General features: G+C 50.1%; 52 protein-coding genes, 11 tRNA genes and 1 pseudogene. 17 read left to right on the top strand and 47 right to left on the bottom strand.

Features of this window, described 5'->3' with window-relative positions; translation table 11 throughout:
• Positions 1-352: 352 nt before the first annotated feature.
• The 4 genes from L1N82_RS22285 to L1N82_RS22270 all read right to left on the bottom strand — a co-directional run bounded on the left by L1N82_RS22285 (position 353) and on the right by L1N82_RS22270 (position 4,010).
• Entirely contained in the window at positions 353-1,654 is a 1,302-nt protein-coding gene (locus L1N82_RS22285; RefSeq protein ID WP_235289638.1) for a VWA domain-containing protein, read from the bottom strand.
• 12 nt (positions 1,655-1,666) lie between these two features.
• Positions 1,667-2,812 (bottom strand): AAA family ATPase, encoded by a 1,146-nt coding sequence (locus L1N82_RS22280; protein WP_235289637.1) that lies wholly within the window; start codon positions 2,810-2,812, stop codon positions 1,667-1,669.
• Positions 2,813-3,039: 227 nt separating this feature from the next.
• Positions 3,040-3,666 carry a type 1 glutamine amidotransferase family protein gene (locus L1N82_RS22275; protein ID WP_235289636.1) on the bottom strand — a complete coding sequence of 209 codons (627 nt, stop codon included), beginning with the start codon at positions 3,664-3,666 and terminating at the stop codon, positions 3,040-3,042.
• Between the two features lie 206 nt (positions 3,667-3,872).
• The gene (locus L1N82_RS22270) at positions 3,873-4,010 is read right to left on the bottom strand and encodes a hypothetical protein (protein WP_235289644.1); all 138 of its coding nucleotides are present in this window, start codon (positions 4,008-4,010) and stop codon (positions 3,873-3,875) included.
• Positions 4,011-4,285: 275 nt separating this feature from the next.
• On the opposite strand from L1N82_RS22270, the gene L1N82_RS22265 reads away from it, so the two are divergent.
• The gene (locus L1N82_RS22265) at positions 4,286-4,969 is read left to right on the top strand and encodes an NPP1 family protein (RefSeq protein WP_235289643.1); all 684 of its coding nucleotides are present in this window, start codon (positions 4,286-4,288) and stop codon (positions 4,967-4,969) included.
• Positions 4,970-5,155: 186 nt separating this feature from the next.
• On the opposite strand, the pseudogene L1N82_RS22260 reads toward L1N82_RS22265, so the two are convergent.
• The 6 genes and pseudogenes from L1N82_RS22260 to L1N82_RS22235 form a co-directional block, all read right to left on the bottom strand.
• Positions 5,156-5,344 (bottom strand): annotated as a pseudogene (locus L1N82_RS22260) (RtcB family protein); the annotation flags it as partial.
• A 592-nt stretch (positions 5,345-5,936) separates the two neighbouring features.
• Positions 5,937-7,055: an HNH endonuclease gene (locus L1N82_RS22255; protein ID WP_235289635.1), complete on the bottom strand. Its 1,119-nt coding sequence runs from the start codon at positions 7,053-7,055 to the stop codon at positions 5,937-5,939.
• Positions 7,056-7,120: 65 nt separating this feature from the next.
• Entirely contained in the window at positions 7,121-8,563 is a 1,443-nt protein-coding gene (locus tag L1N82_RS22250; protein ID WP_235289634.1) for an ApeA N-terminal domain 1-containing protein, read from the bottom strand.
• A 26-nt stretch (positions 8,564-8,589) separates the two neighbouring features.
• Positions 8,590-9,981, bottom strand: coding sequence for a hypothetical protein (locus L1N82_RS22245; protein WP_235289633.1), 1,392 nt, complete (start codon positions 9,979-9,981; stop codon positions 8,590-8,592).
• A 1,091-nt stretch (positions 9,982-11,072) separates the two neighbouring features.
• A complete protein-coding gene (locus L1N82_RS22240) occupies positions 11,073-11,537 on the bottom strand; it encodes a hypothetical protein (protein ID WP_235289632.1) in 465 nt (154 codons plus the stop codon).
• Between the two features lie 50 nt (positions 11,538-11,587).
• The gene (locus tag L1N82_RS22235; protein ID WP_235289631.1) at positions 11,588-12,115 is read right to left on the bottom strand and encodes a hypothetical protein; all 528 of its coding nucleotides are present in this window, start codon (positions 12,113-12,115) and stop codon (positions 11,588-11,590) included.
• Between the two features lie 158 nt (positions 12,116-12,273).
• On the opposite strand from L1N82_RS22235, the gene L1N82_RS22230 reads away from it, so the two are divergent.
• Both L1N82_RS22230 and L1N82_RS22225 read left to right on the top strand, forming a co-directional pair.
• Positions 12,274-12,432 (top strand): hypothetical protein, encoded by a 159-nt coding sequence (locus L1N82_RS22230; protein ID WP_235289630.1) that lies wholly within the window; start codon positions 12,274-12,276, stop codon positions 12,430-12,432.
• Between the two features lies 1 nt (position 12,433).
• Complete coding sequence (locus tag L1N82_RS22225) at positions 12,434-13,423, top strand: recombinase family protein (RefSeq protein ID WP_235289629.1); 990 nt, start codon at positions 12,434-12,436, stop codon at positions 13,421-13,423.
• Positions 13,424-13,482: 59 nt separating this feature from the next.
• On the opposite strand, the gene L1N82_RS22220 is transcribed toward L1N82_RS22225, so the two are convergent.
• A protein-coding gene (locus tag L1N82_RS22220) for an IS3 family transposase (RefSeq protein WP_407946805.1) occupies positions 13,483-14,624 on the bottom strand; the annotation gives its coding sequence in 2 pieces (ribosomal slippage) (positions 13,483-14,375 and positions 14,375-14,624; 1,143 coding nt in all).
• Between the two features lie 47 nt (positions 14,625-14,671).
• On the opposite strand from L1N82_RS22220, the gene L1N82_RS22210 reads away from it, so the two are divergent.
• The 3 genes from L1N82_RS22210 to L1N82_RS22200 all read left to right on the top strand — a co-directional run bounded on the left by L1N82_RS22210 (position 14,672) and on the right by L1N82_RS22200 (position 17,864).
• On the top strand, positions 14,672-15,334 hold the full coding sequence (locus L1N82_RS22210; protein ID WP_328284515.1) for a site-specific integrase: 663 nt from the start codon (positions 14,672-14,674) through the stop codon (positions 15,332-15,334).
• Between the two features lie 638 nt (positions 15,335-15,972).
• Positions 15,973-16,755, top strand: coding sequence for an FRG domain-containing protein (locus tag L1N82_RS22205; RefSeq protein ID WP_235289626.1), 783 nt, complete (start codon positions 15,973-15,975; stop codon positions 16,753-16,755).
• Between the two features lie 5 nt (positions 16,756-16,760).
• Positions 16,761-17,864, top strand: coding sequence for a DUF262 domain-containing protein (locus L1N82_RS22200; protein WP_235289625.1), 1,104 nt, complete (start codon positions 16,761-16,763; stop codon positions 17,862-17,864).
• Between the two features lie 645 nt (positions 17,865-18,509).
• Here the strand turns inward: L1N82_RS22200 and L1N82_RS22195 are convergent.
• The 5 genes from L1N82_RS22195 to L1N82_RS22175 all read right to left on the bottom strand — a co-directional run bounded on the left by L1N82_RS22195 (position 18,510) and on the right by L1N82_RS22175 (position 23,325).
• Positions 18,510-18,830, bottom strand: a complete 321-nt coding sequence (locus L1N82_RS22195; protein ID WP_235289624.1) for a hypothetical protein — start codon at positions 18,828-18,830, stop codon at positions 18,510-18,512.
• Positions 18,831-19,206: 376 nt separating this feature from the next.
• Entirely contained in the window at positions 19,207-20,676 is a 1,470-nt protein-coding gene (rlmD, locus tag L1N82_RS22190) for a 23S rRNA (uracil(1939)-C(5))-methyltransferase RlmD (protein WP_235289623.1), read from the bottom strand.
• A gap of 300 nt (positions 20,677-20,976) precedes the next feature.
• Positions 20,977-21,885, bottom strand: a complete 909-nt coding sequence (locus tag L1N82_RS22185; RefSeq protein ID WP_235289641.1) for a diacylglycerol kinase — start codon at positions 21,883-21,885, stop codon at positions 20,977-20,979.
• A 181-nt stretch (positions 21,886-22,066) separates the two neighbouring features.
• A complete protein-coding gene (locus tag L1N82_RS22180) occupies positions 22,067-23,032 on the bottom strand; it encodes a sirohydrochlorin chelatase (RefSeq protein ID WP_328284514.1) in 966 nt (321 codons plus the stop codon).
• Between the two features lie 2 nt (positions 23,033-23,034).
• The gene (locus L1N82_RS22175) at positions 23,035-23,325 is read right to left on the bottom strand and encodes a YerC/YecD family TrpR-related protein (RefSeq protein ID WP_111149841.1); all 291 of its coding nucleotides are present in this window, start codon (positions 23,323-23,325) and stop codon (positions 23,035-23,037) included.
• 285 nt (positions 23,326-23,610) lie between these two features.
• Here L1N82_RS22175 and L1N82_RS22170 point away from each other — a divergent pair, with 285 nt between their 5' ends.
• A complete protein-coding gene (locus tag L1N82_RS22170) occupies positions 23,611-24,264 on the top strand; it encodes a tyrosine protein kinase (RefSeq protein ID WP_235289622.1) in 654 nt (217 codons plus the stop codon).
• Positions 24,265-24,435: 171 nt separating this feature from the next.
• Here L1N82_RS22170 and L1N82_RS22165 read toward each other — a convergent pair whose 3' ends face one another.
• Positions 24,436-25,035 (bottom strand): TraR/DksA C4-type zinc finger protein, encoded by a 600-nt coding sequence (locus tag L1N82_RS22165; protein ID WP_235289621.1) that lies wholly within the window; start codon positions 25,033-25,035, stop codon positions 24,436-24,438.
• Positions 25,036-25,243: 208 nt separating this feature from the next.
• Here L1N82_RS22165 and L1N82_RS22160 point away from each other — a divergent pair, with 208 nt between their 5' ends.
• Positions 25,244-26,155, top strand: a complete 912-nt coding sequence (locus L1N82_RS22160) for an aldo/keto reductase (RefSeq protein WP_235289620.1) — start codon at positions 25,244-25,246, stop codon at positions 26,153-26,155.
• A gap of 497 nt (positions 26,156-26,652) precedes the next feature.
• Complete coding sequence (locus L1N82_RS22155; protein WP_235289619.1) at positions 26,653-28,179, top strand: methyl-accepting chemotaxis protein; 1,527 nt, start codon at positions 26,653-26,655, stop codon at positions 28,177-28,179.
• 178 nt (positions 28,180-28,357) lie between these two features.
• On the opposite strand, the gene L1N82_RS22150 is transcribed toward L1N82_RS22155, so the two are convergent.
• Positions 28,358-28,741: a YidH family protein gene (locus L1N82_RS22150; protein WP_235289618.1), complete on the bottom strand. Its 384-nt coding sequence runs from the start codon at positions 28,739-28,741 to the stop codon at positions 28,358-28,360.
• Between the two features lie 222 nt (positions 28,742-28,963).
• Here L1N82_RS22150 and L1N82_RS22145 point away from each other — a divergent pair, with 222 nt between their 5' ends.
• From L1N82_RS22145 to L1N82_RS22135, 3 genes are all read left to right on the top strand, one after another.
• On the top strand, positions 28,964-29,968 hold the full coding sequence (locus L1N82_RS22145; RefSeq protein WP_235289640.1) for a methionine ABC transporter ATP-binding protein: 1,005 nt from the start codon (positions 28,964-28,966) through the stop codon (positions 29,966-29,968).
• Entirely contained in the window at positions 29,965-30,657 is a 693-nt protein-coding gene (locus L1N82_RS22140) for a methionine ABC transporter permease (protein WP_268822103.1), read from the top strand. The genes L1N82_RS22145 and L1N82_RS22140 overlap by 4 nt, the downstream gene beginning before the upstream one ends.
• A 99-nt stretch (positions 30,658-30,756) precedes the next feature.
• Positions 30,757-31,647, top strand: coding sequence for a MetQ/NlpA family ABC transporter substrate-binding protein (locus L1N82_RS22135; RefSeq protein ID WP_235289617.1), 891 nt, complete (start codon positions 30,757-30,759; stop codon positions 31,645-31,647).
• A gap of 124 nt (positions 31,648-31,771) precedes the next feature.
• Here L1N82_RS22135 and L1N82_RS22130 read toward each other — a convergent pair whose 3' ends face one another.
• Positions 31,772-32,854, bottom strand: coding sequence for a branched-chain amino acid aminotransferase (locus tag L1N82_RS22130; protein WP_235289616.1), 1,083 nt, complete (start codon positions 32,852-32,854; stop codon positions 31,772-31,774).
• Positions 32,855-32,986: 132 nt separating this feature from the next.
• On the opposite strand from L1N82_RS22130, the gene L1N82_RS22125 reads away from it, so the two are divergent.
• Positions 32,987-33,883 (top strand): LysR family transcriptional regulator, encoded by an 897-nt coding sequence (locus tag L1N82_RS22125; RefSeq protein WP_235289615.1) that lies wholly within the window; start codon positions 32,987-32,989, stop codon positions 33,881-33,883.
• A 127-nt stretch (positions 33,884-34,010) separates the two neighbouring features.
• On the opposite strand, the gene L1N82_RS22120 is transcribed toward L1N82_RS22125, so the two are convergent.
• From L1N82_RS22120 to L1N82_RS22080, 9 genes are all read right to left on the bottom strand, one after another.
• Positions 34,011-35,126, bottom strand: coding sequence for a DUF3048 domain-containing protein (locus tag L1N82_RS22120; protein ID WP_235289614.1), 1,116 nt, complete (start codon positions 35,124-35,126; stop codon positions 34,011-34,013).
• Positions 35,127-35,260: 134 nt separating this feature from the next.
• Positions 35,261-36,082 (bottom strand): alpha/beta hydrolase, encoded by an 822-nt coding sequence (locus L1N82_RS22115; RefSeq protein ID WP_235289613.1) that lies wholly within the window; start codon positions 36,080-36,082, stop codon positions 35,261-35,263.
• A gap of 258 nt (positions 36,083-36,340) precedes the next feature.
• Positions 36,341-36,742 (bottom strand): ASCH domain-containing protein, encoded by a 402-nt coding sequence (locus tag L1N82_RS22110; protein WP_235289612.1) that lies wholly within the window; start codon positions 36,740-36,742, stop codon positions 36,341-36,343.
• A 93-nt stretch (positions 36,743-36,835) separates the two neighbouring features.
• Entirely contained in the window at positions 36,836-37,174 is a 339-nt protein-coding gene (locus L1N82_RS22105) for a hypothetical protein (RefSeq protein WP_235289611.1), read from the bottom strand.
• A 111-nt stretch (positions 37,175-37,285) separates the two neighbouring features.
• On the bottom strand, positions 37,286-38,398 hold the full coding sequence (locus L1N82_RS22100; RefSeq protein WP_235289610.1) for a lactonase family protein: 1,113 nt from the start codon (positions 38,396-38,398) through the stop codon (positions 37,286-37,288).
• Between the two features lie 313 nt (positions 38,399-38,711).
• On the bottom strand, positions 38,712-40,298 hold the full coding sequence (locus tag L1N82_RS22095; protein WP_235289609.1) for a peptide chain release factor 3: 1,587 nt from the start codon (positions 40,296-40,298) through the stop codon (positions 38,712-38,714).
• Positions 40,299-40,315: 17 nt separating this feature from the next.
• On the bottom strand, positions 40,316-40,942 hold the full coding sequence (locus L1N82_RS22090; protein WP_235289608.1) for a cyclase family protein: 627 nt from the start codon (positions 40,940-40,942) through the stop codon (positions 40,316-40,318).
• A 16-nt stretch (positions 40,943-40,958) separates the two neighbouring features.
• Complete coding sequence (zwf, locus tag L1N82_RS22085; RefSeq protein ID WP_407946804.1) at positions 40,959-42,518, bottom strand: glucose-6-phosphate dehydrogenase; 1,560 nt, start codon at positions 42,516-42,518, stop codon at positions 40,959-40,961.
• 225 nt (positions 42,519-42,743) lie between these two features.
• Positions 42,744-43,595, bottom strand: a complete 852-nt coding sequence (locus L1N82_RS22080) for a hypothetical protein (protein ID WP_235289606.1) — start codon at positions 43,593-43,595, stop codon at positions 42,744-42,746.
• 130 nt (positions 43,596-43,725) lie between these two features.
• On the opposite strand from L1N82_RS22080, the gene L1N82_RS22075 reads away from it, so the two are divergent.
• Both L1N82_RS22075 and L1N82_RS22070 read left to right on the top strand, forming a co-directional pair.
• Positions 43,726-44,112: a hypothetical protein gene (locus tag L1N82_RS22075; RefSeq protein ID WP_235289605.1), complete on the top strand. Its 387-nt coding sequence runs from the start codon at positions 43,726-43,728 to the stop codon at positions 44,110-44,112.
• 194 nt (positions 44,113-44,306) lie between these two features.
• Positions 44,307-45,569, top strand: coding sequence for a hypothetical protein (locus L1N82_RS22070; RefSeq protein WP_235289604.1), 1,263 nt, complete (start codon positions 44,307-44,309; stop codon positions 45,567-45,569).
• 134 nt (positions 45,570-45,703) lie between these two features.
• Here the strand turns inward: L1N82_RS22070 and L1N82_RS22065 are convergent, their stop codons facing one another.
• Entirely contained in the window at positions 45,704-47,020 is a 1,317-nt protein-coding gene (locus L1N82_RS22065) for a molybdopterin molybdotransferase MoeA (RefSeq protein ID WP_235289603.1), read from the bottom strand.
• A 100-nt stretch (positions 47,021-47,120) separates the two neighbouring features.
• Between L1N82_RS22065 and L1N82_RS22060 the strand changes: the two genes are divergently transcribed.
• On the top strand, positions 47,121-47,306 hold the full coding sequence (locus L1N82_RS22060) for a hypothetical protein (RefSeq protein ID WP_235289602.1): 186 nt from the start codon (positions 47,121-47,123) through the stop codon (positions 47,304-47,306).
• A gap of 5 nt (positions 47,307-47,311) precedes the next feature.
• Here L1N82_RS22060 and L1N82_RS22055 read toward each other — a convergent pair whose 3' ends face one another.
• Positions 47,312-47,461: a hypothetical protein gene (locus L1N82_RS22055; protein ID WP_235289601.1), complete on the bottom strand. Its 150-nt coding sequence runs from the start codon at positions 47,459-47,461 to the stop codon at positions 47,312-47,314.
• Positions 47,462-47,524: 63 nt separating this feature from the next.
• On the opposite strand from L1N82_RS22055, the gene mobB reads away from it, so the two are divergent.
• Entirely contained in the window at positions 47,525-48,040 is a 516-nt protein-coding gene (gene mobB, locus L1N82_RS22050) for a molybdopterin-guanine dinucleotide biosynthesis protein B (RefSeq protein ID WP_235289600.1), read from the top strand.
• Between the two features lie 12 nt (positions 48,041-48,052).
• On the opposite strand, the gene L1N82_RS22045 is transcribed toward mobB, so the two are convergent.
• The 17 genes from L1N82_RS22045 to L1N82_RS21965 all read right to left on the bottom strand — a co-directional run bounded on the left by L1N82_RS22045 (position 48,053) and on the right by L1N82_RS21965 (position 53,458).
• Positions 48,053-48,703 (bottom strand): response regulator, encoded by a 651-nt coding sequence (locus L1N82_RS22045; RefSeq protein WP_235289599.1) that lies wholly within the window; start codon positions 48,701-48,703, stop codon positions 48,053-48,055.
• Between the two features lies 1 nt (position 48,704).
• The gene (locus L1N82_RS22040) at positions 48,705-49,766 is read right to left on the bottom strand and encodes a sensor histidine kinase (protein WP_235289598.1); all 1,062 of its coding nucleotides are present in this window, start codon (positions 49,764-49,766) and stop codon (positions 48,705-48,707) included.
• A 272-nt stretch (positions 49,767-50,038) separates the two neighbouring features.
• Positions 50,039-50,746: a PspA/IM30 family protein gene (locus L1N82_RS22035; RefSeq protein ID WP_235289597.1), complete on the bottom strand. Its 708-nt coding sequence runs from the start codon at positions 50,744-50,746 to the stop codon at positions 50,039-50,041.
• A 4-nt stretch (positions 50,747-50,750) separates the two neighbouring features.
• Positions 50,751-51,233 carry a PspC domain-containing protein gene (locus L1N82_RS22030; protein WP_235289596.1) on the bottom strand — a complete coding sequence of 161 codons (483 nt, stop codon included), beginning with the start codon at positions 51,231-51,233 and terminating at the stop codon, positions 50,751-50,753.
• On the bottom strand, positions 51,230-51,901 hold the full coding sequence (locus L1N82_RS22025; RefSeq protein WP_235289595.1) for a PspA/IM30 family protein: 672 nt from the start codon (positions 51,899-51,901) through the stop codon (positions 51,230-51,232). The genes L1N82_RS22030 and L1N82_RS22025 overlap by 4 nt, the downstream gene beginning before the upstream one ends.
• A gap of 34 nt (positions 51,902-51,935) precedes the next feature.
• Positions 51,936-52,229 (bottom strand): LiaF transmembrane domain-containing protein, encoded by a 294-nt coding sequence (locus L1N82_RS22020; protein WP_235289594.1) that lies wholly within the window; start codon positions 52,227-52,229, stop codon positions 51,936-51,938.
• Positions 52,230-52,483: 254 nt separating this feature from the next.
• A tRNA-Leu gene (locus L1N82_RS22015) sits at positions 52,484-52,565 on the bottom strand.
• 14 nt (positions 52,566-52,579) lie between these two features.
• Positions 52,580-52,656: transfer RNA gene (locus L1N82_RS22010), tRNA-Arg, on the bottom strand.
• 16 nt (positions 52,657-52,672) lie between these two features.
• A tRNA-Cys gene (locus tag L1N82_RS22005) sits at positions 52,673-52,746 on the bottom strand.
• Between the two features lie 11 nt (positions 52,747-52,757).
• Positions 52,758-52,832, bottom strand: a tRNA-Gly gene (locus tag L1N82_RS22000).
• A 5-nt stretch (positions 52,833-52,837) separates the two neighbouring features.
• Positions 52,838-52,912: transfer RNA gene (locus tag L1N82_RS21995), tRNA-Gln, on the bottom strand.
• A gap of 21 nt (positions 52,913-52,933) precedes the next feature.
• Positions 52,934-53,009, bottom strand: a tRNA-His gene (locus L1N82_RS21990).
• A gap of 13 nt (positions 53,010-53,022) precedes the next feature.
• A tRNA-Trp gene (locus L1N82_RS21985) sits at positions 53,023-53,096 on the bottom strand.
• A gap of 9 nt (positions 53,097-53,105) precedes the next feature.
• Positions 53,106-53,191 (bottom strand) — tRNA-Tyr (locus L1N82_RS21980).
• A 4-nt stretch (positions 53,192-53,195) separates the two neighbouring features.
• Positions 53,196-53,271 (bottom strand) — tRNA-Thr (locus tag L1N82_RS21975).
• Positions 53,272-53,295: 24 nt separating this feature from the next.
• Positions 53,296-53,371: transfer RNA gene (locus tag L1N82_RS21970), tRNA-Phe, on the bottom strand.
• Between the two features lie 10 nt (positions 53,372-53,381).
• Positions 53,382-53,458 (bottom strand) — tRNA-Asp (locus L1N82_RS21965).
• Between the last annotated feature and the right edge of the window lie 35 nt (positions 53,459-53,493).

The following is a 53,493-nucleotide window of genomic DNA, read 5'->3' as shown; positions in this document are numbered from 1 at the left end:
GAAATACTCATTCCCGATATTGGCGGCTTTGGAAACCAGTTGTTCGCTACTCCTGAAGATCCTCCTACTTGGTCATCCCGAGTAGAACTTCCGACCGCTGCATCCGTTACGCCAAACTCACGTGTGTTAGTACGCCCGTTAAATTCGTTGACCGGTGCTTCAGGTGCTCCTGTCTTAGAAGGTATAGTTCTAGGCGGGAATTTTCGTTAACATCAATAAGAGCATAAGGAGCTGTCCCTTGTCATATGTGACGGAGGGCAGCTCCTTGTTTTGTTGATGAGACGGCTCAGGCTGACGCGCATCGGTTCCGGCGTTCCTTGCTCGATCGTATCCCGTTTCGTGATTCGGGCATCTATAACTTGAACGCATCTGATACACACTCGTCCAGCAAGGAATTTGCTGCAATGACTTCATCAGAGAATAGCCCAATCGTGCTGCTGGGATGTGTATGCATAAGTATCGTGATCACACGGAAGCCCTTCCGCTTCTTGGCTGGCACAAAAGTGTCAGCATACCACTCTGTATAACTGTCCATCCCGTCTGTTATAAATATTATGTCCGCCCTTTGATATGGATTAAGCTCTATTAGCTTTAGCCCTTCTTTTAGAGCCGCCTCAAAGTTAGTTCCGCCATTCAAAAAGGACTCGGCAAGCTCAATAAGTTGGCTGGCCTGTATCTTACCTTTTGGGAAGAGGTAGGTCTCCTTAACATGACTCGCAAACGGAATGTAAGCAAAATCACGGAGCTGCTTCTTCGCAATCGACATCAGTGCAAGCATGAAGCCTTTAGATAGCTCATCCTGAGATTGCATGCTCCCCGATTGGTCTAGGATAAGCACGATTGGCCCTCGCTTAAGTGATTCTTTCCCGCTTCGGTCCATCTGCATCAGTTTTCCTTCGGACCATTCCTTAAGAAAAACTCTCCTGCGTTCCGGAGATAGAAACTTAACCCATTCACTTGGCAATACCCTGGCGAGCTCCCCTCCTAAGGTTATCTCACCATATTGCATGCTCTCTTTATGCTTTTGCCGTTGTTTTATTTGGGCCGTTTGGATGAATCTCCCCGCATGTTCCATGATCTTTTTTAGCTTGGGATGATGTCTCAGTTTCTCAGCAAGCAGAAGTTTATCCTGAAGCGGGATACGGCTTAATTCCTGCCTGCCCTGCTGGCTACGGAGACCGCCCATCATGCGATCCAACGCCTCAAGTGTTTCTTTCGTCTGTTTAGTCGCCTCATGTAAGTGTCTATCTAAATTAGCCTTACTCCCTCTTATACTAGAAGCTCCTGATGAGGAAGATAATTCAGTACCTCTATAATTGAACTGCTGAAGAAGCTTGTCTGCTAAAATAATCGTGGCAACCGCAGCAGCCAGGTCATTTAACTTGGTTAGATCCCTTAGTTCGGCTATTGACACTTGTATCAGTAAGAATGAAATCCACGGCTCATTGGTTACAGCAACGGGCGAGATATTTTGCCGCAAACGGGGATTTTCTTGAAAGAGCAGCATAAACATATCTGCTAGCAAGGACGGAAAGCTACTATATGTCGTTGAGCCCGCTCTCGCTTTTTCTTGAAGGGACCTTGAAACTTGAAACAAAAACGCCCAACGTTTCTCCTCCAGATAATCCGTTTCAAGTACGTAATGAAACTCCATCGTGACCTCCAGCTAGAGCTTTAGTACCTTTGCGGCGACTATTTTTCTGGTGTCATCTATCCATTCACTTAGGGCCTTTACAACTGAATCATGCTCGTGAATCCCTTCTCGCCTAAGCATTTGATCCAAGGCCTTGCAATCCTTGTTGAGCTTCTCCACCTTATTTAACACCTCTAAACCACTGACAGCATCTGATATTTCTATCCCATTTAACTGCTGGATTTGATGGCTCATCTCTTGAATTTGGGCACGGATATGATCAATTCGTTTATTAGCTGTATCGTTCTGGTACCGCCTGATTACATCACTTATCTTATCTCTTTCTTCTGGCTTATCCCACAGGCTATGTATGAGTACGGACAGATTATCGCATGTAACCTGTTTGAAGCCCTGCAAAAATGCATGCGCTTGAAGCAAACGAACCGATTGCATATATCTTCGATCTGAAATAACGATACCTTGCTGATAAAGCTCTTGGCGGATCGAAGTAATTGAAGAAAGCACGGTGTCGTGAATCGGTAACTTTGCAACCTCCTGTTGCATTTTGGAAAGCTCCTTAAGTGTCAGGGCAGGCTTTGGGGTCGGTGTGTGATCAAGCCCGCCTGTAAGCATCGTCATAAAACCGCGGTCACTTTTTATATAGCCGAGTTCGACTCTGAGTTGAAACCGGTCATAGAGGGCTTCCAGCCCTTCGCCTTCCATAGGATATTCATTCGATGCACCAATCATCGTCATTAAAGGGATACGAAGCGCCTTACCGTTGTTATAAAACAGCCGTTCATTTATCGCAGTTAGAAAGCTGTTTAGTAATGCTGAGTTCGCTTTGAAGATTTCATCGAGAAAAACAAGCTCTGCCGCAGGCATTTTCCCTTCAACTTGACGAATATATTGATCATTCTCTAGTCCCTTCAAACTAACTGGGCCAAATACTTCGTCGGGTGTTGTAAACATGCCTAGTTGCCATTGAAAATAGTTTAAGCCGGTAATGAGGGAGGCGAATTCAGATACGATAGCTGTCTTAGCAGTTCCTGGAGGTGAAATAAGGAGTAAATGCTTCTTCGATAGCAGCGCTATCAAGAGCAGGTCGACAATTTCTTCTCTCTCTACAAATTTACTTGATAAATAGGATTGAATAGAGCGCAGCTTTCTTAATGACATTCGTAAGAGATTCCCTTCTATGGATTGGAATCTTATTATAACGAAAGATAAGCGCGAATATCGAAATGGGTATTTCGTCAAAAAAGATGATTTTGGCAATCTAATCTGTGGATAACTCTAGTATTCTCCCTGCATGTCTCCTGTTTTTCTCCTTCATTCGCAAGTAATCGCCTATTTACATAGTTGACTGCTGCGACTGCTTTCACATGCCTTGTATCCTTATACTGTCATTGAATGGAGTTCATTAGCTCGTAGAAGTATTGAGGTTCATGAGTCTTGTTAAGACGATACCAAGCGTCTAATGTTTGGGGAGACCAAACATCCAGCGCTTCTAAAACATGAACAGAAAATTCTAATGGTGCTACACCGGATGCAGTAATCAATCTACCATCGGTGACAGCAGATTCCGCTTTGTAATATTCTTGGCCCGTGTAAGAAGGGCAAACCATTTTAAGGTAGTCCAAATTATTGCTTGTGTGCGAGCGTGAATCTAACAATCCGGCTTGAGCAAGTCCTAAGGTAGCACCGCATATTGCTCCAACGACTACCCCTTCCTTTAAACACATCTCGGCAACTTTTAATAGGGGTACGTGAACAGGTTCAGTCCATGTATTTCCACCAGGTAAAATCAGTGCCTCTATGCCTTTAATGCTGCACTCACCCACTTTAATATCAGGCATTATCTTTAATCCGCCCATTGTCGTTACTGGAGTTTTGTCTATTCCAACAGTGACTAGTTTTACTGGAGCCAGCCCCGGTCTGAAGTATCTTCCAGAGTTCAGTTCGGCGGCTAAATAACCAATTTCCCAATCGGACATGGTATCAAACACATAAAGATATACGGTATTATTCATTTTCAGGTCTCCTCATAAAGTTCATTAGGTAACAGCAGCCTTTCATCTATAATGAATGGCTATCCTCATCATAAAACAACTTCACTGACAACTGCTGTCAGTGAAGTTGTTTACCCCGTTAATGACTTCGTCCCGAACTTCCCGGAGTGCTTTGCATGCCAGCCTAGCTGTTTAGCGAGCTCATCCCTTAGGCTGGAGTGATGGTACTAATCAAACTCAACCGCTCCCGCCATGCAGACGCCGATCGGCTTCAGCACATGCACATGCATGACCTCGATCGTTTCGGCATGAGCATCCAGCATTTCTTGCAGTTCATCATCAGTAAAACAATACGTAAAGATCACCCAGAAACCCGAATCACAAAATATTACTAGTCCTATCTCGAGATAATTATACAATGCCAAAAGATTTGTATTGAGGGCTAGCAGCTCCCTGAACTACGATGATGGCGAGCGGCGGCCGGCACCGTATCCCCGATCGGGAAAGGAGAATGCGAATAATAGAGATTTAATAACAGAGAATGAGGACTGTAGTCTGAAGATCGGTTTGTCCATCCTAAATCATTTGGAGGTTAAAAAATATGTCTAGCAGAACCCTTAGGTACGCTCTTCTATTGACCATGATCGTTTCTCTGAGCATAGCTTCCATAGTAAGTGCAGCTGTCATCAATCATCACCAAGTGGTAGGATTCAAGGAAGTGACCCCGACTACAGTTACTCAAAAAGCAGCGAAACTCTTTCAACCCACATTAAAGGTTTCTAATGCGTGTGTGCCCTTCCCTGCAGTAGATGTGAATGGTAATACCAGTGGCGGTTTGGCCCCTTCAGGATCACCTAGCGGAGAGTGCAGCTCCAGCATTGGCCAAGTATATGAACGTTCAGCATGGTACAATGGCGTGTGGGCAATTATGTATTCTTGGTATTTCCCTAAAGACGGTCCAATTACGCAAGCGGGCCACAGACATGACTGGGAAGCCGTTGTCGTGTGGGTAGATAATCCTGCAGCTGCGAATCCAAAAATTCTGTCCATCGCAGCTTCTCAGCACGGCAAATTCGTGAATAAAGCTCCTAGCACCTCCAACACGAATGGAACTCATCCTAAGATTGAATATAAGAGTATCTTCCCGCTGAACAACGCCCTATATCATACGAGTACCGATGGCGGCTATCAACCGCTAATTGGCTGGAACGATTTATCTGCTGCCGCAAGACATGCATTAAATACAACCAGCTTCGAGGATGCCAACGTTCCTATGAATGACGCTAACTTCCAATCCAATCTTGCGAAAGCTTGGTTCCAATAAGCGATTCAAGCTTGCGACCTGCTTATTAAGCAGGTCGTTTTTTCTTTCTTCTAGCCAAGGCCTGGGGGTGATGGTGCGAAGCGAATAGCATCATTTGCGCTGTCGAGATGTGGCCACCACTGCCGGTACGGGTTTTCCAGTTCATTCTACCCGCGGCCTGCGTCCGGCTCATGGTTCGACCGGCCGCGGCGCTTGGTCCATCTTCTCGCCCGGAGCATTCGCTAGAAACACTCGACCAGCTGCCAAGTGTAAAAACCCGCTTGCTGTCTTATGCCCAAATCCTCAGCTTCCGAAATGATTCGCAACCCACAGCCGACCGGTTCCCGCTTCCTCGAACAAGTCGACGAAATGGTTCCCGCTGCCGACGGTCCAGAGATTCTCCAGATACTCGTTGATCGGGTTGACCTTAGGCTCATAGTCGAATTCGTCGCCTGTTTTCTTGCGGACCAGCGAGTCAGCAAATTCTCTTCTTTTCCCCAACCCATTCATTCATTAATCTGAGTTAACATTCATCGGCCTATAGTTTCCGTCCTTAGCGTTACTTGACCCACTTCCTCGGCATACGCAACATTATCCAACATTCCTCTGCATTTAATGATATTCCAATAAACAAGGTTTTATTTATAACCCCCTATTTTTTTCCTGTTATTGGATAGCTTATATTAACTACTCCCTGTATCTGGACAACTCGTAATTTCCCTACCTATCTACTCTTGAGAATGCAACAAACTAGCATAGGCATGAATAAAAATAGTCCAAGCCTCGGTTAAGAAGCTTGGACATTCTTATAGCAATTCTCAGCCCACTGTACCATCCCTCACCAACAGTGAACAGCACTCCACATGTGTTGTGTAGACAGTGAAAACAGTTAAAGGAATAGCATTTGCTCAGTAAAAGAGCGGTGACAAAGTCGCCGCTCCCAAATCGTATGTGATTTTATACTTTCAAAAGGTCTTTAATTGATACCTTAGCACTCCTCATCTTTATCTTTACCATCTTTGAAAAATCTATTTTGAAAGGATAGTACAAATTCTTGTGCTACTTTTTGTGAAAGAAAACTTATCATTTCTGTTGTAAATACTGGGTATTTGTCTGGAGGAAACTTAGCGACCATCTCATCCATAGCATTTTGAGTAATAGTGTGAATCCTTCTGCTGACTGTTACTTTATCGATCCTTTGAAATAATAGCTTCATACGCTCTCGAAATTTAGATTCATCAATATCATCTGAGCAATATTGTTTTAATTCCCTAGGCGATATGGTTAATGGAGCATCATATATAACTACTTCATTTGTTACTAGATTATAATGATAGCTCTCATATAACTCCATTCCATCGTAATCATTACTTAGAGTTACAACAAATTTAAACTCATTAAACAACTCAACATATACAAACAAGCACTTTGTCTTGGCATTTCCAATTAATACTATCGAGTGCAGAATCTCTTCAGCTTCTTTATAAAACACTTCTCTTCTAGGATAAAAATACTTAATACTGTCACAATTCTCTTTACTCTCAATAAATGGGAGTAGATGTTTAATTACTGAAGGGTCTCCGCCTTTATCAACAAAATAATTAACAGCCATTTTGCATATTGCCCTTTTTATATCTATTCCGCCAAATGTTAGGCCGATAGTGACTGACTCCAGATACTTTTTTCCTTTTTTATGATTGTGTAATGCTTTTTCAATGTCCATCTCAGGATAACTTCTTTGTAATCCCTTTAATACCTTAGTAGCTTCGCCAACAGAAGAAGCTTCTATATGAATAACCTTTTCACCTTTTTCGATATACGGTCTAGCCCACTTTATTTTTCCACCTGGTTCAATTATAACTTCTCTATCTCTATATTTACCCTTGATATTTTGGGGTTCACCTCTGTCTCTCTTAATATCTAAGAGATTTGCAATCGGATTTAATTGCTTCGATAGTTGATGATCTATGTCACTTCCAAACCTAGAATTGCAATCTTTACACATTAATTTCTTTGACTTCAATTTACCACCAATTGAATTTAGAAGAATATGCTCTTCAGTTTCGTTGTCTTTCGTTAATTTAATATCACAAATATAGCAATTCAATTCTATCCCCTACTTATCCACTCAATCTCTACAATAAAAGACCAGAATTTTACATATAACTTTCTTTAGTTAGGTAACTCTTGTTTTGCTGTCTCTAATTTCTGTATCAGATTAAAGTCATCTTTGATGGCTTGACATACAATGTCTCTATCTACATCCAAATAGATGCATAATTCATAAAACAGTACAGTATGAAGCCTTATGTTTGCAAAATATAATCCCCAATCCTTAAGTAAATACTCAGGTTTATCACCGAAATGAGTATAATAGTCTCTCGATTTAGTAACATCTCCCGCAAATGCTTTCATTTTCTGATTACTCTCGAAAATTATACCTCTAACATCCTCATCTAAATCCCTGAGCGTGTCCCTAACCCGTCTTTCGAAACCGTGGTGGTGAGCGTAAGCTAAAGTACTCGCTAATTTACTTCTGAAACCCGCCTCAGTGTTCGCTGGAATGGATTCCAACATAATACCTTTTATTGGTTCATAATCCGCATCACTTAAAAACTTTCCAGCATCACCAGAAGTTTCTCTATGATAGCTCTCAATTGCCTTAGCATAATTTAAAAACTTAGTTTCCCAATCTGCCCCAGCATCGTATATATTACGTAGATAAATTTTCTTAGGCGAGTTTATCTCTTTTTTAAACCAATTGTTAATAACTGTTTGTATCTTTCCCTCGATTTTCTTGTAATCAATAAAAAGCTCAGCTGGGTGAATTTTTTTCTCTTTATATTCTTCCATCGGTAGTAAATAGAGCTCAATCTTTTCCCTTATGTTTTTTTCACTGTTGATTATATCTCCCTTAAACTCTATGCGCTTAGGGTAGATAGCCCTGTTACTCAGCAGACTAAGCAAATCCTGTAATTCGTGAATGTTTTCAAGAAACCATTCAAGTCCTTTATTTTCGTTGGGGATTATTTGAAGAGAGCCAATATGCTGAAAAATCTTAGTTTTAAACATTTCACCGTCTGTATTAAAGTGGTAGTTTGCTTTAATTGTTGCTTCAAGGCTTTCTACATATGCTTCAAATATTGGCGGGAACCTATATGTAGTACCAAAGCGTTTTAGTTTTTGACCCTCATCAAACTCATATATTTCTTCAAATGGGTTGTACCTCATCCATTCCTCGATATGCGAATAGTTAACTGAGACAGAATGAAAATTCATCTCTTCAACTGATTCATAATGGCTACCTATCAACATTTTATTAAATGTTAATTTTGACGTTACTATCCCTGACATCTTAAGCTTCGTTTCGAAACCATCATATAGAGTGATAGTTTTATTTCCATCACATTCCCCTAGTACGAAATCATATTTTTGAGCATCCATTCCATAAGTATTATGCACTGAACTTAGGGTATCAAACAGTTCTAAATTAATACCCTCCATTGAATACGTTAAAATTCCCGCAACTCTTTTATCGGGATTGTTTGGTTTCCACCAAAAACCTCGGTATTCAAAGCTATCATACATGCTTAATTTTTTCGCCAAATTATTCACCTCAAAACGATATTTTTTTAATATTCTTATTTGATTCTTAAATGACCTTCACTTTGAATCCATGAATAAAGCCATTGAACTGTTATTCCGTAATAATCAAAATAGCGCACAATATCTTTTATGTTTGAATATCCATACCAGTCGTTTTGATGGGTAAGCTCAACATTCTTTTTTGCAATACAAGATAGTTCCTGATCTTCCGAATCGCACAGAAGAACAGATGCTAGGTATAATTGCCAACAATTATCTTCATTGATGGGTATTTCTTTAATAGTTCTAGATAACAGTCTTTCCAAATCTAATACACTACACTTTTTCTGATTTTCAAGAAAATAGTTTATTATCGAGAAAACAGTGATATTTTTATATTCACCACTTAATAGCCCCGATGAAGAAACTAATACATGCTCTGTCTCATTTTTTATAAATTGTAATAGTACCTCATCGGAAGTGGGAAGACTCCTGTGTGTATCCTCCCATTCTTCTTTCCAAGCATCTAAGCCAAGATGTAAAGCTATTGCTCTAGCAGTCATGATTGAAATTTGTGAAGTTATAACGTGAGATTCATTCGTTAAATTAAAGAAGGGGGGGAGAGGCCAAATAAATTTATCTTTGTATGTTATCCTTCCATGAGCTATGGAATTGCGAATTTTTACAAGTTTGTTTATTAAAGCATAGGTTTGATCGTCAAGAATACCGTATTTCTTGAGAAAGTAGTTTATTTTAGTTGCAATTGAAGCCTCGTCACTTACAAGTATCTCCTTTAGTAAATTGAACTTAGAATTTACAGTATTCTCAAGATTATTCCCTCTTTGATTGAGTGTTTCTGTAGCAAATGATATCAAAAATTCCTTTGTCTTTTCATGGGCTTCTCTTTTAAAGTCTTCATAGTAATATCCCACGAGTAGTTCAAAGATATGGAAGTGAGTAAGGATTGCCTCGTCATGAAATGTATTCACTTCGCTTTCAAATTCCATATATAATGCTTTTCGCCATCTATCTAATAAAGTTATAATTAACGATCTAAACTCTCTTTTCTCTAATTTTTCAAGAAGGATATTTAAATCATTGGAGTAATCATAACCTTCAAATAAAAACTTACCTCGTGAAACTTCTTCTTCAGGAAACTTCGATTTGTCATCTACAATATGCTGTTCACTTCGTGTAAGCTGATAGACGGTAAATAGACGACCTGTAAAATAAGTCAGTATTCCTTCTATGACCAACAAGTCTGGGCGGATATACCGTTTTATCTCAAGTGGGCCATCGATTTCATCGATTTCTTTAATACTTTCAATGATAAGTTGACCTTCAGAAGTGTAGACATTAGTGCCGTTAAATCTAAATGCAACGTCAATGTCTATATGTTCATCATCAGATAATTCAAAAAAATCCTTGCAATGAATAATTCTTTCCATGTTATGTACACCACTTTTACTCATTTATTTTAAAATACGATAAGTTTTGTTATATGCCAATGCCATTTCACCACTCTGATTATATCATCCCCAGACATTACCAAGCTTTAATTTTTATTATCCCCCCACCCAGTGACTAGTGAAAAAGTTATTACTTATGTGCCGCAGTTAAGGCTCACTATACCCGCCTGAAAATTTTACAAAGTCCATCTGTACGCACAAAGAAACCCCAACCAGATCGGCGGGGCGTGACTGATATTGAAATGAAAATTGCCATTATCCTAATCTCTATCAAATAAAATGCTTGAAAAAGTGCCCTATTCTTCCTATCTGCTCCCGACAAAAACCTTATTTCCCCTAGTTACCATCGTGAAAGACCCCAAATACATTAGCTTGCCTTTGCCCATACCTTTCAAAATATGAACGAACATTTCTGCTTCCCTCAGAAGCTTCGAAGCCTTCTGTAGAGCGATCAGGAACTCACTATCTGTTCAATGGAAGTAGGCTTGAATAATTAAAAGCCGTAGTACGTCGATTCATACATGCGCAATCTAAAGGCAGCTTTTCGATGAGGGTTAAATATTAGGTATACAATGTAATATTGTGTCCATAATTAGTATGAAACTTCATATCATCTATACCCGTGGTTACAGGAGAACACGTTAAAAACTGGCTCGACTTTCACCAGTCGATGTAGCCCCGTTAGATGGTTAGTAATGAGTTTTGAGTTAGTAACTCAACCTCAGATTCTACTTAAGTAGCCCGTCACGGTTGCCGATAGGCAAGGGAGTCATGATAGAGCTGTACGTAAGTACACACGTGGTAAAGCCGTACCTGAGCACGTCAGATGTCATGTAGGAAACCTCAATCCACCTGTTTCCTTTACTCTTCCCCCTTGTGGGGGGGAGTAATGTTTCCTTATCCACCTGTTTTCCCTCAAAACACAAATACAAATACTTATAAACAAGGCGATAGCCCCGTGAGCGCAGCGGAGCGAACCCTCTGAGCGAAGCGAAGCCTTGACCAAGCGAAGCGCAGGGCAAGAGATAAATAACTACTCCACGGCGGGAAATGCAATAGAAAGCAAAGCTCTATATTCCACAATGGTATAAATAAAATTTACCTTCGGACAATCTATCAGAAAATGAAATTATCTTTTCGAATTGCTTAATGATTTCATGTCGATTATAAACTAACTTTTCATAATAACCCGATTGTTCCCCATCCTCAATCATAACAAATTCTCCTGTAAGCTCCAATACTGTCGGTGAGTTCAGAAATAAATCTCTCCAAGAGGAAAATACACTTTTTAAGTTCCTAGCAGAAACCTCATCAAAAAGAGTCACGCCGTGATAGTTAATCCCTGCACCAGCTGGTGTCCCATGTAAAGCTGGATTTCTACTCGGAATCCATTTTAATGTATCACTAACGTACTGAACAATGTCATCATGTATCACTACACTATCTATAACTTTAGGATTCTTTTCTCTATTCATCCAAAATTGTTCTACATCTATTGTAATAGGAATGAGATAAAACTCATGTTCTAGTGCCATCTAAATCCTCCCAAGACTTTATAACTTCTCCTTTTCCCCACCTGTTGTTTTCAGATGTAAGGTTCATAATCCCTTTCATATGACACATTCGTTTCTTCATATGTCGGTATATCTAACAGTTGCACTTTCTTAATATCCATGTGTAAAAAATCGTTTGCTAGTATTTTTACTATTCTATCAATACTCATCATATCCCAATCTTCTGAAAGCTTTGACCATACATAAATGTAGGTAGGCTTGTGGCCTTTATCATTCATCGGTGCAAAGTGGTCAACTTGACATAAGATATCTTCTTCATCCCTCGGATATATATAACTATAGTCGATGTCCTTATTTCCTTTTATGAACTCTTCAATCTCGTCACAAAATTCTTTGTCTTCTGTTTTATCAAGTTCATTATTCAATAAATTTAAGAGACAGGGCTGAGTTAATAAATCGAAATATCCTAAAAAGTTATTTTTGTCCTTGTCAGAAAACAATGTAATTTCATCATTACAACTTTTGTCGCAGAATCCATATACTCCATACCAAAATAGCCAGTGTCGAACATGTACATATATAGTGTCTGTAATATTCAATCCCCCCGATACTTAAATATTAATATCTGAAACTGACTTATGCTTATTTTAATTCCAGTATCCCACAAGACATTTCTTCAACACAACTTCTTATCAAAATTGGTTCGCACCTTTCTTCCTATATAGAGTGACCACTACTAGTAGGAGGGGATGACATCATGAAAATCAAACGAACCTTTACTGGAACGTCCAACTTAGAGGACATCTTACTATCCATTCTGAGTAGTCAAATTGACAAAGTTATCGGTACTTCTTACCATAAAGAAAGAGCAAATGCTGTTCCTTCTGAATCGGACACGGAAGGGACGGTAAGGTAATATGAGAGTTGCTATATATGCACGTGTGAGTACAAAAAGAGACGCTCAGAAGAACAGTCTTGAGAATCAGATTTCATTTGCGACTTCAATAGCCACCCAAAGTGGTTGGACTGTTGTTCGGCAATACGTGGACAACGGAATCAGCGGGGCTACTAGAGAGAAACGAGCAGAACTACTTCAGTTACTTCAAGACGCAAAAAAGAATAAGTTTGATGCTGTAATTGCAAAGTCGGTTTCGAGGCTAGGCAGAAACACCATTGAAAATCTTCTGACTGCCCGTGAAATTGAAAATCAAGGAATCCGCTTAATCTTACCTGAAGATTGTTACGACTCTGAGACAGGAGGAGCAAGCAAACTAAACTTTAATCTGAGAGCGGTACTTGCAGAAGAAGAAAGTTCCAAATCCTCGGAAAGAATAAAAATGGGTTTGAGAGCGAGTGCAGTGCAAGGAGTTTACAAGGCTTCTCTTCCCGCTTTTGGTTACAAGAGGGACAGCACGGGCAAACGACTTGAACTTGATGAAGAGTATGCTCCTATCGTTAGAGAAATCTTCGACCTTTATCTTTATCAGGATTGGGGTATGTACAAAATTAGCAATTATCTAATTGACAAAGGAATCCCCACTCCTAGAGCAGTATCGGGCGGTAGTAATGCAGGAACTTTATGGGGACAAAGTACAATAAGATTGATTCTAAAAAACATTGTTTATACGGGTACTCTTGTCCATCATCAGGAAGAAACAAGAGATTTTATATCGAAGAAACGTAAGAAGGTAGACCCAAAACAACAAATCGTTCATGAAAATGCCCACCCTGCTATTATTTCGATGGATGAACGTATCATGGCACTAGAAAAGATGAAACAAAAAGGGCAAAACAAAAGCAACGGGAATGAAAGCTTATTTGCTCACATCGCCGTTTGCGCTGATTGCGGTAAAGGGATGACCTTCCGTAAGGACAGAAGAAAGAAGGACGGAGGGGCTTATGTATGACCTTGCTCTAAAAAAATGGACAGCTTGAATCCCTCTTCAAACCCATTAGACAATCGAAACTATTGCTGAATGTCGTAGGCAAAAGGTGGTACATATCCGTTAGAAGAATGCGTACGGCGCCGGTTGTAAAACAGCTCAATATATTCGAATATGGCTTTCTTAGCCTCTGTTCTCGTCTTGAAGTTGTGCTCGTTGAGCCATTCCATCTTGAGTTTCCCCCAGAACGATTCCATTGGGGAATTATCGTGACAATTGCCTTTCCTGCTCATACTGCAGATGAATCCATGTTTCTTCAATAGCTGTTGGTATTCCTTGCTGGCATATTGTACACCACGATCTGAATGCACAATAACGCCAGTTGCAGCACCTGTTCGACCAATAGCCTGCTTCAGTGCAGCTGATATGAGATCAGTCTTCATGCTACTATCCATTGCCCAACCTATCAGCTTTCGACCATGAAGATCCATGACACCAGCGAGATAAAGCCATCCTTCCGCTGTTGGAATATACGTAATATCTGACAACCATTTTTCATTTGCTTTACTTGTCCGAAAATCCTGCGCGATAAGATTCTCGGCTACAGGAAGATTATGATTGGAGTTAGTTGTCGCCTTGTATTTCTTCACTACCTTGGATCGGATACCGTTTGCTTTCATTAGACGAGCCACACGGCCTCTGCTAGCCTTCTTCTCAGGAGGCAGATTCTTCGTAATCTGTGGTGATCCGTAAATTTTGTGACTCTTCTCATGTATGTCTTTAATCGCCTCTAGCAACTCGCGATTCTCTTGGCCCCGCTTGCTTACAGGACGAGTTATATGTGCATAGTAGCCGCTTCTTGATACCTTGAGGGCCTGGCACATCTTCGCAATCCGAAATTCGAAGCGGTGTTTAAAGATGAACTCGAATGTGTTTATTTCAGATTTTTCGCGAAGTAGGCCGCTGCTTTTTTTAGGATTTCATTCTCTTCCTTTAGATCGGCAAGTTGCTTTCGGAGTTTGCGCAGTTCCTCATCCTCCGGCTTCAAGTTTCCCTTGCCTGGAAAGGCATTGCTGCCGTCTTGCTTATAACTCTGGACCCAGTCTCGAACCGTAGTATAATGAACACCCAGCTCTGTTGCGGATTCTCGAATGGTTGACTCTCCACCCAAGATTCGTAGTGCGACCTGCTCTTTAAATGCTTTATCGAATTTCTTCTGCCCCATGTAAATCCCTCCATCTATTATTATAGAGGGTTTCTACGTGTCCATCTATTCGGGGCAGGGTCAAAGTTTACGATGAAGATGAGGTAGCATTGTTGTTCGAACTACTAGAAAAGGAACCAATGAAATGGCGTATCATGATCATGCTCGCAATAACAACAGCACTTCGCCGTGGTGAATTGGTAGGCTTGGAGTGGAAGCACATCTCGCTTGATAAGGGCATCATTGAAGTCAAGCAAAGCATTTCTCATTCAATTAATGGCGAACGAATCATAACTGAACCAAAAACTGTTAAGTCAAACCGAAAGGTAAGCTTATCTGATACTGTAATCGAACACCTCAAAGAATATTATTTAGAAGCGCGAAAAAAACGTCTGGCCCTAGGTGATGCTTGGAAAGGCGGAGACCACTTCTTTGTCTTTTCTAATGATGAAGGAATAGCTTATTATCCAGAGACACCTTATCTATGGTTTCGAGCATTTCTAAAAAAACACGGATTAAAATACATTAGGTTCCACGATCTTCGCCACACGAGTGCCACCTTATTGATCAACAAAGGCGTACATGCCAAACTCATATCGGAACGCTTGGGGCATTCCAATATTTCTACCACAATGAACATCTATGGGCATGCCTTACAGTCAGCGGACAGGGATGCAGCGAATAAACTGGATTCGTTGGTGCCACCAAAGAAAGAAAAGAAGAATGGTTAGATAAGGCTGTGCTGGATCTTCCAGCGCGGCCTATTTTTATATCCATGGCACTATAGAAAGGATCTAGGACACTTAAACGCCTCTAAAATAGTTGTTGCAATAAAACAAAAGAAAAAAAGCGATCACCCACCGCCAAAAAGGTTGACCGCCTTACGCTGGGCTCGCTTTCTTCTCCACTGAAACATTGCACCCTCACCGTGAACTAGCCCACAAACTTTTTTCACATATAACGGTCTGGCACCCGTTTATTCAACCATAATACATCTATTTCTTTTCAACAAGCTGATTCAATTACAATATCACTCAACCATGTCATCAACACATTCCACTTTGACTAGTTCAGACTTAGGAACTGCAATAGGACAAGAACAATGAATCTTACCCTCTGCAAACTTCCCTACACATTTTTCATGCCGTCCGAGCTGTTTGGCATGCTTGCTCTTGCGCTGGATCACCCTTTCTCGATGATGACGGTAATATGCTCGAGTCCGAGTACTAGATTTGAAACATGGATTATCCCTAAACGAGGAATGTGTTGAAGTAAATAAATAAAACTCAAACCAACCCTTGCCTTGCACCAGTTAATGCCTTAAATTAACTTTATAGCCTTTAATAATCTACAAAAAGGTAAGGTGCACATGAACGAGTTTATCGAAATAAGAACGGTTACAAGTATAGCTGAGTATTTAACTCATATCTCTGAGTATAATAATAATCGTAGGCAAATTTGGTATAGGGGGCAAGCAAGCTCAGATGATACCTATAAGCTCTTGCCTGGGATCTATAGAGAACCTTATTCGCTTGAATGTGAATTGGATTTTTACCACAGCTTCAAAGCAAGAGCCATCCCTTTTATCGATTTTTCACCTTCTTCTAACTGGGATTGGCAGTTTTTAATGCAACATTATGGACTACCAACACGATTTCTCGATTGGACAGAAGATGCACTTATTGCAATCGCATTTGCCGTTTTATTCAGAAAAGAACATCATCAAAATCATGATGCTGTGGTTTGGTGCTTGGATCCTTACGAGCTAAATTCAGCTTTTAATTTAAATGGTGTTAGCATCATACCTAATGTTGAAATGGAGTATATATCCAGCAACTTTGACATTGAATCTCGTCCATTAACTAATACACCCCACCCTATCGCAGTGATCGGTTCCTTAAATAATAATAGAATAATTGCCCAAAAAGGGGTTTTCACATTATTCCCAAAGTCCAGCAACCCCAGTGCTATGGAGCAGATTGCAAATAGTCATAATTTCTTGTTAAAGATAATAATTAAAGAAGAAAACATAACAAGTATTAGTACCGATCTTCGGAATATAGGTATCAGTGAATCTACCTTGTACCCTTCCCTAGAATCTGTTGCCAACCAAATTAAAAGACAATTTGTTACTCAAGGAGCAAGGCGGTGAATAATATGTTTGAAATTACAAGAGCAAAGGAATCTACAATTAAAGAGTGGTATTTTCGTAAAGATTCTGTTGATTTCAATCCGGAATACCAGCGTGTTAGCAGCGTTTGGAGTACTGAAAACAAACAACTATTAATTGATAGTATTATCAACGGCTTGGATCTCCCGAAGTTTTACTTGCATTATTTCCCAAGTAGGAATAATCCACTTAATGATAAGCAACTTACATATGCAATTATAGACGGTAAGCAGCGTATGGAAACCATTATTGATTTTTTAGATGGAGGATTTAGATTGCACCGTGATTTTGTATACTATCAAGACTCTGATGTCAATCTATCTGGAATGAATTTTCAGGAAATTACGCAACACTATCCAAAAATCCAATACCATATATATAATTATTTATTAGATGTCGTTCTCGTAGTCACAGATGAACGTGAAAAAATAGATGAACTCTTTTTGAGATTAAACGAAGGCAAACAGTTGAACAGTGCAGAGAAACGTAATGCAATTTCCGGGTACATAACAGATAAAATTAGACATATTGCCTCAACACACACTTTCTTCACAGAAAAGGTGAGCTTTAAAAACAAGCGTTATGACTACTATGATGTTTTAGTAAGACTGTTCTTTTTAGAATTTCATATAGAAGAGCTTATTCCCTTTACAAAAACAAATTTAGATAGGTTTGTGCGGAATAATCGAACAGAAAACTCCCTCATATGCGAAGCTGTAGAAAAAGCCATCACAAAGTTAGATGTAATGACAGGTGTTTTCATTGAAAAAGACCCGTTACTTAATAATAAATCAATAATTCCCGCGTACTACTTATTCATTAACAACGTTAGTGGCGAAGATATTAGAGAATTCTTGGTTGAATTTGAAAGAATCAGAAAATTGAACAGAACTACCGAGGATCCCGAAAAAAACACTGTGCTTCTTGAGTTCGATCGACTGACACAACAAGGTTCATCAAAAGTTGTATCGATGAAGAATCGGTTCGAAATATTAAAAGAATATCTAAAACTCTACAGAGAAAACAATGGAAACTTAAGTCACCTCATGCCTGTGAATATAGATGAGTTGGTGGACAGTGACGATGACTAAACAAAGACTGGGGGGCCCCCCTCCTAGTCTTTGTTTTATTCTGAAACGTTGTTCTAGAATAAAAACCACAGTTTGTTAAAAAGTCATATAAATTTTCCTTAAAGATATCAGTCCGTGCTTATGGATGGGCATTTTGTCATACCATTCATTTATGAAAAGCCGAAGGACAAGCCTCTTCGCAAAGCGGTGCGTCAAATTCACAAAGATCTGCTTCCACTCCTGTAAAAAGCATGGATTTTCACCGGGAAAGTAGGGGGAAAACTGTTAGTGGCTATGTAACGTAGCTGAGATATTACCTCAGCAGCCGTTGTGAAGGATGGCCCATGGAAAAGAAATTCGGGTAGGTCTCAAATATATGCCGCAAAAGAAGGCGGTAGCTGAAGAGAATCACAAAATAGCCTAGCAAGGACGACCTCCTTCTCGGCTATTTCGCTGTTCCTCTTTCATATTTTGCGGCGGGCTTTGCTCAAAGTATATTTTTATACTTTTGAGACGGCCCCTTTGATTAAAAAAAATCATGTCTTCCTGTACAACTTCAATGCAATACCGATCCGAACTCCAAATACCGACCGTCCATCGATCCGGAGATGTCTTAGAAGATCGCGGTGCGTTCACCGAACTCCGGCAAGTTTCCTAACGTGAGCTCTACGGCCTGCGGAGAGCGTCTCGAAGCTTGGGGTGCTCCATATGTCTGAACGCAGTCGCGATCCGGAACAACAGGATCTTCGCCTTCTGGAGTGCTGCCCTTCCGGCATCCGGCTCACGACGTAATCCAGGTGCCGCCGATCTCGAGAACGCCAGCCCGCTGTAGTGCGTTCTGGTATCGAAGCAGCGCGAAGTCGGTATCTGTTTGATCGAGCCGTTCACCGTTTCGTACGGAAGCTTGCCGCGTTCGTTCCACTCGATCTGTTCCACTTCCCCCGATGCGCACTCCAGGTTCTCCAGTGCCTCGACTTGCGGGAGCAACTCTAAGTTTGCCTCCTGCCCGCATACCGGAATAGTGTCTGCTGCTTCAGGTCGGCCGGCTTCGGATGTGCGGTTGCTCTCGCATCTATTAAGCTGTACCCTCGCCCACGTCCGTTGTACTTGATCACCCAATACTCGGACATACCGAATGGGAACCGGTTCACCTAACGTTTTCACCTGTCTAAGCCAATCGGCGGGCCATTACCGCATGTTTTCCCCACGACCAGTTGGGCGGCATTGGGGGGGAGGGACGAACCCCGCTACGTTACATTAATTTATTCCGTCAACAATCAGTCAACTCTCTCATTTTCTCGCCGTTGTTTCACATTCCCATCCCATCTGTACTCCCCCTCAAACCCACACCACTACAGCAATCTCAGCCTTCTGTACCATCCCTCACCAACAAAGCCACCGATTCTACGTGAACGGTATGCGGGAACATATCCACCGGCTGCACTTCCACCGTCCTATACCCGTCGTCTTCGAGCACTCTAAGGTCCCGTGCCAGAGTTGACGGATTGCACGACACGTACACTACCCTCTCCGGCTTCATCCGAATGATCGTGTCCAGCAGCGCCTGGTCGCAGCCTTTGCGCGGCGGATCTACGACTACTACATCTGCCACAATGCCCTCTTCCCGCCAGCGCGGTATGACTTCCTCAGACAGACCGACGGCGAACTCCGCGTTCGTAATGCCGTTCAGCTCCGCATTGCGCTTCGCATCCTCGATCGCCTCTGGCACAATCTCCACGCCGTACACCCGCCCGGCCTTCCGCGCCAGGAACAGCGAAATCGTCCCGATCCCGCAGTACGCGTCAATCACGTTCTCCGTACCTGTCAGCCCTGCATACTCTACCGCCTTACGGTACAGCTCGACAGTCTGCAGCGGATTCACCTGATAGAACGAACGCGCCGAGATGGCGAAGCGGATGCCGTCCAGCTCATCGTAGATGACATCCTGACCCCAGAGCACGAGTGTCTCCTCACCGAAGATGACGTTCGTGTTCTTCATGTTCACATTCTGCACGATGCTCTTCACATCCCGCAAAATCTCACGGATGCCGCTCACGAATAGCTCAACGTTCGGAAGCTTCCGTCCGTTCGTCACGAGGACGACCATGGTCTCGCCGGAGATGAAGCCTGTCCGCACGACAACATGACGCAGCAGCCCGCGGCCGCTTGCTTCATCGTATGCGGTCACGCCAAGCCGAGAGCCAATCTCCTTGACGCGCCGCACCGCGTCATCGTTTCGCTCATGCTGGATCAAGCACTCGTCCATGTCGATGATCCGGTGCGAGCCGCGCGCGTAGAAGCCCCCGATTAGCGAGCCGCTTGCGCCATTGTCGAGATCAGCCATCGCCATGCCGATCGGCACCTGGGCTTTGTTCCGGTAGCGCCACGGGTCCTGCATGCCAAGCGTCGGATGCACCACAATGCCTTCCCGGTCCGCAGCATCCTCACCCGACGCAAGCTCCGCTCCAGCCTTCCCGCTTCCGCTATTCGCTACCTGCAGCTTCCCGATCCTCGTCAGGTTGTCGATGACATGCTGCCGCTTCCAGTCAAGCTGCGCTTCGTAGCTCATATGCTGCAGCTGGCAGCCGCCGCACTGCTTGAAGATCGGGCACGGCGCGTCGACGCGATCCGGACTCGTCTCCAGCAGGTCCATCAGACGGGCGTAGCCATACTGCTTCTTCACCTTCATAACCTTCGCGCGGACACGCTCCCCAGGAAGCGCCCCCTGTATAAAAAGGGTAAAGCCATTAACCCGGCCTACCCCTTCGCCATCATGCGTCAAGCCGACGATCTCGGCCGTGACTTCTTCATTTTTGCTGACTGGAATACTCATGTTCCCTCCACTAGTCATGCATTCGACAATCGGCCGGCAAGGCCGTTTCACGTTCTATTCGACATGCACCTGATTCACGACTAACCGCATACTCAACAGACTAGACAATTCCCGCGAAAGTCTATTATCACCTCAACAACCAGTTTAAACCAAACACAAACCATAATTCATCTATAAAAAAGCATGTAATCCCTGAGCTTCATCTATTTATACATGATTACCATACAGCTCATGCCGTCTCTCAGATACCGCTAACTCATACAATCGCGCACATATCCCGTTTCCCATTCGACAACGCCGCTACCGGTAAGACGATTCCCCATGCTCATCGACGAAGATATGCAGATGAGATGGCAGGATGGAGAACGTGCATGGCAGGGTGCCGCCGTATTCGCCGTCGAGATTCAGCTGCACGTAGCCCGGTGTCGTTACCTTGAGCTGGCTGGTCTGAAAATGCAGGATATGCGGATCGTTCAGATGCTCGCCGCGCAGCGCCATCGAGGCAATGCGGATGAACTCGCCCAGGTTGCATTTCTTGAGTACGATCACATCAAGGAGGCCGTCCTCCAGGCTGGCGCTTGGCGCCAGCTTCTCGAAGCCGCCGACGGAGTTGCTGTTGCAGATGAGGAACAGCAAAATTTCCTCGTGAATGTCGTCCTGGCCTGCGGCCTGGATCAGCATTTCAGAGGGACGCAGGCGGGTCATTTTCTCCAGACCCTTCATATAGTAAGCCAGCTGCCCGATCATCGTCTTCAGCTTGCTCGGCACTTCATAGGTCAGCTCCGTCAGAGAGCCGCCGCCGGCTATATTAATGAAGTAGCGCTGATTCGCCTTCCCGAGGTCAATCGGGCGCGCATACTGCTGAATGATCAGGTCGCACGCATACTCCCAGTGCTTCGGGATGCCGAGTGCACGGGCGAAGTCGTTGGTGGTGCCGAGCGGCAGAATGCCAAGCGGCGGACGGACAGGATGCTCCGCCATCCCGTTGATAACCTCATACAGCGTGCCGTCCCCGCCGGCTGCAATGACAATGTCGAAGCCGCGTTCCACGGCATCCGAGGCCGCAAGCGAAGCATCGCCTTCGCCAACAGTCGCGTGGCAGCTCGTCTCGATGCCCCCAAGCTCCAGCCGCTGCAGTATGTCCGGCAGACGCCGCTTGATCTCTTCCCGTCCCGACGTCGGATTGTATATCAGTCTTGCCCGTTTAATCGCCAAACTTACGTCACTCTCCATCCTGTTCGGCTCCCGCCCCGGCCCCTCCAGAGCATGCCCTGCAATTGTGCGTGCAATCGAAAAATCAGCACGATGTGCAGATAAGCCCACCGTACTGACTGTGCTTTACTAACAGATTAACCGTAACCGGCTCCATCATAAACCATTAAGTTCCAATCTACATACGCACAAGGCGCCGTCTGGTTCCATCATACCGCAAAATTCGCCGTATTCCCAGTCCGCCCGCAGAAGCTTGTCCGTCAGAAGCCCCAGAACCGGAAGGATTCTCACCTGCTGCCAGGCTTGAATCGCCGCTGTCCTGCTCACCGCAAAGCTTACGCTCTCCCGAAGCTTCCACCCCAGCCGCACGCAGCTCCTTCAGCCCTTCCAGCCACTCGCCGATCTGCCGCTCCATCCAGCGTGACACATACGGATTCGGCAGCAGCGCCTCGCCGTTGTACCGGTATTCATAGCCCTCCAGCCGCTCCGGGATCACTGTGCTCGTAAAATAACCCCGGCTCAGAAACAGCGGCGCCACGACCACCGCTTCGCCAGGGTATTTGCGCCGCAGCGCGCCCATTACGCATCCGGCCTGGTTCGGCAGCAGCATCGCAATCTCCGACCGGGCAAAACCGCCCAGCGACCGCACCCGCTCCGCCAGCTGCGACATCCCATTCCGCCAGATGCGGTTCAGCAACTTCTCGCGGCTGCCGTGCGCCACCAGCAGCAGCGTCTCATGCTTAGGCTCTTCCGCCAGCGGCTTGATGTTCTCCCACACGAGCTCCGCGATCACCGGATCGTCGTCTATCGGCAGCCCCATCGTAACATTCGCACGGCGGACGGTAAAAGGGGCCATGTCGCCATCTCGGAACGCCGCCTTCGGGAACCCGAAGGACTGCCCGATGTCATCGACATGGGTACTGCCCGAAGAGACGAACAGCGGCAGCACGAGCATTTCGGTAACGCCGTCTGTCTCCAGCGCATCGACGCCATCCTGAATCAGCCTTCCCTCTACGATCTCGAGGAATGACGAATAGACCGGCACGCCGTCCGGCACATGAACCGCACGCACCGCTTCATCGACCAGCGCCACCCATTCCGGATCGCGCGAGCCGTGGCTGGTAACCAGAACGCCCGGCTTCATTGCTATCTCCCAAGGCGGGACAGCGCCATCGTATAGCCGTCATTGCCATAGTTCAGGCACCGCTTCACACGCGAAATAGTAGCCGTGCTTGCTCCGGTCTCCGCTTCGATCTGATTGTAGGTTGAGCCTTTGCCAAGCATGCGGGCAACCTCCAGACGCTGCGACAGCGACTGAATCTCGTTCACCGTGCACAGGTCATCAAAGAATATATAGCATTCCTCCACTGTCTTGAGCGTCAGAATCGCCTCGAACAGCTGGTCAATGGATTTATCATTCAGCTTCTTAAGCTGCATACAGGTCACCTCTATTTTTATGAGAACAATTATTCTCAATTGTATAGGCTTTGACAGCATTTATCAACCTTCACCGTAGTCACGCTTTACAGAACAGAAGGGTTTGGGCGCGGTATAGCGGTTTATACCTGACAGCCTAAGTAACCCTTACTTTTGTGCAGGCTCCCAGGCCATACCTTAAGTCCGTCCATTCCATTCACAAATCTGTTCATTCACCCAGGAAATCCGCCGCAACCGGGCATTCGTCCAATCGCCGCGCCCGCCTAACCCATAGACTGTTAACAAGTGGAAACGGCGAAAGCCCGCTTTACTCGCGATTCTGGCGGCCTGCTGGACGCTTCCTTGTCGCAAGCGAGCGGGCGGGTTCTTCCTCGCCGGCGTTCTGATAATCTGACAGAAAAGGGTTGTGATCGCGTGAATCCGTATTATCGCAGCATCCGCAGCCATCGGGCTTACCAGCCAACGGCGGACGGCGGACAATATCCCGGCTTCAATGACAATTCGTCCTTTGGAGGCGGCGCTCCCGGCGCAGGCTTCCCCTTCGGCGGCACCCCTGTGCCAGACAGTGAATCTCCCAACCTGCCGGCTGTTATTCCTTCCGCAGATGCAGCACCAACAGGCGGCAAAGGCGGCTTCTCACTGGCAAACCTTGGTGAGCTGAAGGGATTAATCGACCGCATGGGCGGTCTGGACGGCATTCTCGGCACGATGACTAAGGTCCAGAAGCTGTTCTCAAATGTGCAGCAGATGGCTCCGATGCTGAAGCTGCTGATGGGCTCCATCGGCAAGAAGAGTGCAGCCTCTGTGCTTTCCGACGATGATGAAGGCGAATGGAGGCCATCCCGCCGGCGCAGACGCCGTAAGACTCGCAGACGCAGCGGCACTGGCGGCACCGGCTCACGGCGCAAGAGCAAATCGCGCCGCCGTTCCCGCACATAGGGAGAGCGGTACACGGGAAGCAAGCAGGCTCCCCGGCAGAGCAGAAGCAGTCTGCGGATTGCAGTCACAACAGGAGCCACAAGGCCCGGATAGGGCAATGTGGCTCCTGTATGATTTTCCTCTTATGTGCATCTGTAAACGACCGGTCTGCATCCGCAGCAGACTGCACTGTTATCTCGCCCGCGTATTCGCGCGCTGCAGCCCCCGGTCATCCTGATCCGCTGCCATCTCCTGAATGTTCACCGTGTCGCTGGCATTACCGTATTCCTCAAGCGTCTTCCAGGCATCCGCTTCGTCGAAGCGCCCGTTGTTCGCCTGTCTTGCTTCACCGGCGCCAGTCGGCGGAGTGGTCATGACATCCTCCTCAACCGGCCGCTTCTCCGTCATGGTCTGATGCGCGCGCGCATGATCGATGCAGTACGGCGTCTCCGGCACGGCCTCCAGCCGCTCGAACGGGATCTCGGCCCCGCACTCCGTGCATGCGCCATATGTGCCTTCCTCCATCCGCTCCAGCGCCGCTTCGATCTCCTCCAGACGCCCGCGGTAATTGTCGTTCAGCGCCATGTCGCGCTCCCGCTCGAACGTTTCGGTACCGAGATCCGCCGGATGGTTATCCGCCGAGCTCAGCTCACCGACAGAATCCTGCAGGGATATCGTAAACTCGCCGTCAATCTCTTCATCCCGTATATCAAAATGACCCGCCAGCTGCTCGCGCTCTTCAAGGAGCTGTTGCTTCAACTGCTGCAGCTGTTCCTCATTCAGATGTTTCATGCTGATCAGCCTCCCAAGTCCATTTGTATTCCTTATACCCTCCCCGCACCGGTCATGACGCAAGCCAGCGTGCCTGATGGGATTCTCTTCCTGGAAAGAACATTGTTAAGACCAGCGTACTATTTCCCGGAAAATAATTGTCGCATTAGGTAAAGCGCTTCCGATAACGGGTAATACTAACAGATACCAACTGGAGGTGAAAAGAGCGATGGAACAACGTCAATTCGGCAAAACGGATATGCGTGTGACCGTGCTTGGCTTTGGCAGTGCCGAGATCGGCATGGACAAGGATCTGAATGTCTCCCAGGAGGATGCGAACCAACTGCTGAACAAGGTGCTCGACAGCGGCATTAATGTCATTGATACAGCGTCCAGCTACAACACCAGTGAAGAGAAGATCGGCAGAGCCATCTCGCATCGCAGGCAGGAGTATTACCTCTTCAGCAAATGCGGCGAGGGCAGCAGTGTAGGGCTGGATTATCCAGACTGGGACGCGCGTAATGTGCGCCCAAGCGTCGAGCGGAGCCTCAAGCGGCTGCAGACCGATTACCTCGACCTCGTGCTCATTCACAGCTGCTCGGAGGCGATTTTGCGCCAGGGAGATCTGATTAAGGAAGTGAAGAAGCTGAAGGAGGACGGGCTCGTCCGTTACATCGGGTACAGCGGCGACAGCACGAATGCCCTCTATGCCATTCAGACGGATGAATTCGACGTGCTGGAGACCTCGCTAAACTTGGCGGATCAGGAGCCGATAGACTTGAAGACGCTGGATGAAGCGGAGAAACGCCAGATGGGCGTCATCATCAAACGTCCGGTGGCGAACGTGGTCTGGAACCGTGGGCCAGGGGCTCCGAACAACCCGGACATCTACAAGGAGCGGCTGGACAAGCTGAACTACTCCTTCATGACCGAGTCGCCGGATAAGATTCTGGAGTATGCGCTGCGCTTCACGCTCTCCGTGCCGCAGGTCGATACAGCGATCGTCGGAACGACTAAGCCGGAGCATGTGCTCGAAAATATCGCCATCGCCAACAAAGGCAAGCTCAGCGACCCGGAAATGAACGACATCCGCCGCCGGTGGCAGGAAGTATGTGAGCCCGCCTGGGCAGGCTTGAAGTGAACCTAGCAGCAGTTGGCCTCCTGTGAAGGCTGGAAAATAAGGCAGGGACAAAGGAGACGGCGCAGGCCGTCTTCCTTTATTTTCTGTACAATATGCAGCCTCTCCTTCCTAGTAAATGAGACTGAGCGCACCATGGTGCTGGAGAAGACCGAGCAGCTGCCCGCTGGAGAGGTGCGGTGAGATTACGCTGCGCAGTTACATCCTCTCTTCTCAAACAGCCCCCACACTCACAACCTAAGCCCGCAATTCTTCGCACGAGCAGCTGTCATTTTCCCGCTCGGCCCTATTAGTAATCCACCCTCTCCTGCCGATAAAATATAAGCGTGATTCCGCTGTACATAGGCACTTATCAGCTTATCGCATGATGGCAGCGTCCAGCAGGGAAGAATGATTAATTTCACACCAGCAAGAAGGATTTTCCCGTCTGCTATGGAGTATTTACCCCCCATCTAATTCGACACGTTACGACAAAAACTACCAAGGAGCGATCACATCACATGAATGTCGTTACACCACCCGCAGCATCCGAAGCATCCGCATCACCAGCACCTAAGTCACTAAGTATCGTCGAGCAAGTTTATCTCCAGCGGACCAAGGTTATGGCCGGATTATTCGGATCACTCTTCCTGCTGGGTGCTATGGTAATCGTTCTCGCCCAAGGCTGGCAGTTCCTCCCTCTGTGCGTTCTGCTTGGCGTAACCAGCGGGGTGCTGTATGGGATTATCCGTCTGAAGAAAGGGCTGACATCCACCCCTTATATCGTTGTCGCCTCTCTATTAATCATTAGTACAATGCTGAATCTGGCTTCTCTTAATGATGATATCTTCATCCTATCGGGCGTCATTCTATGTCTATACCCGAATTACCGCCCGCTGCTGATTTATTCGATTGTTGCCCTGGCTGGGGTGAATAGTCTGATAGCTGCCGGGGCGGTCACCGTACCGGTACACGAGAATTTAATCATGTTCAATATGCTGCTTATTATTACTCTGATCCTGCTGATTATGGGGTCATTGCTTGGACAAAAGCTGCTGCGGCAGGCACTGCTTAATATCCAGATGTCTCGTCAGGCTACCGCTCAGACCACCTCACTGCTGGACAAGGTGAAGCAGACCGTATCCGTACTGGACCAGTTCAATCAGGGGCTGCAGGAGAACAGTAAGACAACCGGCCGGATTACGAATGAAGTGGCAAGCGGCTTCCAGGAGATTAAGAAGGGTGTTGAGAGCCAGGCAGCCAGCATAGCGGAAATGTCTGAGTCGATGGCCCTCTCAAACGAGGAGATAGCTGCCGTATCGGCGAATACGAACGGAATGAAGGATGTGTCCATGAAGACAGCCAAGGTTACCTCTGAAGGAACAGGCCAGATTCAGGATATGGTTGCCCGGATTCGCGTAGTGGAAGAGATTATGGATGCGATCGTCATGTCGATGGAACAGCTGAACACGCAGAATCAGGCGGTCGGCAGCATCCTTTCAACCATCTCGGAAATTGCGAGCCAGACGAACCTTCTCTCCCTGAACGCGTCCATAGAGGCTGCACGTGCAGGCGAGAATGGCCGCGGGTTCGCTGTGGTCGCGAATGAAGTGAAGAAGCTGGCCGAGAATTCGCAGAAATATACCGAGGAGATCGCTTCGATCCTGGACGGCTCCAAGGACTCGTTCATCTCACTTGCAACTCAGGTCATGCGCGGTAAGGAGGCACTGGTAGACGGCAAGAAGTCAGCGGAGAAATCCGAGGCGGTGTTCTACCAGATTACCGAATTTACCAATCAGGTCGTCACGCAGGCTGTCGGGGTCGAGGAGAAGACGAACAAGATCAAGCTGTCATCAAATCATATTGTCAGTGAGATCAGCACGATTGCCAGTGTGACGGAAGAGTCGACAGCCGCATTCCAGCAAATTTCCGCCAACGTCGATAACCAGCGGCATATGGTCGACCAGACGCTGAGCAGCTTCCGCGAGCTGGAGAAGCTTATTGCCGAACTGAAGGAACTGACGCATGAGCGGAGCGCCCAGCCGTAATCAATCAATACTTCTCAAGAGCTGTATGTAAAATAGCAGCGGTACCCGTCCCTCTACTTACGAGGCGGTGTGCCGCTGTTGTTTGCCAGATGTCTTATACACCACTGACCACTGACTCTTACTTGTCATATCGCCAAGCTGTGCCTGCCTTCCTATGTGTGTCTCACGAGCCGGGAAGCTAAGGCAGCAGCAGCAGAATTACCAGCACAGCCAGCAGCATATCCATCACAGCCAAGCTGGCGAACAGGAACCAGATGATGCCGCTGGCGGAGCGGAAGGAATCGCTGTTGATCCCGTCACGCTTCTGGAAGTATTCCCTGGTCGCCAGTAACAGGATGACACCTGCCAGGATTACGGCCGCTATACCGGCTATTGCCGCCAGTGTATGCCCTGCACTCTCATGCCGGGTTGAACGGAACACGACGCCTGCGGCCAGGAAGCCAAGACCGCCGACGGTCACCGTCGTCCGAACCCATGCCAGATACGTCCGTTCGTTGGCCAGATGCTGCTGTACATACCGGGATTCACCGCTGGTTGAAGACTTGTCTTTTCCTTGGTACACAGGGCTTCCCTCCTCTTGTTAGCCGATGGTAAAACTTACTTCATTCATGATAATGACACGGGATGAAACCTTTTTTGTGATATCGAGAAAATAGTATTGAAAAAACCATCCACATCCTTTAAAATAAACCAAGTACTGAGGTCGGAATTAATAAATATTCCTTTAAATCTATGTTTATACAATCCGCCCTCTCCAGTTTGGCATTACGATGGAGGGATTACCCTGATACAGTTAGAAGGGATCAGCAAGCGCTATAAGAATGGTAAGCTCGTCACGACAGCGGTCGATAACGTATCCCTTACCATTAACAAGGGCGATATATTCGGCATCATCGGTCATTCCGGCGCCGGCAAAAGCACACTGATCCGATGCGTCAACCTGCTGGAGCGTCCTACCGAAGGCAGGGTGATCGTCGGCGGAACCGACCTGACGGCGCTGAAGTCAGGCATGCTGCAGGATGCGCGGAAGCGGATCGGCATGATTTTCCAGCACTTTAATCTGCTTACCACGGCTACTGTGCGGGCAAACGTTGCGTTCCCGCTGGAGCTGGCCAAGATGCCGAGAGCACAGATCCGCAACCGGGTGGATGAGCTTCTCAAGCTCGTCGGGCTCAGCGAGCATGGCGACAAGTACCCGGCGCAGCTGTCGGGCGGACAAAAGCAGCGCGTCGGCATTGCCCGGGCACTGGCGAACAACCCGCATGTCCTGCTCTGCGATGAGGCGACTTCGGCGCTCGACCCGCAGACGACAAGCTCGATCCTGTCCCTGCTGCTCGACATTAACCGGCAGCTCGGGATCACGATTCTGCTCATCACCCATGAGATGAACGTCATCCGCTCCATCTGCAACCGGGTTGCTGTCATGGACAAGGGCCGCGTCGTTGAGACCGGCGATGTGCTGGATGTCTTCCTGAAGCCGCAGATGCAGGTTACCAAGGATTTTGTCGCGCAGGTTGCCGACACAATCGACTCCGGGCATTTCGATAACCGGCCTGAGGGTATCGTAGTGCGGGTGCATTTTATCGGTGAAGTGACGTACGAGCCTATCCTCTACGAGGAAGTGAAGAAGACGAGCGCCACCTTCGCGATTCTGCAGGGCACGGTTTCCCGGATGAAGGATACGCCTTACGGCCAGCTCGTAGTTGAGCTGCGCGGCAGCGCGGCTGATACGGGCAGCGTGCTCGAAGGACTCCGCAAGCGCGGCCTTGATGTGGAGGTGATCGGATGAGAACCCTGTCAGCTTACCAGGATTTCATCGACTTTTTTGCCGAGATCAACTGGAAGGAAATCTGGCGCGGGAGCGAGCAGACCATCCAAATGCTGGGCTTCTCCATGCTCTTCACCGTGCTGCTCGGTCTTGCGCTCGGCGTCCTGCTGTTCCTGACCACCCGCGGTCAGCTTCTGGAGAATAAGATTGTCTATACGGTCTTGTCTTATGTCATTAATATACTGCGTTCAGTGCCTTTCATCATTCTGATGATCTCCATTATACCACTGACCAAGATCATTGTTGGCACCTCCATTGGGGTAAAAGGGGCGATCCCGCCGCTGGTCATTGCCGCCGCTCCGTTCTTCGCACGTCTGGTTGAGACGGCGCTGCGCGAAGTAGACCGCGGTGTTATCGAAGCCGCTCAAGCCATGGGTGCTTCCAAGTGGACGATCATCTGGCGCGTGATGCTGCGCGAGGCCCGTACCGGTATTATAGCGGCTATCACGATTACGGCCGTTACCCTGGTCTCGTATACCGCTATGGCAGGCGCAATCGGCGCCGGCGGTCTTGGCGACCTTGCGATCCGCTACGGCTACCAGCGCTTCCGGCCTGATATTCTGGTCGTCACCGTCGGCCTACTGATCGTGCTCGTGCAGCTGCTGCAAACACTGGGCGACTGGCTCGTCCGCAGACTTACCCGCAAGTAAGGTTGTACTGGCAGGGCTCCGTTTCAAACCGGGTCCCTGCTGTTCAATAAATATAAACCAAACTATATCCCTTAACCGGATAGGAGGAGTTACATCATCATGAAAAAATCTATCGTACTCTTGTTCACCATCGTTATGGCGTTCACCCTTGCGGCGTGCGGCGCTGGCGGGAAAGACAGCAACACAGGCAATGCCGGAGCCGGCAACACAGGGGCTGGCACGAATCAAGGTACAGCTGAGCCAGCTCCTGCAACACCTGATGCAGAGCCTGTTAAGCTGAGCGTTGCTGCTACACCGGTTCCACATGCCGAGATCCTGAACTTCGTGAAGGATTCGCTGCTGGAGCAGGGCGTAGAGCTGGAAGTCGTTGAATTTACTGACTATGTACAGCCGAATGTACAGGTATATGAGAAGCAGCTGGACGCAAACTTCTTCCAGCACGTGCCTTACCTGGAGCAGTTCAACTCCGAGAAGGGCTACGACCTTGTGAAGGTTAACGGTGTTCATATCGAGCCAATCGGCGCTTACTCCAACAAGATCAAGAGTCTGGACGAGCTGACTGACGGTGCCAAGGTTGCCATCCCGAACGATGCAACTAACGGCGGCCGCTCCCTCCTGCTGTTCGCAGCTAATGGCCTGATCACCTTGAAGGATGGCATTGGCGTGGAAGCTACAATCGCTGATATTGTCGACAATCCGAAGAACCTCGAATTCGTTGAGCTTGAAGCAGCTACTCTGCCGCGTGTACTGGATGAAGTGGCACTGGCGGCAATCAACACGAACTATGCGCTTGAAGCCGGCCTGATGCCGACTGAAGATGCAATCATCATTGAGGATTCGAACTCCCCTTACGTGAACATTCTTGCTGCCCGTCCGGACAACAAGGACAGCGAAGCGATCCAGAAGCTTGCCGCTGCACTGAACACGGAGGAAGTCAGACAGTTCATCGAAGAAAAATACAAAGGTGCTGTTGTTCCCGCATTCGAATAAGCCCAGCTTACAGAATGAAGATCAGCAAGCCCAAGCATAACAAGAACCCCTTGGAAACTGCCATCGCAGCCGCCAAGGGGTTCTCTTATGTTTACTGAAAGTCTGCTGTATGCGTCCGTTCCCGTTACTTCGTTTCCGGGCCGGCAGCCTCCACCATCCAGCCGAACGGATCGGCAATGCGACCCTGCTGAATACCCGTCAAGGTATCGTACAGCTTCGCGGACAGCTCGCCCGTCCTGCCGCCGTTGATGACAAGCGGATCATCCTGCCAGTTCAGCTCGCCAATTGGTGAAATCACGGCAGCTGTACCGGTGCCGAAGGCTTCCTCCAGGCGGCCGTCGCGGCCTGCCTCGTACAGCTCCTCAATCGTAATCGCCCGCTCGACAACCTCAATATTCCAGTGGCGAAGCAGCTCGATAATAGATCGTCTGGTAATACCAGCCAGGATACTGCCGTTCAGAACCGGCGTATGCACCTTGCCCTCCAGCTTGAAGAATACGTTCATGCTGCCGACTTCCTCGATATACTTGCGCTGTACGCCATCTAACCACAGCACCTGTGTATAGCCCTTGGCCTTTGCCAGCTCCTGCGCCTTCAGACCGCCGGCATAGTTGCCTGCCGTCTTCGCTTCGCCGACACCGCCTCTGACCGCGCGCACATAATCGCATTCCACATAAATCTTGACGGGGTTAACGCCTTCCGGATAATAGGCCCCTACCGGCGACATGATGATGATGAACTGGTACTCCAGAGAAGGTGATACGCCAAGCTCTGGCTCCGTTGCAATAACGAATGGACGGATATAGAGCGATGTGCCTTCCTCGCTTGGAATCCACTCCCGGTCCACCTCAATCAGCTTGCGTAGCGCTTCAATGGCGATCTCGCCATCCACATCAGGTACGCCGAGCCGCTCATTGGAACGGTTCATCCGTTCAAAATTCAGGTGAGGGCGGAATAACAGGATGCGGCCGTCATCCGTCCGGTATGCTTTCAGGCCTTCGAAGATCGTCTGGCCGTAATGGAATACCTTCGCTGCAGGGTCCAGTGCAATCGGCTGATAGGGAATAACCCGGGGATCGTGCCAGCCGCGGCCTTCTGTGTAATTCATAATAAACATATGGTCGGTAAAATGCTTGCCGAAGCCCAGCTTGCCCTGCTCCGGTTTATTCTTCTTCTTGTTGGTCCGCTCAACTCTGATTTCCGTCATGCCCTGCAACGCCCCTTCTGTTCTAGTTAATTGAATGCTACCACCATATCAGCTATATTGAAAATATCGGTTTTATTCTTTAATGATACCTTTAAGATATACTCCATTGCTATAGACAGGATGTGAATTGTAATGGATCTGCGCCAGCTAAAGTATTTCCTTACCGTTGCGCAGGCAGGCCAGGTAACAAGGGCCGCGAAGCTGCTCAACATGGAGCAGCCGCCCCTCAGCCGCCAGCTGCGGCTGATGGAAGAAGAACTCGGCGTCACCCTGTTCGACCGGAGCGGCAAGCGCTTCAAGCTGACGGAAGCAGGCGAGACACTGCGCCGGAAGGCCGAAATCCTGCTGCAGCAGGTTGACGAGACGATCCGCGAGGTCAAGGAGACGGATGAAGGCCTGCGGGGCAGACTCTCCATCGGCTCTGTCGTCTCCTGCATCTCTCTGCTCCCGCAGCGCATTGAGCAGTTTCGTTCGCAATACCCCCAGGTAACCTTCAAGATTCTGGAGGGTGACCACTTCTATCTCGGCGAGCAGCTGGAGAAGCGGACGATTGAGCTTGTCGTCGCCAGGCTGCCGTTCGAAGCCCAGCCGGCGAACGCACGATACGAGATTCTTCCGCTGCCTTCCGATCCGTTCGTAGCGGTCATTCCCAGCATCTGGACCGGGTTCTCGGGTGTCAGCGCCATTGATATGAAGGAGCTGGCTGACGTGCCCTTCCTGGCGCTGAAGACCGATCAGACAACACGAATGCATGAGCAGGTGATGAGCGAATGCAGACGTCACGGTTTTGAACCAAATATCGTATGCGAGTGCTCAAGCGTTGCTATTATCATGTCGCTGATCGCCGGCGGCATCGGTGCCACTATTTTCCCCAAATCTGTAATGTCTTCATTCCCGTCTGACGTCGTGAAGATGCTGAGCATCCGGGATGCAGACTTTCAATCCGATGTTGGCATTCTGTGGCAGAAGGACCGCTACCTCTCAAGGAGCGCCCGCCGCTTCATTGATAGCTTTCGAGGTATGGCCTGATGAAGACAAACCGCTCAGCAGTGCAATCCATGGAGCAGCCAGACTTGGCTGGCTGCTCCACATCCCCTGCCGGTCAACCGGCAGGGGCTTGTACCACCGCATTCTGCTCGAGCGCATCAGCCTGCTGCTATTGCTTCTGCGCGCCCTCCGGCTGGCTGTCCGCTCCGGATGCATCCGTGCCATACGTCAGGTGACTGTCGAAGGACGGCTGCATCGGTACGATGTGGTAGAAGGTCTTGCCCGGGATGAATGGAAGCTCACTGCCGTCCTTCATGATCCGGATCACATCGTCCCCGCCCCGCTGCCACTCCACTTCAATGACCTTACCGCCCTGGAAGAGCATCGCCGGTCCGCCGCTGTCAAGATCGACTGCCAGACGGCCCACGTTATCCAGTACCTGGTGGGCAGTCCCCAGCACGACCAGATTGGATGCCTTCAGCTGCTCGCTATTGTTCATGTCAACATGAGGCTCGTTATTAACCGAGCGCGCATACAACCGGCTATCCGCATCATATACGTACGAAACCTTATAATTTTGCATCTGGAACATGATCTCCAGCTTGGTCGCATCCTCGCCTGCAGGCATGGCATCCTTCTCGCTGAAGCGATAGACCGGAATCGTCACCGACTCCTCATACTTCTTGCTCGCCGCGCCAGAGCGCAGCTTCTCAATATCCGTGTACAGATTATGAGGCGCCTTGCGCGATTTGTCCCGCCAGAAGTAGCTGCCCGCGTTCGATATCTCGTCCAGGTACGGCTTCTTCTGCCGCTGCAGAATCGCATAGGCGTCATTGCTGGCGCCCGCATGCGAGATAATGGCTTGGTATGATTCAGCCAGATCAATCAGATATGGCCGAATGCTGCGTACCGGTCCGACCGGATCGGTGAACGTGTCGCTCTGGAATACCGCAATCAGCCGTGTAATGCCGCCCTCTGCGAGCACCTCCCAGATCATATCGGCATGCGTAAGTCCCGACTGGGGGCGTGCTTTACTGTGATTATTGATCATAACCGCTACCGGGCGAGCAGTTGGGTCTGCCTGTGTAATCAGTCCAGTGAATGGCGCAACCGGTCCAGTCGGCTCCGGCTCCACAGCAGGCTCATTGTTCACAGCTTCCTCCTCCTGCACCTCCGTCTGGGCAGGCTCTGCGGGCTCACCCGACTGACCGCATGCTGACAGCACCATCGCAGCAGATACCGCGAGCAGCAGCATCAAGCGGATTCTACGCGTTATTCCATTCAATACAATCCCTTCCCTCTCTATAGCCACTTGTGCTCAGTTTCTTACATTAAACCATAGTTAATGGGGTTTGTCCCTATTTGGAACCAAAAAAAGGACGCTCTCCGGCACTTCGCCGGCTGAACGTCCGCTTGTCATTATATGCTCCAGTGATGCCACTCCTGCTGCCGCTTCTGGTGCCGGGCCAGCCATTCCACAGTATGCTGAATCGCCTCTTCCTGATGCCTGCGCGTGGAGTACGTATGATCCGCCTGAAAAATAATCTCCTTGTCGCAGCTTCCCTCCTGGCGAGTCCAGAACACCTTCTGCAGCAGGAAGCTGTAGTCGGCTGGAATCACATCATCGCTGGTTCCGTGCAGCAGCAGCACATCGCCGCTGAAACGTCTGGCTGCCTCGAACGGCTGATGCTCCGACAGCGATTCGAAGAATGCAGGCTGGAAGGTATAACCGGCATAATCGGTGCCGCCCTTTTCAATCGCCTCATCATAGCCCTCACGCCCGATAATGCGGACGATATCATTGAATGGATACCCGACAGCCGACCAGAGGATGAGGCTGCGCACTCTCTTGTCCTTCACGGCCGTGAGCAGAGCTGTTGCACCGCCGAGGCTGTGTCCCAGCAGCGTAATCCGGCTGACATCCACACAGTCCATATCATGCAGGTAATCAAGCGCTGTTCTCGTCTGGTTGATCATTGAATCGAGGCCGAGTGCACCGTAATCGCCCGTACTTTCGCCACAACCGGCATAATCGAAGCGAAGCACATAGTATCCCGCCTCCGACAGCGCCCTTGCCGTCTTCACGAACAAGCGGTCGACACCAATCCGGCTTCCGACAAAGCCGTGGCAGATGATGACCGCCGGAGCCTTGCAGCCGTGACGCTCGTCATCGATCCGGGGATAATGCAGTGTTGCCGCAAGCTCCAAGCCTTCGTGACGCAGTACAATTGTCTTCTCCATGTTACGAATCATCCTCCCGAATATCGCACGCCGGCCGTCCAGCCCTGCTGCGCTGCCAGCGGTCATCCTTCTATCATTTATCCCTTACGGGAAAGCTATTCCCATCTCTAAAATACAATTCCAATAAGATTACTTGGATATAACTATATCGCCATTCTGTGTCTCTGTCAATCCTTACCGGACTAATTTAGTACGGACGCAAAAAATAAAATATCTGACCTTAACCAGTCAGATATTGCTTAGGGGTCAACCCAGTGCTTACTCTCCTACTAACTCGAACAGTTCAGCAACCAGAATGGTATTGTCATTCAGATCAATACCGCTGTCAGCCCAGGCGATTCGGTGATCCTCTTGAAACTGCTTCACGTCCTCACCATTCCCCTCTCCTCTAACCAGACGGCTATCGGGCTTGCCAAACGTTGTCTCAATAACGGCATGAAGCCTCACTCTGCACCTTATGTTCCCCTGCTTATCGCATACGGACAGAACCTCCCCAATGGGTTCGTACACTTCCTTCAGCTCCTCTGCCGAGTACTGCTCTTTAGGTGCACAGGTTGCAGTCTTCCTGCCTTCTATGATCTGCTGGATTAACAGCTCTCCGAGCCCGTTATCACCTTCCCAGCCGAAAATCATCTTATAGTCTTTATTGCTTGCCGGCATATCAATTACCCCTAACGCAATATCATATTTAATAAACTTACGTGACAAACGGGCAAGGAGCCCATTCCGCTCCTTGCCCGTTCCTCTGACAATTTACCAGCGCTGCGGTGGAGGCGGCGGCGGTATATATCCGTCCCGGTTAGCGCGGTCAGGCTGGATAGCCAGAACCAATAGAATCAGTGCTGTAATCCAGTGCATGATCATACCCACAATCGGAATCCATCCGATCAGAGAGGTTGCGATACCTGCCCCGCTGCCCACAAAGCTCTTCCGGTCACGCAGGCAGAGCACTAACGTCACGATATGCAGGAAGAACATCACCCACAGCGGTGTCCAGCCCATCGCGATAATGAAGGCACCGCCAAGCAGCGGAATGCCCAGAAAAGCCTCTGCCAAACAAGTCACCCACAGCATTATTCTTGCCGGACTCATCAACATCTCTCCCTCACCCCAGGGTTATGTCCATACCCCGCGGTTATGCTCCTATTTTCACCGTTCCGCAAACCTGCCGGCGGATAAGTGTTACCTTACAATACGTATAATCTATGTTCCGGTTACAACGGATTCCGGAGCGGCTGTCATTACGATGCAGACCGGCTTAGCCGTTTTGTACGGAGGCCCGGCAGGCACCGCCATGCCCTGCTGATCGAGCCGCAGCACAACGATGGAATCCGTATCCTGGTTAGCTGCCAGCACATGCCTGCCGTCCGGGGCTACTGCAAAATTGCGCGGCGTCATGCCACCGGTCGATATATGGCCCGCCGGCTTAAGACGTCCGTCTTCCTCCAGCTCATATACAGCCAGGCTGTCATGGCCCCGGTTGGAGCCATACAGATACTTGCCGTCCACACTCAGGTGGATGTCAGCAGCCGTGCTTTCTTTATCAAAGGACAGCGGAAGCATCGGGATCTTCTGCAGCTGCTCGCCTGTCACCCGCCCGCTTTCCTCGTCTCTGTTAAAGGAGAAGACAGTAATGGTGGAGCTCAGCTCCTCCAGTACGTAGAGCAGCGGCAGCTCGTGGTGGAAACAGGCATGGCGCGGCCCCGCTCCCGGCTCGCATACGAGCTCGCCAACGGGCTGAAATGCGCCCGTCCCCGGATCATTCGTATAGGTAACGACCCGGTCGGTGCCGAGATCCGGCACAATCCGGTACTCTCCAGACGGATCACTGATGATTGAATGCGGATGCGGCTTCGTCTGGCGGTGCGGATGGATGCTTGATCCCTCATGCTGAACAAAATCCGTCATCGGCATGATCGAGCCATCCTGGCCGATTGGATGGACACATACGCCGCCGCTCTCATAATTAACTGCATACAGCCACCCTCCATTCGGGTCCAGACTGAGATGACAGGGCGCATCCCCTTTTGTCTTCTGGCGGTTGACCAGCTCCATACTGCCTGTCTCCCGGTTGACGCGAATCGATACGACATCCCCGTCCTCGTTCTCGCTGACGGCATACAGAATGTACCTCTTCTCGTCAAAAGCCAGGAATGATGCGTTGGACACGCCTCTTATTCCGCTGTGCTGTTCCAGCTTACCCGTCTCGGAGTCAAATTTTAGAACATTAATGCCTTGTGCCTCCGCTTCTGCGTAAGATCCTGTAAAAACCAGCCAATACCGCTGATCTGCCGGTTTCATGCTGTTCAGAGTCAACCCTACCGCCTCCTCTTCTTGTTATGTATCCATTCTTCCCTAGTACCCGTCTGCTGTTAATCTAAACCCTGTCATACCTTCACTGTACCATTTTCTGGCGCTGGTGTGAAAGGCAGTCCTGCTGCCAATACATACCTCTAACCATAAAGCCGTTTCCTTTATTGGGTCAATGGCACATCCGCCTTCACTGATAACTTCCAGCATGCCGCATATACAAGAAAGACTCCCGAGTTGATAGAAGAGATATCTTCTGTCATTCGGAAGTCTTGTAGAGTCATGATAGACGAGTATTCATGCAGGATACGTGCGCCCCTTAAGGCGCCGTCTCCAGGAACTTCGTGGTCGGGTTCTTATCCATCGCGGTCCGCATCGCATATTCATTCTCGAACAGCGCGACATAATTGCCCTTCTTGTCCTTCACAAGCGTAGAGTTAATCCGGTATTTGGACGGATCGACATTGTCATCGACAATCCAGCGCGCGAACTGGAATGTCATCCGGTGCAGCTGGATATCAACGCCGTACTCACCCTTCATCCGGTACTCGAACACCTCGAACTGCAGCTGGCCCACAACGCCCAGAATTATCTCTTCAAAACCGCTGGTCGTATGGAACACCTGGATGGTGCCCTCCTCTGTCAGCTGGTCGATCCCCTTCTGGTACTGCTTGTGCTTCAGCGCGTTCTTGACGGTTACCTTGGCGAAAATCTCCGGCGAGAACGTTGGCAGCTCGTCGAAGACCACCTCCTTGCCCTGCGACAGCGAGTCGCCGATCCGGAAGATGCCGGGATCGAACAGGCCGACAATGTCGCCGGGATAAGCGGATTGAACAATATCGCGGTCCTGCGCCAGGAACTGCTGCGGCTGCGACAGCTTGATCTCCTTGCCAGCGCGCACATGCTTGACGCTCATCCCGCGGTCGAACCGTCCCGAGCAAACCCGCAGGAATGCGATCCGGTCACGGTGGGCCGGGTTCATGTTCGCCTGAATTTTGAAGATATAGCCGCTGAACTTCTCCGATACCGGCTCGATCTCCCCTTCGGTCGACTTGCGCGGTGTTGGAGACGGCGCAAGCTGCAGGAAGTTCTCCAGAAACGTCTGCACACCGAAGTTATTAACTGCGCTGCCGAAGAAGACCGGCGTCAGCTCGCCGCGGCGCACCTTCTCATAATCGAACTGGTCACCGGCAACGTCCAGCAGCTCCAAATCCTGCTTAAGCTGGTCGTGCATGAACTCCCCGGCCATCTCGCGGATGATCGGATCGTTGTAGTCCTCCACCTTGCGAACCTCAATCTTGGTATGGTCCTTGCCCTGGAACAGCTCGACCTGATTCTTCATCCGGTCATAGACGCCGCACAAGTCCCGGCCCATGCCGATTGGCCAGTTCATGGGAACGGACCGGATGCCGAGAACCCGCTCAATCTCTTCCATCAGATCGAACGGGCTCTGGCCTTCACGGTCCAGCTTGTTAATGAAGGTGAAGATCGGAATGCCCCGCTTGCTGCATACCTGGAACAGCTTGATCGTCTGCGCCTCGACGCCCTTGGCGACGTCGATCAGCATGACCGCGCTGTCAGCAGCTGTCAGCGTCCGGTAGGTGTCCTCACTGAAATCCTGGTGACCAGGCGTATCCAGAATGTTGACCCGGTGTCCGTTGTAATCGAACTGCATGACACTGGAGGTAACCGAGATGCCGCGCTGCTTCTCGATCTCCATCCAGTCGGATGTGGCATGGCGGCTCGCCTTCCGTGCCTTGACCGTACCGGCTTCCCGGATAGCTCCCCCGAACAGGAGGAGCTTCTCGGTAAGTGTGGTTTTACCCGCGTCCGGGTGTGAGATGATCGCAAACGTGCGTCTGCGATCGACTTCTGATTTTATTTCTTCCGTTAACGGTTTACTCATCGTGTTATCCCTTCATCTTAAGCATTGGCGATCAGGAAGGCCCTCGCCGGCGCGCCATCAATTCCCGTCAGCTTGAGCGGGGCGATGACCATGAAATACGTGCCCGGCAGGACATCCTTGAGCCGAAGCCCTTCCGCGATAATGATATTGTTGCGGAACAGCGGACGGTGCGTTGTATATTCCGGCTGCGCGCGCTCAATGCCGAGCGAGTCGATCCCGACGCCGCGGATGCCCGCTTCGATCAGGTAGCGTGCGCCGTCTTCCTTCACATAGATAAATTCCGGATCGAACGCATCGGTGAACGAATTCTTCGTCTTCAGCAGCACCCATTCACCCTTCTGCAGGTTATGCGGCTCAAGATCCTCCCGCGTAATGCCGTCCTCGACATGTGTCAGATCCAGCACCCGGCAGGTGCCGACAAGCTGCTCCAGCCCGATCGTCTCAACCGTAGCGCCATCCTCCAGCATATGCAGCGGAGCATCAATATGCGTGCCGCCGTGGCAGTCTACGTCGATCCGTGTTTCATGCGTCTTGCCCGTTTGAAAATTCGAGGAGTTGTAGATTTTGGGCTTCTTTTCCTCTTTATTCTTGTAGACAGGCATGCTGTCTTCAATGGTCATGGAAATATCGATAATTTTGAACATCGTGGAGCCCTCCTCCTTATTTGCCCGAGTTGCTGATCCAAACGACGTTATCTTCTTCCTGGCCGTTAACCGGCCACCAGTGGTAACCGTCCTCAGCCAGCAGCCTGTCTGCCTGCTGCGGGCCCCATGAGCCAGCGGCGTATTGCATCAGATCGGAAGTCGACTCCCGCCATGCAGCGGCAATCTTGTCTACGAACGTCCAGGCATGGGACACCTCATCCCAGCGGGTGAAATAAGTCGAGTCGCCCTGTACCGCATCGTGAAGCAGCGTTTCGTAGGCTTCCGGTGTATTGATGCCCACCTGACAGCTCTGGCAGAATTCCATCGCGACCGGCTGGATCTGCGAATCCGTACCCGGCTTCTTCGCGTTGATCTTGATGTAGATACCCTCCATCGGATTGACGCGAATAACAAGCAGGTTCGGCTGAAGGGAATGCTTCCGCGAGAACAGAACATTATCCGGGGCGTTCTTGAACTCGATGACAACCTCGGTTGTCTTGACCGGCAGGCGCTTGCCTGTCCGGATATAGAACGGCACACCGGCCCAGCGGAAGTTGTCCACGAACACCTTCGCCGCAAAATAGGTTTCCGTGGTCGATTCCGGATTAACGGAATCTTCCTCGCGGTAGCCCTTCAGCTCCTTGCCCTTCAACGAGCCTTTCGCATACTGGCCGCGCACCACGCGCTTGCGCACATCATCAGATGACGCAAACTGGCGGAGCGAGCGGAGCACCTTCACCTTCTCATCGCGGATATCCTCCGGATGCTCCCGGCTTGGCGGCTCCATGGCAATCATCGTCAACATCTGCAGCATGTGGTTCTGGCCCATGTCGCGGAGTGCGCCTGACTTGTCATAGTAACCGCCGCGGTCTTCAACGCCAACGGTCTCGGACAGTGTGATCTGCACATTGGCAATATGATCCCGGTTCCAGAGCGGCTCGAAGAATGCGTTCGCGAAGCGGATAACTTCAATGTTCTGAACCATTTCCTTGCCCAGATAGTGGTCGATCCGGTAGATCTCTTCTTCCTTAAATACCTGGCTGAGCTGCTCATTAAGCAGCTGTGCGGACGGCAGGTCATAACCGAACGGCTTCTCGATGACCAGTCTGTGCCAGCCTGGCGACTGCAGCAGACCGCCTTCGCGCAGGTTGAACGATACCGGGCCAAACAGCTCAGGAGCAAGCGCCAGATAGAACAGGCGGTTGCCCTTAATGTCGAATTTGCGGTCCAGCTCTTCCGACAGCACATTCAGCTCACGGAAACCGTCCACGTTGTTAATGTCAAGCGACATGTAGACAAAATGCTGCGCGAACCGGTTCCACAGCTCGGCATCAGTTGCCTTATAGCGGCAGAACTCATTGATCGAATCGTACAGGTCGCTGCGGAACTGGTCGTTCGTACGGGGACGGCGGGCCAGACCCACAACAGCAAAATCCTCCGCAAGCTTGCCTTCTTTATACAGACTGAACAGCGCAGGGAAAAGCTTGCGCTTGGCCAAATCTCCAGTTGCTCCGAACAGATAAAAAACGGCGCCGGATGGTGCCGGCATTTGCCCTTGATTGTATTGTTCTGTCATAATCCTCATTCTTTCCTTTATGTATTTTTAAGTATTGACAGACCGTCATTTCATGATATGTAGTTTAACATACTCGAATGAGAATCGCTATTAATGACGCTATAAAAATAATTGATGAAGATTGAAAAAACCGCGAATATATCAGGTTAAGCCAGGGATAAAGGCGGAGACTCCGGTAACGCCCGCCGCGGACTCATCCATCCCGTTGTACCAGAGAAGGGAGGGTTATGGCACCCTGCTGTAATCCCCTGTTATAAGCGGCACGCCGCCCGTCAGCTGCAAGCGTCCCGCCTCCCTGTCCCAGTGAGAGGCCAGCTGCAGATTAACCTTGTTATCCCCGCTGTATGTGTACAACCTCAGACCGGATGTAAAATAAACATCACTGGCTGTTCCTCCGCCGTCATAGGACTCCACTCTGCTGGCATCCGCAGCTTCTGCAATCCGTTCACCCGACCCCACCGAACGCGCTTCCCCGCGGAATGTCAGGCTTCTCCCCGCCGATGCGTCCAGCAGACTGTCGATCAGGCTGATCCGCTGCAAAAAATCTGACCTTGCAAGCCCCGGACTGCCCTCGAAGAGCAGGACAGACCGGGAGTCGTGCTCCTCAGCCTCCACTTCTGTTTCTGTTACCCCAGGCTGGCTGCTCTCTGCTCCGCTGCTTCCCGCTTCGCCGCCCGGCAAACCGATACCCTCTTCCCGCCATAAGAGGACGCGAAACAGCGGTCCGTCCTGCTCAGCCCGGTCTTTGCTAGATGGCGTCAGCTCCAGCTTCTTCATCAGTACCGCTGTCTCTTCCGCTGTCATGCTGCTGTCCCATCGTGCGGACCATCCTGCTTTCTCCGCTCCTCCTGCCAATTCATCATCCGCCCAGTCCCACAGCTTGGCTGCATCTTCCCGGAGGGAGCCGTTCGTACCCGATATCCCGGGAGCGAGTCCTTCACCGCCGGGCTGGCGGCTCATCCATACGGCTGCTGCCGCCGCGACTAGCAGCACAGCAAGCGCTATGAAAATCCCTTTCGGGCTGCCGCCGGCCGGGCGGCGCTGTCCTTTTCGGCTGGTTACAAGGTGTTGTTCCAAGTTATAATTCCCCTCTTTCATCCATCTCATTAGGTATTCTGCTTCAACACTTGGGTATCTGACCATACGCATACGCCCCTGGGTGAATACACTGTGTGCAAGAAGCCTTACTGGAGGTGTAATAACCAACATGCAGCCCATCTATCCGCTTACTGAAGAGAGAGTCCGCGGTTTCTGCGGCAATCTTGTCTGTGTTGTCATGCAGGATGGCACCAGGCATGTCGGCTTCCTCAGCACTTGCCAAGGCGGGAAGCTGACGCTTAATGGAGACGCCGCTCCGGCAGTCCAGGGGAAGCCTTCGGGAACCCGCAGGAAGAGCTCACGTCTTAGCAGCCAAGCGTCACGTACAGCTGGGAAGAAGAAACGGAGCGGCAAGAAGGCCGGTTCCGCACAGACCCTTGCCTACCCTTACGGCTATGGCTATGGCTACGGCTACGGCTATCCCGGCGCTTACCCTTATGGCGCCGCAGTTACGCTTGATCTCGCCCTGATCGCCCTCTTGCTGCTCGTACTGTAGCTGACTGGTCGCACGGCGACCCGGCCCTCAGGCCGGGAACTACATAATCTGCACATGAATCCTAGAGCGAGCCTGATTTCCCCTCCTTAACTTAAACCTTGCTCTTGCATATACACGAACTTCATTTACATGTTCAGCATGACGATATACAGTTTAAGTTAGCTATTCGAATATAAGCCCCCGGAGGTGAACACGTGATGCATATTCCACCATTGTCCAGAGGCATACACCCCCTTGGCACGTTTGATCCCATACAGCCGTATTCTCCACATGCGGGCAATCCATACCGGAATCGGGATAAGCATACGCCGAACCCGCCAGCCGGCAAGAATGCGCCTTGGTCAAGACAAGCCAAACAGGCTGCTACCGGAGCCGCAGCATGGCTTCAGGCCGCCATGGATGCGGAGGCCGCATTCCGGCTTGTAACCTCCCCCGCCACTTCAGCATGGGAGCAGCCCGTCGTTCAGACCAGCGACCCTGATTCGGTTACAGGAAGCGCTTCGTATGAAGCTGCCGCCCGGTTAATCTCCGTTCAGGCCGAGCAGCTTGCTGTGGGACAGATGAACAAGGGGTACACCCTGCCTAGAGACGGCAGCTCCATTGTCGAACCGGGGCTTCACACCCTGCTTCTGTCTGCCGGAGGACAATCCGTTGAAGCCTCGGTCATGATTTCTCCATCCGATACTAACGCGCATGCGCTGGCCAAAATCCGCAGTGTCATTCTATCTGCTGACATTGGGCTAACTGCCGAAGTGGAAGCCGACAAACAAGAGCGGACGGTCCGGTTAGAGATCACCGGTACGCTTACAGGCGAAGGGGAAAGATTCTCGATCGCTGACCACATCGGCAGTGCGGCTGCCTCAAGCGGCATACAGAATGTGGCTAGAGAAGCCGGCAACGCCCGCTTCCGTATAGACGGCAGTCCGCCGGTTGATGCCCCTTCCAATACCGTGAGCTTGTATGGCGGCACCGTGAGGCTTACCTTTCATCAGGTTACGGAAGAAGCCGTTCATGTCAGGATCGGGCCTGATCTGAAGGCGGTGGCCGAACAGCTGGAGGCCGCCATCCTTAAACTATCAGCACTCGCTGCCGTGTTTGACCGTTATGCCGGTTACCTGCATGACAGCCTGCCGGGCAGGCTCGAAGCGGCAGTCTTCACCACTGAGGCTGCTCAGCTCGGCATATCGAAGAATGAGAACGGCCATGCCGTGCTGAATACCGGCCTGCTGATGAAGCTCGCCGAGGTCTCGCCTGAGCTCGTACGATTCCAGATGCGGGATGTGACCGGCTGGGCGGAGAATGTCCAGAAGCTGCTGCAGCAGTTCCGCGAGCTGCCAGTCGTTGAATTGCTCGACCCTAATGCCCCGGCGCTATCCGGTTACACGCTCTACAGGCCGGGGCGGGAAGTGCACTGGCAGCTGCCAACCTATGGCCTGGTCGTCAATGATTTGTCCTGAGCAGACCCGCATCACCAGCCACGCCGTAATTATGAAGATTAGATGAAATAAGTAAGCCTTTACAAGCACGATGCCGGTTGGCTCTCAGGTGTCTTGTAAAGGCTGTTTGGTTTACGTATATCTGCCGCTATTCTTTATTCATGAAGCGGTCCGAGCAGCAAGACTGATACCTCGGCGCCCGCTTCAGCGCCTGCCGGACCTGCTGGTATACGGACAAGCGCATTGGCCTCTGGCAGAGAGGCCATCATGCTCGACTTGTTAAAGGCGAGCAGATCAGCTGTCCACCTGCCATCCCGCTCTCCAAGAACCGCCCGTACATACCGGTCATGCGGAGAGCCCTTGCCGACCGAAGCGCCCAAGCGGGCATTGACGGTCCGGTGCAGCGGTGAGCTGCTGCCCTGCATCCGGCGAAGGGCCGGGCGGACGAACAGCTCGAAGCCCACATGACAGGCTCCCGGGTTGCCTGACAGCGCCCACAACGGCTTTCCGTTCACCATTGCCGCTGAGGTGGGGCTTCCGGGACGCATGGCTACCTTATCGAACAGCAGGCCATGGGCTGCGGCTTCCGGCATAACAGCATCCGCCCTATTGCTGGCACCGCCGCGAAGCTTCCTCATGATGACAGCCATGACGTCATAATCGCCCACCGATACGCCGCCGGTCGTAATAACGGCGTCGGCCTCATCCAGAGCGGCTTCGAGCGCGAGCGATACAGCCGCCGGGTCATCGGCGAGGCGGCCGAGCGGGAGCGCTTCGCCGCCGCAGCTCTCCACCAGCGCGGCGATCATCGCGCTGTTGCTGTCACGGATGCGGCCCGGCTCCAGCGGAGCCCCGACCGGCAGCAGCTCTGTTCCGGTCGCGAAGATCGCAACGCGCGGCCGCCTGTGCACCTGCAGCTCGGCATATCCGAAGGTGCCGAGATGCGCGATGTGGCCGGGCCCGAGACGTGTGCCGGGCCTGGCGATCACTGCGCCGCGGCGGAACTCCTCTCCGCGCGGCGCTACATTCTGGCCCGGGAGGGCCGGTGCTTTCACAAGCACCGACCGGGGCCCGGGCTCTGCTGCTTCTGCGGTCTGCTCCAGCATGACGACAGCATCTGCCCCTGCAGGCACTGCCGCGCCAGTCATGATGCGCACGGCTGTGCCCGGCTGCACGGTCCCGGCGTAGACCTGCCCCGCCGCCACCGTGCCGGTCACGCGCAGCACCGCCGGCTGCTCGGCGGTCGCCTGCGCCGTATCCGCGGCATGGACCGCATACCCGTCCATGCCTGCGCGCGCGAAGGGCGGCCAGTCCACAGTCGCTTCGCATGACTGTGCCAGATACCGGCCGCCGCAGCGCCACAGCGCAGCTGTCTCCGGCGGAAGCGGCTGCACCGCTTCCAGCACTCTCCGCTGCGCTTCGGCGACCTTCACGGCGCGGCGGTTAAACCGCGCCTCTCCCTGCAAACTCACGATCTCCCTGCCTCCTTCGGCTTCCCGGCAGGAATCCTCCACTGCCCGTTCCCTTGCCGCTCACGGGCAGAATCCGCTACAATTACGCTGAGGTGAACGAATGAAGAAGCCTTCCAATTGGACTATTATCCTGATTATGCTTTCCTTTACCGCTGTCATCGTCGGACAAGCCTTAACCAAGCAGGTTCCTAACGCATCGCTCATCGGGTGGAGCGTTGGACTGCTGTTCCTGTTTGGTTCGGCCTTTGCCGCTTCCTTGACTTTTCGCAGCGATGAAGATGAATAGTTCTCTTATTCCAGAGGAGCGCATACCGCTTCCTGTCTACCTACCAGTTTAGCAGAAAGCAGCAGCTCTTGAAACGACCAGTGGCCATGCAGCCTGGCTTCCGCCTGCTTCATCCCATCAAAAAAACCGGCCCGCCCTGTCAGCGAACCGGCCATAAGCCATTCTTATGTATAGGTAATCATGTATCCTACTCTATCAAGCAACCGGAGGAACTGCCCATGCCCCAACCTGCACTCCATCCGCCCGTCATCCAGATCGCCGGCTACAAGAACAGCGGCAAAACTACCCTGCTCTGCCGGCTCGTAGAACGGATAAAGGCAGACGGACTCACCGTCGGCACGGTCAAGCATGATGCCCACGACTTTACCATGGATCAAGACGGCACAGATACGTGGCAGCATCAGCAAGCTGGTGCCGATATAACCGCCATCTCGTCCTCCCGCAGGACAGCCTGGCTTATGAACCGGCCTGCAGAACTTCATGAGCTTATTACGGGTATGCAGGAGGTTGATATTATCCTGGCAGAAGGCTTCAAAACAGCTCCCTACCCCAAGCTCATTCTGCTTCGCCAGGAGACCGATCTAGAGCTTCTCCAGCTAGACAATGTCATTGCCGCCGTACAATGGCCTGCTTTTCCCGCTGCTCAAAACCTGCCGAATCTCGGCCTTCCTGTTCTCGCTATAGATGATCTCGAGCCGCTGTACCGTCTTGTACGCACCCTAGCAGGCGTCTAATTCCCAAACGAACTACTCCGCTATCCCGTGCTTATGGGCATAAATTGCCGCCTGCGTCCGGTCATCGACCTCCAGCTTGGCCAGAATATTCGTAATATGATATTTTACCGTCTTGATGCCGATGAAGAGGTCGTCAGCGATTTCCTGATTCGGCTTGCCCTTGGCAAGCAGCTGCAGCACTTCCATCTCACGTTCGGTAAGATCTTCATGGAGAGGCTTTTGCTCCGGCTTCTTCGGCTCGCGGAAGCGGCTCATCATTTTGACTGCCACCTGCTGCTCCAATACCGATTGACCGCGGGCGGCCGCACGGATCGCATCGGCGATTTCGTTCGCGCGGGAAGTTTTGAGGAGATAAGAGAACGCACCCGCCTCCAGCACCGGATACATTTTACTGTCGTCTATGAAGCTTGTGAGCACGATAACTCGGCATTCCGGATAAAGCTCTAGCAGCTTACGGGTCGTCTCTACACCGTCCATACCTTCCATTACCAGATCCATCAGTACGACATCAGGCTTGTAAGCTTGAGCAAGGCGAATGCCATCCTGTCCATTGCTCGCCTCGCCGACCACCTCAATGCCTTCCTCCGTATCCAGCACAGCGGCCAGACCAATCCGTACCATCTCATGATCATCAACAAGCAGCACCTTAATAGGCTCTTCCATCCTATACACCTTCTCCTCTTTCGTTCAAAATAACCGGTACCCACACCTCGATGCTCGTTCCATCACCTGGTGACGATACGATCTGGAACGATCCGCCCATCTCCGTTACGCGCTCTTCCATGGTCAAGAGCCCGTATGACGTCTGCTTCTTCTCTTCCAGGTCAAATCCGACTCCATCATCCCGCAGGGTCAGCCTAACCTGATGCCCGTATACGTGAAGCCCGATCTCCATTTTCTCCGCTTTTGCATGACGTAGCGTATTTGACAGCGCCTCCTGCACGATCCGGAACAGATGATCTTCGACCTGGGGCATCATAACGATGGATTCATCCATGTCTAACGATATAGCCATCGGTACCTTCTGCTTCAATTCCTCCAGCAGCGCTTCGAGTGCCTGCGGCAGATTCTTGCCTTCTAGATGAACCGGACGAAGATGAAGCAGCAGCGCACGCATTTCAGACTGGGCGACTGAGGCCATTTCCTCGATCAGCTCAACCTGACGCTTGGCACGTTCAAAATCCTTATCCAGCGTCCGCTTCACAGCCGTTGCTGTCATGGATATGGCGAACAACTGCTGACTTACCGCGTCATGCAGCTCTCGGGCAAGCCGCTGGCGTTCCTCGATCACCGCAGAGAACTTTACCTTCTCCGTCCGTACCTTCTCCTCCAGTGTTTCTTCTTCATCATCCTGTCCGGTATCATCCCGGTCTGTAATGGTTACGGATCGACGCTTCCACCGCTGCTGTTCGGCCAGTCGCAGCAAGGTTTCCTTCAGCTTCAGGTTCTGGAGGTAACCATAGACAGCAGCCGTTATAAGCCCCAAACCGATAACTGCTAAGACGACCGCCGCCGCTTTCCCCTGCAGGAAAAAGATCTGTACAACGCCCATACCCTGCAGTACTAATACAAGCAGCCCTGTAATAATAAGCAGCCATATCATCGTCTCTGCTATATTGGGCTTCATTGATCTGGCAGGCTTCAATGGCGGCTTAACAGGCTTCGGCTGTTCCTTTTGCGCGGTTGGCGCTGAAGGTGAATGAACCCCAGTCTGTCCGTCGGCCATTTTCTTGATCCCCCTTCATGAGGCTGCAAGCAGCCATCTATATCTGTACTGCAGCCATCTCTGCTGCTGAAGCTCACATGGATGGCGACTATATTATGTATAGGCACAATAAATGCTGATTAATCTATATAACGAGCTTTAATAACCCAAAGTTTCAGTCATCTGACTGCCGCCCAGCCTATCTGACAAGAGACAGCCGCGGCTGCCTGGTAAGGCGCCGCGGCATGGTCTCCGCCTATTTCCTATCAGATGCAAGGTACACCGTACAAGGCTTATTCTTGGTCAGTTTTTTTGTCTAACGACGGACCATTGAGCTTGCTCTTAAGCGCCTGGAGCTGCTCTTCGACCTTCATCTGCTTCTCCGCATCTGCGGCACTGTACAGAGGTGTCGAGGATGTTCTCAGCATGCCGGGAACACGGAGTACATCTGCTTCGGCTTCCATCTGCATGATTTTCTCTTCCATCCGGTTGAAGCCTCTCGAAGCATTGCCGCTCTCGATGGAATGTGTGCTGCTGATCTGCGACATTTGCTTCTGTGCTTTCGCCATTTGTGCACGAGCTGCCAGCTCATTGCGCTTGTTGCGCAGCTGATAAAACTCTTCCTTCATTTCATGCAGCTGAGCCATCAGCTCATCTGCCTGCGTTTTGGCCTGGGCATGAAGATCACTATACTCCGAAGTCTTCTGATCGAAGAAGATTTTCTCTTCCAGCATCTTACGTGCCAGCTCTTCATGACCACTGCGCATAGCCTGTTCTGCCTTGCTTTCACGGTCCATTGCACTGCGTGCCGCTTCTTCATAGCGCTGTCTCATACGGCGCTCGTTGGCCATTTGCTTGGCAACAGTTACCTCAGCCTGATGAATCTCACTTTCCATATCCCGAATGTATTGGTTCAGCATAACAACCGGGTCTTCCATTTTATCCAGAAGATCGTGAAGCGAAGCCTTTGTCATATCCTTCATGCGTTTAAAAATTCCCATTGTGTTATTCTCCCTTCTCGTATTTCGCGAGTTTAGCTTTCAGTTCTTCAAGTTCCCTGCGAAGTGCTTTCTTCTCCAGATCATCCATCATGGAATCAAGATCGCCGGGACGAGGCGGCTGGTTGTGCTGACCTTGACTATTGCTGCCCTGCCAATTATTCCAGCCAGGACCCGGTTGGTTCGGGTTTTGGCTGTAATAGCCGCCGCCAGGCGCTTGATAGCCACCACCGCCGCCGTAACCAGGGCCACCACCATAACCGTTGAAACCGCCCTGCCCGAAGTTGTTATACATATTCGGTTCCTTCGGCACAACAAGTGCTGCCAGGATATAAACTAATATGAACGCTCCGCTTGTAAACACGGCCAGCACGATAGCCAGGATCCGGATGAGTGTTCCATCTACGCCCATTGCATCGGACAGCCCCCCGCACAACCCGAATAGCTTCTTGTCCCGCGTGGACCGGTACAATTTTCTCAAGTGATTCACCCCTCCTTCTCAAGTTTACGCTTAAGCTGCTCCAGTTCCCGCTCGATTGCGGATTGAGCCGAGCTGTTTGAATGCATGCCGTAATCCTGCCCTGCCCGGCGAAGATCACGCAGGCTTCTAGCCTCATGCTCCATATCGCTAATACGGTCATCCAGCTTACGGAACATGCCTTCCGGCTGTCCGCCAGGGCCGCCGCCATAATATCGCTGGTTCATCCGCTGCTGCAGGCGCAGCGACTCCATACGTGCCGCATAAAACTCCCGCTTGTCATATACCGATTGGTACTCGCTGCGCAGCTCGCGCAGCAGGTCTTCGAGCTCGCTCACATTTTGCTGAGCTTGCTCATATAGCTCTTTATATTGAGCCGCATTCTGCTCATGGCTTGCTTTTTCCTGCAGTGCAATCCGTGCGATATGTTCCTCACCGGCCTTTAAAGCCGTGATTGCCTGCTGCTCTCTTTTCTCTCTCTGCTGCTCAGCCTGCAGCCACTGCATCTTCAAGTGGTTAGCATGACCGGCATATTGCTGGTACAGCTTCTCAGCCTGGATGATCTCTTCACGGGTTGACCATAAGAACTGGTCAATTAACCGTACCGGATCTTCAGCTTTCTCTAATCGTTCGTTCAATGTTGCTACCGTGATATCTCGTATGCGCCGCATTAAGCTCATCTTTTATATCCTCCGATTCCTTTAACGTTTGCTATCAGAACGCCCGGTTCTTGCTCTTAAACAAGGATACGCCGCCGACGATTAAAGCAATTGCGATCACAAGCATAATCAAGCCGGACAGCTTGGCAAGCAAGGAGATCAAGCCGATTGTCAGCAAGACCGCTCCGACGATTTTCTTGTCATTCTTCATCCCAACGATACCGAGACCAATCAGAATGAAGGGGAAGATATAACCGAATATGGGGCCCAGCGTAATGCCAAGCATATTCAACACCATCCAACCTCCACAAAATACGAGCACTGCACCAATTGCTGTTTTACTATTCATTTATGCTCACCGCCTTTCCCTTCGTTGTATGTCGTTTGCTTATGTTCTTATTGTAGGTGATATTATGATTCCGCAAAACAGACCTGCGTCGGTTTCTGATACTAGACCTTGGACGGGGAAGTCAGGACCAGCAGTCTTAGAGCTTCACAGCCTTTCTCGAGATAACAGCAGCATTACGAAAGGAGCCATGAAGAAGACAACAAAAAAGCCCCCTGAAATGATTCATTTCAGAGAGCATTGTTAATTCTATATAATGGTACCGGCGAGAGGACTCGAACCTCCACCCTTTCGGACTCGATTTTGAGTCGAGCGCGTCTGCCATTCCGCCACGCCGGCTTAAATAAAAAAAATGGCGTGCCCTAAGAGATTCGAACTCCTGACCTTTTGATTCGTAGTCAAACGCTCTATCCAGCTGAGCTAAGGGCACACGTTGTGAAAAATAGTGGAGGCGCCACCCAGATTCGAACTGGGGGTAAAGCTTTTGCAGAGCTCTGCCTTACCACTTGGCTATGGCGCCAGATAAAAAAATGGAGCGGAAGACGGGAATCGAACCCGCGACCCTCGCCTTGGCAAGGCGATGCTCTACCGCTGAGCCACTTCCGCGTTAATGGCTGGGGATCTAGGATTCGAACCTAGGCATGACGGAGTCAAAGTCCGTTGCCTTACCGCTTGGCTAATCCCCAACATTTTAGATTTAGTTGTAATGGGGCGATCGATGGGACTTGAACCCACGAATGCCGGAGCCACAATCCGGTGCGTTAACCCCTTCGCCACGACCGCCATACTATTCAATTGGCAGGGGCAGCAGGAATTGAACCCACACTAACGGTTTTGGAGACCGCTGTTCTACCTTTAAACTATGCCCCTAAGGTAAACTGGTGGAGGATGATGGATTCGAACCACCGAACTCGTCAGAGAACAGATTTACAGTCTGCTGCGTTTGGCCACTTCGCTAATCCTCCAAGGTGGTGCCGGCGAGAGGACTTGAACCCCCAACCTACTGATTACAAGTCAGTTGCTCTACCAATTGAGCTACACCGGCATATGCAATTCCTTCAAACTTACATGGTGGCTCGGGACGGAATCGAACCGCCGACACGAGGATTTTCAGTCCTCTGCTCTACCAACTGAGCTACCGAGCCATGATGGTAATGGCGGAGCTGACGGGATTCGAACCCGCGGTCTCCTGCGTGACAGGCAGGCATGTTAGGCCTCTACACCACAGCTCCAGAGTATGGACTTCGGAATAACTCCGATGGTAAAG

This window comes from Paenibacillus tarimensis (genome assembly GCF_021532315.1).
Lineage (GTDB): Bacteria > Bacillota > Bacilli > Paenibacillales > Paenibacillaceae > Paenibacillus_I > Paenibacillus_I tarimensis.
The sequence above is the reverse complement of the archived record's forward strand: the minus strand, read 5'-3'. Positions and strand labels throughout refer to the sequence as shown.

Excerpts from the sequence above, each read along its gene's own strand:
- L1N82_RS22035 (WP_235289597.1), bottom strand. The coding sequence starts at position 50,746 with ATGGGAATTTTTAAACGCATGAAGGATATGACAAAGGCTTCGCTTCAC.
- L1N82_RS22110 (WP_235289612.1), bottom strand. The coding sequence starts at position 36,742 with ATGCCGGCAAGCAATAAAGACTATAAGATGATTTTCGGCTGGGAAGGT.
- L1N82_RS22025 (WP_235289595.1), bottom strand. The coding sequence starts at position 51,901 with ATGAGCTTAATGCGGCGCATACGAGATATCACGGTAGCAACATTGAAC.
- L1N82_RS22205 (WP_235289626.1), top strand. The coding sequence starts at position 15,973 with ATGAACGAGTTTATCGAAATAAGAACGGTTACAAGTATAGCTGAGTAT.
- L1N82_RS22155 (WP_235289619.1), top strand. The coding sequence starts at position 26,653 with ATGAATGTCGTTACACCACCCGCAGCATCCGAAGCATCCGCATCACCA.
- L1N82_RS22040 (WP_235289598.1), bottom strand. The coding sequence starts at position 49,766 with ATGGCCGACGGACAGACTGGGGTTCATTCACCTTCAGCGCCAACCGCG.
- L1N82_RS22105 (WP_235289611.1), bottom strand. The coding sequence starts at position 37,174 with ATGAGTCCGGCAAGAATAATGCTGTGGGTGACTTGTTTGGCAGAGGCT.
- L1N82_RS22055 (WP_235289601.1), bottom strand. The coding sequence starts at position 47,461 with ATGGCCGGTTCGCTGACAGGGCGGGCCGGTTTTTTTGATGGGATGAAG.
- L1N82_RS22280 (WP_235289637.1), bottom strand. The coding sequence starts at position 2,812 with ATGTCATTAAGAAAGCTGCGCTCTATTCAATCCTATTTATCAAGTAAA.
- L1N82_RS22020 (WP_235289594.1), bottom strand. The coding sequence starts at position 52,229 with ATGAATAGTAAAACAGCAATTGGTGCAGTGCTCGTATTTTGTGGAGGT.
- L1N82_RS22230 (WP_235289630.1), top strand. The coding sequence starts at position 12,274 with ATGAAAATCAAACGAACCTTTACTGGAACGTCCAACTTAGAGGACATC.
- L1N82_RS22275 (WP_235289636.1), bottom strand. The coding sequence starts at position 3,666 with ATGAATAATACCGTATATCTTTATGTGTTTGATACCATGTCCGATTGG.
- L1N82_RS22160 (WP_235289620.1), top strand. The coding sequence starts at position 25,244 with ATGGAACAACGTCAATTCGGCAAAACGGATATGCGTGTGACCGTGCTT.
- L1N82_RS22240 (WP_235289632.1), bottom strand. The coding sequence starts at position 11,537 with ATGGCACTAGAACATGAGTTTTATCTCATTCCTATTACAATAGATGTA.
- L1N82_RS22175 (WP_111149841.1), bottom strand. The coding sequence starts at position 23,325 with ATGCAGCTTAAGAAGCTGAATGATAAATCCATTGACCAGCTGTTCGAG.
- L1N82_RS22180 (WP_328284514.1), bottom strand. The coding sequence starts at position 23,032 with ATGAAGCCGGGCGTTCTGGTTACCAGCCACGGCTCGCGCGATCCGGAA.
- L1N82_RS22090 (WP_235289608.1), bottom strand. The coding sequence starts at position 40,942 with ATGTTCAAAATTATCGATATTTCCATGACCATTGAAGACAGCATGCCT.
- L1N82_RS22130 (WP_235289616.1), bottom strand. The coding sequence starts at position 32,854 with ATGACGGAAATCAGAGTTGAGCGGACCAACAAGAAGAAGAATAAACCG.
- mobB (WP_235289600.1), top strand. The coding sequence starts at position 47,525 with ATGCCCCAACCTGCACTCCATCCGCCCGTCATCCAGATCGCCGGCTAC.
- rlmD (WP_235289623.1), bottom strand. The coding sequence starts at position 20,676 with ATGAGTATTCCAGTCAGCAAAAATGAAGAAGTCACGGCCGAGATCGTC.
- L1N82_RS22045 (WP_235289599.1), bottom strand. The coding sequence starts at position 48,703 with ATGGAAGAGCCTATTAAGGTGCTGCTTGTTGATGATCATGAGATGGTA.
- L1N82_RS22075 (WP_235289605.1), top strand. The coding sequence starts at position 43,726 with ATGCAGCCCATCTATCCGCTTACTGAAGAGAGAGTCCGCGGTTTCTGC.
- L1N82_RS22115 (WP_235289613.1), bottom strand. The coding sequence starts at position 36,082 with ATGGAGAAGACAATTGTACTGCGTCACGAAGGCTTGGAGCTTGCGGCA.
- L1N82_RS22285 (WP_235289638.1), bottom strand. The coding sequence starts at position 1,654 with ATGGAGTTTCATTACGTACTTGAAACGGATTATCTGGAGGAGAAACGT.
- L1N82_RS22245 (WP_235289633.1), bottom strand. The coding sequence starts at position 9,981 with ATGGAAAGAATTATTCATTGCAAGGATTTTTTTGAATTATCTGATGAT.
- L1N82_RS22265 (WP_235289643.1), top strand. The coding sequence starts at position 4,286 with ATGATCGTTTCTCTGAGCATAGCTTCCATAGTAAGTGCAGCTGTCATC.
- L1N82_RS22095 (WP_235289609.1), bottom strand. The coding sequence starts at position 40,298 with ATGAGTAAACCGTTAACGGAAGAAATAAAATCAGAAGTCGATCGCAGA.
- L1N82_RS22225 (WP_235289629.1), top strand. The coding sequence starts at position 12,434 with ATGAGAGTTGCTATATATGCACGTGTGAGTACAAAAAGAGACGCTCAG.
- zwf (WP_407946804.1), bottom strand. The coding sequence starts at position 42,518 with ATGACAGAACAATACAATCAAGGGCAAATGCCGGCACCATCCGGCGCC.
- L1N82_RS22125 (WP_235289615.1), top strand. The coding sequence starts at position 32,987 with ATGGATCTGCGCCAGCTAAAGTATTTCCTTACCGTTGCGCAGGCAGGC.
- L1N82_RS22135 (WP_235289617.1), top strand. The coding sequence starts at position 30,757 with ATGAAAAAATCTATCGTACTCTTGTTCACCATCGTTATGGCGTTCACC.
- L1N82_RS22200 (WP_235289625.1), top strand. The coding sequence starts at position 16,761 with ATGTTTGAAATTACAAGAGCAAAGGAATCTACAATTAAAGAGTGGTAT.
- L1N82_RS22165 (WP_235289621.1), bottom strand. The coding sequence starts at position 25,035 with ATGAAACATCTGAATGAGGAACAGCTGCAGCAGTTGAAGCAACAGCTC.
- L1N82_RS22140 (WP_268822103.1), top strand. The coding sequence starts at position 29,965 with ATGAGAACCCTGTCAGCTTACCAGGATTTCATCGACTTTTTTGCCGAG.
- L1N82_RS22060 (WP_235289602.1), top strand. The coding sequence starts at position 47,121 with ATGAAGAAGCCTTCCAATTGGACTATTATCCTGATTATGCTTTCCTTT.